Annotated in this window: 41 protein-coding genes and 1 pseudogene (1 of these 42 cut by a window edge); 37 read left to right on the forward strand and 5 right to left on the reverse strand. The window is 39.4% G+C overall.

The features are described from left to right. Positions 1–324 carry the final stretch of an AAA family ATPase gene (locus WMO62_RS00770; protein ID WP_349143470.1) on the forward strand. Its footprint begins 1161 nt before the window's first position, so only the last 324 of its 1485 coding nucleotides appear in the window; its start codon lies off the left edge, out of view; it ends in the stop codon at positions 322–324. Here the strand turns inward: WMO62_RS00770 and brnQ are convergent. Next, positions 297–1598, reverse strand: coding sequence for a branched-chain amino acid transport system II carrier protein (gene brnQ / locus WMO62_RS00775; RefSeq protein WP_349143471.1), 1302 nt, complete (start codon positions 1596–1598; stop codon positions 297–299). The genes WMO62_RS00770 and brnQ overlap by 28 nt on opposite strands. A gap of 36 nt (positions 1599–1634) precedes the next feature. Then, complete coding sequence (locus WMO62_RS00780; RefSeq protein ID WP_349143472.1) at positions 1635–3035, reverse strand: sodium-dependent transporter; 1401 nt, start codon at positions 3033–3035, stop codon at positions 1635–1637. Positions 3036–3234: 199 nt separating this feature from the next. On the opposite strand from WMO62_RS00780, the gene WMO62_RS00785 reads away from it, so the two are divergent. The 30 genes from WMO62_RS00785 to WMO62_RS00930 all read left to right on the forward strand — a co-directional run bounded on the left by WMO62_RS00785 (position 3235) and on the right by WMO62_RS00930 (position 34394). Next, positions 3235–3966: a helix-turn-helix domain-containing protein gene (locus tag WMO62_RS00785; RefSeq protein WP_349143473.1), complete on the forward strand. Its 732-nt coding sequence runs from the start codon at positions 3235–3237 to the stop codon at positions 3964–3966. Between the two features lie 82 nt (positions 3967–4048). Continuing rightward, the gene (locus WMO62_RS00790; protein WP_117496732.1) at positions 4049–5431 is read left to right on the forward strand and encodes a uracil-xanthine permease family protein; all 1383 of its coding nucleotides are present in this window, start codon (positions 4049–4051) and stop codon (positions 5429–5431) included. Between the two features lie 85 nt (positions 5432–5516). Beyond that, positions 5517–6437, forward strand: a complete 921-nt coding sequence (locus WMO62_RS00795) for a ketopantoate reductase family protein (protein ID WP_349143474.1) — start codon at positions 5517–5519, stop codon at positions 6435–6437. A 175-nt stretch (positions 6438–6612) separates the two neighbouring features. Continuing rightward, positions 6613–6945 carry a helix-turn-helix transcriptional regulator gene (locus WMO62_RS00800; RefSeq protein WP_349143475.1) on the forward strand — a complete coding sequence of 111 codons (333 nt, stop codon included), beginning with the start codon at positions 6613–6615 and terminating at the stop codon, positions 6943–6945. A 12-nt stretch (positions 6946–6957) separates the two neighbouring features. Then, complete coding sequence (locus WMO62_RS00805) at positions 6958–7782, forward strand: ImmA/IrrE family metallo-endopeptidase (protein ID WP_349143476.1); 825 nt, start codon at positions 6958–6960, stop codon at positions 7780–7782. Continuing rightward, the gene (locus tag WMO62_RS00810) at positions 7779–8435 is read left to right on the forward strand and encodes a PIN domain-containing protein (RefSeq protein ID WP_349143477.1); all 657 of its coding nucleotides are present in this window, start codon (positions 7779–7781) and stop codon (positions 8433–8435) included. The genes WMO62_RS00805 and WMO62_RS00810 overlap by 4 nt, the downstream gene beginning before the upstream one ends. Beyond that, a complete protein-coding gene (locus WMO62_RS00815; RefSeq protein WP_349143478.1) occupies positions 8436–10595 on the forward strand; it encodes an ATP-dependent helicase in 2160 nt (719 codons plus the stop codon). It abuts the gene before it with no gap. Positions 10596–10657: 62 nt separating this feature from the next. Continuing rightward, positions 10658–11704, forward strand: coding sequence for a Fic family protein (locus WMO62_RS00820; RefSeq protein ID WP_349143479.1), 1047 nt, complete (start codon positions 10658–10660; stop codon positions 11702–11704). 13 nt (positions 11705–11717) lie between these two features. Further along, a complete protein-coding gene (locus WMO62_RS00825) occupies positions 11718–12713 on the forward strand; it encodes a helix-turn-helix transcriptional regulator (RefSeq protein ID WP_349143480.1) in 996 nt (331 codons plus the stop codon). A gap of 122 nt (positions 12714–12835) precedes the next feature. Then, entirely contained in the window at positions 12836–13723 is an 888-nt protein-coding gene (locus WMO62_RS00830) for a hypothetical protein (protein WP_349143481.1), read from the forward strand. A gap of 245 nt (positions 13724–13968) precedes the next feature. Next, complete coding sequence (locus WMO62_RS00835; RefSeq protein ID WP_349143482.1) at positions 13969–14724, forward strand: metallophosphoesterase family protein; 756 nt, start codon at positions 13969–13971, stop codon at positions 14722–14724. Between the two features lie 108 nt (positions 14725–14832). Next, positions 14833–15378 carry a GNAT family N-acetyltransferase gene (locus WMO62_RS00840; protein WP_349143483.1) on the forward strand — a complete coding sequence of 182 codons (546 nt, stop codon included), beginning with the start codon at positions 14833–14835 and terminating at the stop codon, positions 15376–15378. A 148-nt stretch (positions 15379–15526) separates the two neighbouring features. Further along, the gene (locus tag WMO62_RS00845; protein ID WP_349143484.1) at positions 15527–15688 is read left to right on the forward strand and encodes a hypothetical protein; all 162 of its coding nucleotides are present in this window, start codon (positions 15527–15529) and stop codon (positions 15686–15688) included. Positions 15689–15867: 179 nt separating this feature from the next. After that, the gene (locus tag WMO62_RS00850; RefSeq protein WP_349143485.1) at positions 15868–17136 is read left to right on the forward strand and encodes a DNA cytosine methyltransferase; all 1269 of its coding nucleotides are present in this window, start codon (positions 15868–15870) and stop codon (positions 17134–17136) included. Further along, on the forward strand, positions 17129–19165 hold the full coding sequence (locus WMO62_RS00855; RefSeq protein ID WP_349143486.1) for an AIPR family protein: 2037 nt from the start codon (positions 17129–17131) through the stop codon (positions 19163–19165). The genes WMO62_RS00850 and WMO62_RS00855 overlap by 8 nt, the downstream gene beginning before the upstream one ends. A gap of 15 nt (positions 19166–19180) precedes the next feature. Then, the gene (locus WMO62_RS00860; RefSeq protein ID WP_349143487.1) at positions 19181–21766 is read left to right on the forward strand and encodes a DrmE family protein; all 2586 of its coding nucleotides are present in this window, start codon (positions 19181–19183) and stop codon (positions 21764–21766) included. An 8-nt stretch (positions 21767–21774) separates the two neighbouring features. Further along, on the forward strand, positions 21775–23517 hold the full coding sequence (locus tag WMO62_RS00865; protein WP_349143488.1) for an AAA domain-containing protein: 1743 nt from the start codon (positions 21775–21777) through the stop codon (positions 23515–23517). Beyond that, positions 23510–26944 (forward strand): helicase-related protein, encoded by a 3435-nt coding sequence (locus WMO62_RS00870; protein ID WP_349143489.1) that lies wholly within the window; start codon positions 23510–23512, stop codon positions 26942–26944. The genes WMO62_RS00865 and WMO62_RS00870 overlap by 8 nt, the downstream gene beginning before the upstream one ends. A gap of 2 nt (positions 26945–26946) precedes the next feature. Beyond that, the gene (gene drmB / locus WMO62_RS00875) at positions 26947–28809 is read left to right on the forward strand and encodes a DrmB family protein (RefSeq protein ID WP_349143490.1); all 1863 of its coding nucleotides are present in this window, start codon (positions 26947–26949) and stop codon (positions 28807–28809) included. A 74-nt stretch (positions 28810–28883) separates the two neighbouring features. Next, positions 28884–29303, forward strand: a complete 420-nt coding sequence (locus WMO62_RS00880; RefSeq protein WP_349143491.1) for a very short patch repair endonuclease — start codon at positions 28884–28886, stop codon at positions 29301–29303. A gap of 49 nt (positions 29304–29352) precedes the next feature. Next, positions 29353–30204: a DUF5677 domain-containing protein gene (locus tag WMO62_RS00885; RefSeq protein ID WP_349143492.1), complete on the forward strand. Its 852-nt coding sequence runs from the start codon at positions 29353–29355 to the stop codon at positions 30202–30204. 72 nt (positions 30205–30276) lie between these two features. Then, positions 30277–30906: a hypothetical protein gene (locus tag WMO62_RS00890; protein ID WP_349143493.1), complete on the forward strand. Its 630-nt coding sequence runs from the start codon at positions 30277–30279 to the stop codon at positions 30904–30906. Positions 30907–31135: 229 nt separating this feature from the next. Beyond that, on the forward strand, positions 31136–31303 hold the full coding sequence (locus WMO62_RS00895; RefSeq protein WP_349143494.1) for a helix-turn-helix domain-containing protein: 168 nt from the start codon (positions 31136–31138) through the stop codon (positions 31301–31303). Positions 31304–31384: 81 nt separating this feature from the next. Then, on the forward strand, positions 31385–31561 hold the full coding sequence (locus WMO62_RS00900; protein ID WP_349143495.1) for an AAA family ATPase: 177 nt from the start codon (positions 31385–31387) through the stop codon (positions 31559–31561). Beyond that, complete coding sequence (locus WMO62_RS00905) at positions 31512–31772, forward strand: hypothetical protein (protein ID WP_349143496.1); 261 nt, start codon at positions 31512–31514, stop codon at positions 31770–31772. The genes WMO62_RS00900 and WMO62_RS00905 overlap by 50 nt, the downstream gene beginning before the upstream one ends. Before the next feature lie 50 nt (positions 31773–31822). Beyond that, positions 31823–32164, forward strand: a complete 342-nt coding sequence (locus WMO62_RS00910; protein ID WP_349143497.1) for an arsenate reductase family protein — start codon at positions 31823–31825, stop codon at positions 32162–32164. A gap of 355 nt (positions 32165–32519) precedes the next feature. Next, a complete protein-coding gene (locus WMO62_RS00915; RefSeq protein ID WP_349143498.1) occupies positions 32520–32813 on the forward strand; it encodes a type II toxin-antitoxin system RelB/DinJ family antitoxin in 294 nt (97 codons plus the stop codon). A gap of 9 nt (positions 32814–32822) precedes the next feature. Beyond that, entirely contained in the window at positions 32823–33248 is a 426-nt protein-coding gene (locus WMO62_RS00920; protein WP_349143499.1) for a putative toxin-antitoxin system toxin component, PIN family, read from the forward strand. A gap of 81 nt (positions 33249–33329) precedes the next feature. Next, complete coding sequence (locus tag WMO62_RS00925) at positions 33330–33650, forward strand: helix-turn-helix domain-containing protein (protein ID WP_349143500.1); 321 nt, start codon at positions 33330–33332, stop codon at positions 33648–33650. A gap of 81 nt (positions 33651–33731) precedes the next feature. After that, positions 33732–34394, forward strand: a complete 663-nt coding sequence (locus tag WMO62_RS00930; RefSeq protein WP_117496752.1) for a hypothetical protein — start codon at positions 33732–33734, stop codon at positions 34392–34394. A gap of 407 nt (positions 34395–34801) precedes the next feature. Here WMO62_RS00930 and hcp read toward each other — a convergent pair whose 3' ends face one another. Next, on the reverse strand, positions 34802–36406 hold the full coding sequence (gene hcp, locus WMO62_RS00935; RefSeq protein ID WP_349143501.1) for a hydroxylamine reductase: 1605 nt from the start codon (positions 36404–36406) through the stop codon (positions 34802–34804). 15 nt (positions 36407–36421) lie between these two features. Beyond that, a complete protein-coding gene (locus WMO62_RS00940; RefSeq protein ID WP_349143502.1) occupies positions 36422–37060 on the reverse strand; it encodes an ATP-binding protein in 639 nt (212 codons plus the stop codon). A gap of 98 nt (positions 37061–37158) precedes the next feature. Between WMO62_RS00940 and WMO62_RS00945 the strand changes: the two genes are divergently transcribed. From WMO62_RS00945 to iadA, 3 genes are all read left to right on the forward strand, one after another. Further along, entirely contained in the window at positions 37159–37866 is a 708-nt protein-coding gene (locus WMO62_RS00945; protein WP_349143503.1) for a Crp/Fnr family transcriptional regulator, read from the forward strand. Between the two features lie 143 nt (positions 37867–38009). Beyond that, on the forward strand, positions 38010–39530 hold the full coding sequence (yfcC, locus tag WMO62_RS00950; RefSeq protein WP_117496758.1) for a putative basic amino acid antiporter YfcC: 1521 nt from the start codon (positions 38010–38012) through the stop codon (positions 39528–39530). 35 nt (positions 39531–39565) lie between these two features. After that, positions 39566–40714, forward strand: a complete 1149-nt coding sequence (iadA, locus tag WMO62_RS00955) for a beta-aspartyl-peptidase (protein ID WP_349143504.1) — start codon at positions 39566–39568, stop codon at positions 40712–40714. A 76-nt stretch (positions 40715–40790) separates the two neighbouring features. On the opposite strand, the gene WMO62_RS00960 is transcribed toward iadA, so the two are convergent. Further along, positions 40791–41045, reverse strand: a complete 255-nt coding sequence (locus WMO62_RS00960) for a hypothetical protein (protein ID WP_349143505.1) — start codon at positions 41043–41045, stop codon at positions 40791–40793. A gap of 456 nt (positions 41046–41501) precedes the next feature. Here WMO62_RS00960 and WMO62_RS00965 point away from each other — a divergent pair, with 456 nt between their 5' ends. The 3 genes and pseudogenes from WMO62_RS00965 to WMO62_RS00975 all read left to right on the forward strand — a co-directional run. Continuing rightward, positions 41502–41711, forward strand: a complete 210-nt coding sequence (locus tag WMO62_RS00965) for an excisionase (RefSeq protein WP_349143506.1) — start codon at positions 41502–41504, stop codon at positions 41709–41711. A 108-nt stretch (positions 41712–41819) separates the two neighbouring features. After that, positions 41820–42029 carry a DNA-binding protein gene (locus WMO62_RS00970; protein WP_349143507.1) on the forward strand — a complete coding sequence of 70 codons (210 nt, stop codon included), beginning with the start codon at positions 41820–41822 and terminating at the stop codon, positions 42027–42029. Next, a pseudogene (locus WMO62_RS00975) lies at positions 42029–43074 on the forward strand (integrase DNA-binding domain-containing protein); the annotation flags it as partial. The gene WMO62_RS00970 and the pseudogene WMO62_RS00975, both read left to right, overlap by 1 nt. Between the last annotated feature and the right edge of the window lie 74 nt (positions 43075–43148).

Genomic DNA, 43148 nt, shown 5'->3' on the forward strand with positions numbered 1-43148 from the left:
GACAAATCCCAGATCAGCGCACCGATCCTGTCTCGTTTTGCAGTGATCGAGATTCCGGATTATACCAAAGAAGAGAAGAAAGTGATCTTCTCCAGATTTGCGTTGAAAAAAGTGTTGAAGAGAATGGCACTGAGGGAAGAAGAGTGTGTGATCACCGATGAAGCACTGGATACGATCGTGGATATTTTTGAAGGAACTTCCGGCATCCGCGATCTGGAACAGGCAGCTGAGCATATTGCAGCCAATGCACTGTACCAGATCGAGGTCAACCATGTGAAGTCTGTAACATTTAACTCTCAGATGGTGTGTGAGTTATTGAAGTAAGATGCAATCCAGCCAACCAGAATCCCGGCAATCGTTGGCACAAACCATGCAAATCCGCCGGTATAGCCTGGCATTTGATGCAGCAATGGAAGCAGTAAGGGAACAAGGATTCCCTGCTGCTCCAGCATGAGCGTGATACTGCTTGCGCAGCAAAGGAATGCGGACCAAGGATAGATCTTCGGATATCTTTTGATCCACCTATTTATGCAGGTTAAGAAGATCAGCAGCAATGCCGGTGGATAGATGGCATTTAACACCGGAACGGATATTTTCAGGATGGTGTTTAACCCTACATTGGAGATCAGCATGGATAATCCCGCAAATAAAAAGACCCAGTGTGGAAAACTGATCTGTGGAAACAGTTCATTAAAATATTTTCCGCAGCAGCTTAAGAGACTTACACAGGTGTTGAAGCATGCAATAAGAAATACCAGTGCAAGCACAAGGGTTCCGGTATTTCCAAAGAGAGCATGAACTGTCAGGAGAAGCACATCTGTTCCATTTTCCATGCCGGTAAATGCGCCGCCAGCCAGCATTCCCACATAATTTAACATGGCATAGACCAGGATCAGACATCCGCCTGCGATCCAGCCAGCCGAAATCGTTTCTTTTATCACCGCTTTTTCTTCGGTGATTCCCTGTTCCCGAATATTTAACGCAATAACCGTTCCAAAAGTAAGTGCTGCCAGTGCGTCCATGGTCTGATATCCATATTGGAATCCATAGATCACAGGGGCAGAAGCATACATGCCAACGGGTGCGGCAGCAGATCCAGTCGGATGGATCAGAGAAACCACGAAGATGATTACGATCAGAGTCAGCAGGATCGGCGTCAGTCGTTTGCCTAAATATTCTGTCAGTCGTTCCGGATGCAGGGCGATACGTGCAGCTACTGTAAAAAATATAATAGAGTAGATGAACTGCACAAGACCAACAGACATCCCTTCTGGCAGAAATGGCTGTACTGCCATGGAAAAGGAAGTGCCGGAGGTCCTTGGAATGGCGAGGCAAGGACCAATGGCCAGATAAAGGGCGGAGATGAAGACCACAGAGAACATGGGATGTACCCGATCCGCCATGCGGTCGGCGCCGCCGCTAAGAGTTACTGCAACTACTCCAAGAATTGGAAAACAGACAGCACTGAAGGAAAGCCCCACAAAGGCCAGCCATCCGGAGGTTCCGGCTTCCGCACCCAGGAAGGGTGGGAAGATCAGATTGCCGGCTCCGAAAAACATGGAAAATAAAGTAATACCGATCAATATTTTATTCTTCATAAAAATCCCCCGATTCTGATTGTATTAAAAACTCTATTAGAAGTTCAGTTTCATGAAACCTGTAGATACCAGGAACAGTACCAGCATAATAACAGGGACGATATAACGGATCATGAAGGAGTAAAGACCCGCCCGCGGGAAGGATTCACCATTTTTAACCACTTCGTCGGTGATCCATTTCGGTCCGACGATCCAACCGATCAGAATACTGGTCAGCAGGGAGATAAATGGCATCAGGAAGCTGTTGCTGATGTAATCCATCAGATCCAGAAGCTGTGCGGATGTGCCGTTTGGCAGTGTCAGGTCAAAGTACAGCACGTTGTAGCCCAGACAGATCAATATTGCAGTAACCAGAGAATAGATGCCTACCATGATACACATCTGCTGTCTGGTCTTATGGAAGATCTCCATGCAGTTTGCCACCAGTGTTTCCATGACGGAGACGCAGGAAGTGAGCGCTGCGAAAGCAAGCATCAAAAAGAATGCGATGCCGATGATCCGTCCCAATCCGCCCATAGCTTCAAATACTTTTGGAAGGGAGATAAAGGTAAGGCTGGGACCGGAAGCCATTCCCTCTGTTCCGAGGAATACAAATACCGCCGGGATGATCATCATACCGGACAGGAAGGCAACACCTGTGTCAAACAGTTCGATCTGATTGGTGGCCTGAGACAGATTTACATCATCCTTTACATAGGAACCATAGGTAATCATGATACCCATGGATACGCTTAAGGAGAAAAACAGCTGGCTCATGGCATCCAGAAGTACATTCAAGAAACGTCCAAAGGTCAGCCCGTGAAAATCCGGCAGCAGATAGATCGCAAGTCCCTGCAGTCCGGTACGGACGGTTCCGTCACTGTCCGTATGGGAAAGAGTCAGGGAGAAAATAGAGATGCCAATGATCAACAGCAAAAGTCCCGGCATAATGATACGGGAAAATCTCTCGATTCCTTTTTCCACTCCGCAGTATACCACCCATGCCGTAAATGCAAGGAAAATCAGCATAAATACAATGGGAGCCACCGGAGCTGTAATAAAGGAAGTAAAGTAGCCATCCTGTGCTGCTTCATTTCCACTGGAAACCACATAGGCAGACAGATATTTTAAGATCCAGCCGCCGATGACAGAGTAGTAAGTCATGATCAGCGTCGGCACCAGAAAGGTAAGGTATCCAAGAAATTTCCATTTCTTACGAAGTGTGCCATACGCATTCAGTGCATTTAACTTGGTTTTTCGTCCGATTGCCACATCGGTGGTCAGCAGGACAAATCCAAAGGTCAGCACCAGTACCAGATAGACCAGCAGGAACAGTCCGCCTCCGTCTTTGGCGCAGAGATACGGAAATCTCCATATATTTCCCACACCAACGGCACTTCCGGCGGCTGCAAGAACAAAGCCAATGGAACCGCTGAATCCATGTTCTTTCTTTTTCATAACAAAATCCCCTTTTAATAATGAAATAATTTTAATTTCTATTGTATCAGATTGAAAAAAATTCGCTTTTTGAAAATGTTCTCTAAAAGAAACTTTTTGAGTAAAAATGTTCGTATAAGATTACATTTTATGCAAAAATTTGCTATAATCTATCTAAATGAAATAAAAATAGCAAAAATAGATATTTTGAGGAAACAAAATGAGTGAAATCAATGTTTATGTGGGCGCACAGATACGTAAATACCGGAAAGCCTGCAAACTGACCATTCAGGAGCTGGCAGATGTCATCCATAAGAGCAGGGCAACCGTCTGTAAATATGAAAATGGAACCATTTCCATTGATATCGAGACATTGTACGAGATCAGCCAGGTGCTGCAGGTGTCCTTTTCCCAGCTGAGTTCTTACCTGCCGACGGTGGAAGAGAAGGATACGATAGAAGCTCCATTTGGAAGAAAGAGTCCTTTTTTTCAGGCCAAGCGGCTATATTTTTATTTTTATGACGGACGATATCATCGTATGAAAGATGGCATCATCGACATCTCTGAGCGGGCGGAGCAGCCAGGAACTTATGAGGCAACCTTGTCCATCTGTTCTGTCTCCGGAAACGGAAGAAGCAGTGAGATCTTCTATACTGGACGTGTCATTTACAGTGATATGCTGATCCGCTTTTCTTTTGTGAATCAGTACAATCCGTTGGAGGAAGATCTGCTCTATATTTTCAATCCGCTGGAAATGCGGGATTTTACGGACGGGCTGTTGTGCGGCATCTCCAGCGCAGATCTGATGCCCTGTGCATTTAAGTGTCTGGTAACCTTAAGTCCCCAGGAACTGACAGAAGAATTTCGGCAGAGACTCCTTTTTTCCAGAGAAGAACTGCGCCGGTGGGAGCGGCTTAATATGCTGCTTATTGACAATCGAAGTGAAGGGTGAGCAAAAAACAGGGTTGTATTTGCAGAAAAATGCTTCTATAATAACATAGAAAATTAAAAACCACATAAGAAAAGGAGTAGTTATGAGTGAGTCAAATGAAGTAATTCGCGATGCCCGTAAACTGGGTCTGCCCAAGATGCTGATCCTTGGTCTGCAGCACATGTTTGCCATGTTTGGTGCAACGATTCTTGTGCCGATCCTGGTCAACAGTTATTTCGTAGATGCCTGCGGAGAAGGACCGACCCGTGGTCTTACGGTAGCAGTGACCCTGTTCTGTGCCGGATTTGGAACCCTGTTATTCCATGTGTGTTCCAAGATGAAAGTTCCGGCTTTCTTAGGTTCTTCCTTTGCATTCTTAGGCGGATTTTCCACAGTTGCACATCTGGATACCGGAATTTATGCTGGAATGAGTGTCAATGACAAAGCAGCGTATGCATGCGGCGGTGTTGTTGTTGCCGGTCTGTTGTATCTGGTTCTGTCTCTGATCATCCGTATGGTTGGCGTGAAACGTGTTATGAGATACCTGCCGCCGGTCGTTACCGGTCCAGTGATTATCTGTATCGGTTTAAGCCTTGCATCCTCTGCCATCGGAAATGCTTCCACCAACTGGTTCCTTGCATTTGTAGCCCTGGCCGTGATTATCGTATTCAATATCTGGGGTAAAGGCATGTTCAAGATCATCCCGATCCTCATGGGAGTTGTGATCTCTTATGCAGTGGCTGTGATCATGAATGCAGTTGGTCTGACTAATCCGGATGGATCTGCGATTCTTGATTTTACATCTGTCGCATCCGCAGGACTGGTAGGTATCCCACCGATCCAGATCTGTAAATTCGATGTAACAGCAATCCTTGTTATGGCTCCGATTGCCATCGCAACCATGATGGAACATGTAGGTGATATGTCTGCCATCTCTGCAACCGTTGGAGAAAATTATCTGGCTGATCCAGGACTTCACAGAACTCTTCTTGGTGACGGACTCGCAACTGCTCTTGCCGGATTCCTTGGCGGACCTGCCAATACCACCTATGGTGAGAATACCGGTGTTCTGGAGCTGAGTCATGTATATGATCCGCTGGTGATCAGAATCGCAGCCTGCTTTGCTATCATCATCAGCTTTATTCCGAAAGTATCTGCCATTATCAGTACCATGCCGTCAGCTATTATCGGCGGTGTCAGCTTCATGCTGTATGGTATGATCTCTGCCATCGGAGTTCGTAATGTGGTTGAAAATAAAGTAGATCTGACCAAATCCAGAAACCTGATCATTGCAGGCGTGATCTTCGTATGCGGTCTTGGTTTCAGTGGTGGTCTGACCTTTACGATTGCAGGAACTTCCATCACTCTGACTGCCCTTGCAATTGCAGCAATTGCAGGAATCCTGTTGAACATTATCCTGCCGGGTAATGATTATGAGTTCGGTGTGAATCCTGCCGGTGATGAGAACCGCGGAATTCATGCATAATAGTCAGAACATTTAGAAGTATTGTACAGCCGCTGACAGGAATGTCATTCCAATCAGCGGCTGTATTTTTCAGGAGGATTGAGAAATGAAAATCAAGACAGTTGCTATCATTGGTGCAGGTGCCATTGGCAGTTATTTTATTGCCGGTTTAACTGAAAAGCTGGGAGATGATCTGTGGATCGTGGCAGAAGGAGAGCGCAAAGAGCGTCTGGAGAAAAATGGAATCGTGATCAATGATCAGAAATATGATCTTCATGTAAAGACACCGGAGGAGGCAAAAGGTGTTGACCTTCTGATCATCTCTGTAAAATACGGAGCACTGCAGGGCACATTGCCAATGATCGAGAAAATCGTGGATGCTCATACATTAGTAATCAGTCCTATGAACGGTGTGGACAGCGAGAAAGTGATTGGAGAGAAGATCGGCATGGAGCATATGCTGCCATCCTTTATGAAGATTGCATCTCGCAGGATCGACAATCAGATCGTCTACGATCCAGAAGTGACCATGGGCCTTTACTTTGGAGAGGATAATGGTGAGCCAAGTGAGCGCACAGATGCCATCGAAGATCTTCTGAGGGACACACCGATCCATCATCACCTAAGTGCCAATATCCAGCAGGATATCTGGTACAAATATGCGTTGAATATCAGTAAGAATCTCCCACAGGCCATCATCAACTGTGGACTGGGTGCTTACACCGACAGTGAGCATCTGGCTTATATCAGTACCCGTATGCGGAAAGAAGTATCTGATGTGGCTGCAGCCCTTGGCATCGACATCAGTGATACCAGCGGAACTCAGGCAAAGAATGCCACTTTTGCACCGGACAGCAGATTTTCTACTCTGCAGGATCTGGATGCCAAGCGTCCCACCGAGATCGACATGTTCTCCGGAACTCTGGTCCGCATGGGCAAAGAACTTCATGTGGATACTCCGTTCAATGAATTTGCCTACCATGCCATCAAGTGCCTGGAAGAGAAGAACAGCGGGAAGATTCGGTAAATAACATTAATGAAATAAAGTAAGGCACCGACTGAGCAGTCGGTGTCTTTTATTTTGCAAAGAAACGAACTAAAAGATAACATTTATATAAAATAATGTTATAAAAACATAACATTCTCCGTTGACTTATCTAATATATATGATAATATGATAGTACACAGAAACGGAGGAAAATATGAACGAATTATTAGGAAGGCGGATTAAAGAATTAAGAAGTGCAAAAAATTTCACACAGGAGCAGATGGCGACTCAGATTGGGGTGAGCAGGCAAAAATACGCACGGTTAGAAAGCGGCATTAATAGCATTACATTAGATCTTCTTTCTAAAATTGCGAAAATTCTGGATGTAACGGTTGCGGATATTACCAAAGTGTTGGATGAAACACCGGAAGTTGCTTATCGGGTTGGAGATGGAAATTCCTCTTCGGAAAAAATCTTTGACATGATTGACTTTTTCTATGCAAATAAACATTTGTATACGAAACTTCAGCATAAGCAGATGAAATAGTGGAGGTTTTTGATGCAGGAAAGCAGAAAAAGGGAAATAAGAATCAAAGCAGATTCATTCAGAGAAAATTGTAAAATTGGCCGTTATGGAATTATTGATTTATTCAAGGACTGTACAAGGTGTGGATACAAATTATTGCGTTATCCATTAGGAGAATCAACAGATCTTGGATTTTCTTTATTAAAGGATCAGGATGTTATCATATTTACAAATTCCAGCAGTCGCTTATCAAGGGAAATATTTACCCTGGCACATGAGATCGGCCATATAATACTCCATATAAATGCAAATAAATCATTTATTGATGATCATATAACACTTTCGGGAAAAAATACAGATGAGAAAGAACAAGAGGCAAATTATTTTGCAGCAAATTTGTTGATGCCTGATGACGAGATAGGAAAGTTTCTGGATCTTGAGATAGAAAATTCCAATCAAAATAAGTTATCGGCGACAGATATTGCGAAAATAATGTCTGAATTTAATGTGAGTTTTGATATGGCATTGAATCGACTGGAAAATCTTGGAAAAATCAATGCATCTGAGAAATTACAGCTTGATAATGAAAGAAATGAAAAGCGGGTTGGAAATCTTCTCAGAAGTATCAGCGGGAATTCAAGACTGAATATTGCCAGTGAGGAAATTGATATTCCATATGAGTATATAGACTATGTAATATATAACTATAATCACAGGGCGATTCCTGCAGAAACTCTTGAACGGGCATTGGCATATTGCCATCTGAGCCGTGAAGATATCAGTGACAGATTGGTGGATTCATGTGATGAGGAGAATGATGCGGATCTTGATGATATGATAGGAGGCTTGCCGGATTGAGAGCTTCTTTGGATACAAATGTGATTATCCATTTTTATAAGGCGGATTTACAGGAGATTTTGTTCAATTTTTTTGACGAGGGTGTGTTTATATATGAACAGATTCGCAAAGTTGAGCTGAATAATCATGGCAAAGAAATACTGGAACAAGTCGATAAGGATATTAAGCTTGGAAAAATAGAAGTATATACCGATCAGAGATTAAAGGATCTGGCTGTATACAAAATTTTTGAAAATAATGTGAAAGAGAACAGAAATTTGTATCAGGCAGGAGATCTGGGTGAAGTCTATGCAATTTCACTGGCACAGACATTGGGGGCATATTCTCTTGTTACAGATGATACAAAACAGGGTGGACCTTATATGTCCTTGCTGAATTTTGAAGATGAGGTTATGCCATTTACCTTTGCAGATGTACTTATATTGAGATATTTATTTGGTCTGGTTGATGAAAATCAGACGGTGTCAGACTTTGATATGATTAATACTGCATCTGAGCTAAACTGGACATTTCGCAGTCAATTGACAAAATTTATTAAGCGTTTCTGGAATGATCCACACAGACAGGAGGATGTTGTGTGGATGCAAAAACTTGTTTCTGAAAAAGAAATCAAAGTGAAAAGTAAAATACAGGCATTAAGGAAAATGTTATAGATGCCGGAAAAACAGACAGGAGAACTACATATCATAATGACCTGGCAGGAATTTGAACAGCGATTTTCTATCCAATTAAATGAACAGCAGAAGCAGGCAGTGCAGACCGTAGAAGGACCGGTCCTTCTACTGGCAGTGCCGGGATCTGGCAAGACAACGGTGCTGGTAACAAGGCTTGGTTATATGATCCACTGCAAAGGCATCGATCCAAGGCGAATTCTGACCGTGACCTATACCGTGGCGGCTACAAAGGATATGGCAGCGCGATTTGCGGCGAAATTTGGACCAGAACTGGCAGAGCAGCTGGAATTTCGAACCATCAACGGCATCTGTGCCAAAGTGCTGCAATATTATGGCTATCGAACAGGGAAGACGCCCCATCAGCTTCTGAATGATGAAAAGCGGATTGCAGGTATCCTGGCAGAGATCTACCAACGGGTGGAACGGGTATATCCCACAGACGGAGATCTGAAAAATATCCGCACGCTGATTACCTACATTAAAAATATGATGCTTAATGAGGACGAGATCGAGGCTCTGGATGAAGGGGCAGAGTGCAAGATCTCTGTGATCTACCGGGAATATTGCAGCAAATTGAAAGAACTGCAGATGATCGATTATGACGATCAGATGGTCTATGCCTATGTGATGCTGAAGAAGATCCCATGGCTGCTGGAGTATTTTCAGGAGCTGTATCCCTACATCTGTGTGGATGAAGCACAGGATACCTCCAAGATCCAGCACGCGATCATTGCACTGCTGGCAGCACGCACAGAAAATCTGTTCATGGTGGGTGATGAGGATCAGAGCATCTATGGATTCCGGGCGGCTTACCCGGAGGCACTTCTGGAATTTGAACAGCGGCATAGAGGCGCGAAAGTACTGCTGATGGAGGAAAATTTCCGGTCGGATGCAAATATCGTGGCGGCGGCAGATCATTTTATACAGAAAAACACGCTGCGCCATGAAAAGCATATGCGTGCATCCAGAGAAAGCGTGCAGCAGATCAAAGAGATATCGGTAGGAACCAGAAAAGCGCAGTATGCCTATCTGGCAAAGGTGGCAGAAGGATGTACCACGGAAACGGCAGTTCTCTACCGGGAGCATGAATGTGCGCTGCCGCTGATCGACCTGTTGGAGCGAAAGGGGATCCCCTATCGGATGCGAAATGCGGAGCTGACATTTTTTACTCATCGAGTGGTACAGGATATCAGCAATATCATCAGACTTGCGGAGAATCCTACGGATACAGAACTCTTTTTGCAGGTGTATTATAAGCTCAATACCTATATCCGCAGACAACTGGCGCAGGAAATTGTGAAGATCAGTCAGGAGAAGCAGATCTCTGTATGGGATGCGGCGCAGCAGTGCGAAGGGGTGGACGGATATGTGAAAGGCAGCATCCGCTCCATTCAGACCCATATGCAGCATCTGCTGGAGGAGCCGCCGGTGCGGGCTATCCATCAAATCACACAGTTCATGGGATATCAGGATTATCTGACCAGAAGTGAGATCAAAGATACGAAGCTGGACACTCTGAGAATTCTGGCAGTCATGGAAGACACACCGGTTCGCCTGGTGGAGCGTCTGCAGGAACTGCGGCAGATCATGGAGACCAAGGAGCAGGATCCAGCCTGTCCGTTGATTCTGTCCACGATCCATGCAAGCAAAGGGCTGGAGTATGATACGGTTTATCTGCTGGATGTGATAGATGGAATTCTCCCGAATCAGATCCCTAAAAGCCTTAAAAATGCACCAAACGAAGAAATCGAAGCCTATGAAGAGGACCGAAGACTCTTCTATGTAGGTGTTACCCGTGCAAAGAACCGTCTGCTCGTCTTTACCATGAAAAATCAGCCATCTAAGTTCTGCATGGAACTGCTGGGAAAAGAGCCGGAAAAGAAAAATATCGGGGCAACGGTAGCAATGGGCAGATTCCAGCAACTGAACACAAGACCGGAACCGCCGAAGAACATATCAGAAGAGGACTATCAGGCATTTGTACAGCAACTGGGCGAAGGAGTGATCGTCACCCATAAAAAATTCGGCAAAGGCGTGGTCGTACAGATGGATGAGACAAAAGTGAAGATTGCATTTGAAAAAGAGACCAAGGTGTTTGTGATAAGAGTGTTGGCGGCAAGTGGAATGGTGGAGGTGTAGAAAATAGTATACTTTCCCTTAAAATTTGATATAATATAAGGGAAAGAATGGAGGTTAAGGGAATGAGAACTTTTAACTACTCAGCTATCAGAGATCAGAAATGGGATTCTGAGATCCTGGGGCTGATTGCTGCAATTTATAAAGAAGTCGGCAAACAGGAACTCTATCTGAAACAGCGACCGGAAGAACTGGAGAAGCTGGTTGAGATTGCGAAGATTCAGAGTACAGAGGCATCCAATGCAATCGAAGGAATTGTCACGACAAGTACACGAATCAGACAACTGGTTGAGGAGAAGACCACTCCCAAGAACAGAGATGAGCAGGAGATCGCAGGATATCGAGATGTGCTTTCTATCATTCATGAAAGCTTTGATGTGATTCCGCTGACAAGAAATTATATCCTGCAGCTTCATAAGATCATGTATAGTCACATGAACAATCCGATGGCAGGACAGACAAAGAACGTACAGAATTATATCAGCGTCACCTATCCGGACGGTCATACCGAAACTCTTTTTACACCCCTTGCGCCATTTGAAACACCGGAAGCACTGGATCGAATCTGTGAGGAGTATAATAGAGTTATTGGAAACATGGAACTGGAGCCTTTAATTGCAATTCCAGTTTTCATCCATGATTTTCTGTGTATTCATCCTTTCAACGATGGAAATGGCAGAATGAGTCGCTTGCTGACTACATTGCTTTTGTATCGTTCTGGATTCTATGTTGGTAAATATATTTCTCTGGAAGCAAAGATTGCGAAAAATAAGGATTTGTATTATGAAGCTTTGAATCGTGCACAGCATGGCTGGCATGAAGGAACCGAGGATGTTGTTCCGTTTATCAAATATCTGCTGGGTACTATTCTGGCTGCATATAAAGACTTCGGAGACAGATTTGCAATCGTGGAGGAAAAACTTCCCGCTATTGATATAGTTCGTAAAGCAACCTTGAATAAAATCGGTCGTTTCACGAAGCAGGATATTAGGGAACTATGTCCTTCTCTTAGTATGAGCTCTGTAGAAGGCGCATTGAGAAAAATGGTTGCAGCCGGTGAATTAAAGCGTGAAGGGGTCGGAAAATCTACATGCTATATTCGTTTGAAATAGTGGAGGCGTAACGATGGCCAGAGGAACGAACCAGAAATTGAAATTATATTATCTTGTACAGATCATGCTGGCGAAGACGGATGAGGAACACAGCCTTACCATGCCGCAGATCATACAGGAGCTGGGAAAATATGATATTACGGCGGAAAGAAAAAGTATTTATCTGGATTTTGATGATATGACAGATAAGCTGGGGATCGAAATCGTCAAGGAGCAGAGGGGAAGAGAGACCTATTATCATGTGGCTTCCAGAGAGTTTGAACTGGCAGAAGTAAAGCTTCTGATCGACGCGATCCAGTCATCAAAGTTCATCACAGAGAAGAAATCTTCTGCGCTGATCAGGAAAATCAAGAAATTTGTCAGTGAATATCAGGCAAAGCAATTGCAGCGTCAGGTATTTGTACAGGGCAGAATCAAAACCATGAATGAGACTATATATTATGGTGTCGATGATATTCACCGGGCAATCTCTGAGAACCGGAAGATCCGATTCAAGTATTATCAGTGGAATATTAAGAAAGAGTTGGTTCCGAGACATAATGGAGACTGGATCACAGTAAGCCCCTGGGCACTTACATGGGATGATGAAAATTATTATCTTGTGGCATATGACGGTGCAAGCGGAAAATGCAAGCACTACCGGGTGGACAAGATGATGAAGATTGAAATGCTGGAAGAAAAGCGGGAAGGAAAAGAAATTATTGACCAGTTTGATATGGCAGCATATGCAAAGGCTACCTTCGGAATGTATCAGGGAAATAAAGAAAAGGTGCAGATCCAGTTTCCGAACCGCATGTGCGGCGTATTTATCGACCGCTTTGGCAAAGACATTATCTTTCATCCAACAGATGAGGAACACAGCGTATTCAGTGTGGATGTAAACGTCAGTCCCCAGTTCTTCGGGTGGATATTTGGCCTTGGAAAAGAAGTAAAAGTGATCGGACCGGAATCTGTGGTGGAGCAGATGAGAAAAACGGCAGAAGAGTTTATGGAAAATTATGAAATATAGCTGAAAGGCAGAAATCGGGAAAATGGACGGTTTCTGCTTTTTTGCTATCCTTTTTAATGGACAGCTTGTGCAATAAAATGAAATTAAATAAGGGGCAGTCTACTGCAGAGAAGGAGGTACCTATGATTGTACAGATGAGTCGGAAGTCTGATATTTATCACAGACCAGGATGTCCATATATTTCCAGAATCCATGAATCATATATAGAAGCATTTGATATGGACGATCATAAAATCACACATTTTCAGCCATGTAAATATTGTTGTAACATGAAAACCATGTACAGAAAAATACAGCCGAATCTGCCGGAGATTTTTGGGATATTCAACTATCAGACAGAATATAACGGACAGTATATAAAGGTACATACAGATTCTTACGACTGGAGAATTCTATTAAAGGCATCAGAGCAAAATATGCGATTGCTGCGCGAAGTACATGAAAATAATGGCGATGATTTGAAACTTATAAAATGTGATGTTATGAAGAAGGAGAAGAATCTTCAGACAGTTATAAAATATATTGTAAATCAGGAAAAACTCAGTGCTTATCCAGAACCCTTCCGCAATCAGGTTATGCAGATCAAAGAATTTGCAGCCAGACATTATATGGAAATTGCATATGATGAGTCAGCTTTATATATTCTGACAGATATGGCAGCCTGGAAGATTGTGTATAGACCACGTAGAGACTGGTTTCAGCTGTTCCATGCACCATTTCAGGGACAGAAACTGACGATGGAGCAGGCGAAGATGGCATATTATCATTTGCAAATGGATGTGCCGTGGGAGCAATCGCCGTATAAGCATATTAAATATATTTACAGACACGATGAAGCAAAGAAGATAGAAAAAGAGGACTACAGAAATCTTCCACAGAAAACCAAACGCGAAAAACATTATTATCAGCAGGCAAAAAGGCGGGAACAACGGAAAAGCACAAGAAGAGTCATGAATATATTTGAACAATTGGAAAGAAAAGAAGATATTAAACAGTATTCCTTTTGGTGAGAAAAGTTGTGAAATGCAAAAGGGTCGGCTGCGTGTCGACCTTTTATATTTACGTTGCTGCACTAAATTGATATAATAAATTCAAATAGGAGTGATCGTCACCCATAAAAAAATCGGCAAAGGCGTGGTCGTGCAAATGGATGAGACAAAAGTGAAGATTGCATTTGAAAAAGAGACCAAGGTGTTTGTGATAAGAGTGCTGGCGGCAAGTGGAATGGTGGAGGTGTAGAAAAGAGGTGATATGAGTGATCTATGTAACGGGCGACTGCCATCAGAATTTCCGAAAATTTAATACAAAAATATTTCCAGAACAGAAAGAGATGACAAAGGAAGACTATGTGATCATATGTGGAGATTTCGGCGGTGTCTGGAATAAAGAAGTGGAAAATAAGGAAGAAAAGCACTTGCTGGACTGGCTGGAAGAAAAGCCATTTACCACTCTGTTCGTGGATGGAAATCATGAAAATTTTGACCGGCTTTACAGCTATCCGGTGGAACTGTGGTACGGGGGCAAGGTGCATAAGATCCGTCCGTCAGTCATACATCTGATGAGGGGACAGATATACGAAATTGATGGAAAAAGCTTTTTCACATTCGGAGGGGCAAGCAGTCATGACATAGAGAGTGGCATATTAGACCCGGAAGATCCGGATTTTAAAGAAAAAAAGAAATGGTTGGATCGGGAATGGCGCTCATATCGTGTTAATCATATCACCTGGTGGGCACAGGAACTTCCGTCAGAAGAAGAGATGCAGGAAGGACGCACGAATCTGGCAGCCCATGACAATCAAATAGACTTTATCGTAACCCATTGTTGTGCAACCAGCACGCAGATGCTGATAGACGCGCAGAAATTGAAGCCGGATATCGAAACAGATTATCTGGAGGAAATCAAGCAAACGATACAGTTCAAAAAATGGTTTTTCGGTCATTACCATGACAATCGGAATGTCAGTAAGAAAGAAATACTGATATATGAGCAATTTGTGAGAATTGGGTAATGGAAAAATTTGATGTGAAGGAGTATTTGAAAAATATTTAGTGATAAATTAATGATTCCTGCATCTGGAAAAGTATTTGCAGAAAATGAAAAAGTCCGATTATGTGTGGTGAAAGAAAGTGAAAAGCAGGATTACATAGCTCTTTCTTATACATACAGTTGTATGAAGTCCGCATTTAAAGATGAAGAATTTATAGAAGATCTGTGGAATGGATTTCTAAATGGGAAATCCTTCACCTGTACTGTGTATGACCAGAAGACTGGAGATTATGTAGGATATTGTGCAATAAAAGACCCTGAAAAACCAGATTGGGAACTTGCAATAGAGTTAAAACCTGAATGGTGTCATAAAAGATACGGGACAGAAGTGGTGTCTTTATTCCTGAAAAGGCTTGCAAAAGTCACTGAAAAACGATTCTTCCGAGCAAGAGTGGCAACGGATAATTACGCCTCTCAGGCTCTTATGAAAAAACTGGGAGCCAGTCCAAACGGAGTCAGCCAGCTCCTGCTCAGAGGAGAAACTCTTGAAGAGTTCCGACGGGAAAATCAGGACATGATTGATGATAGATTCAGGAAGCTCGCAGATGAATTCGGAGTAAAGCCGGAAGAAATGCTGGGGAATGTTTTGGAATATCGGTTGGATGTGAAGGAATAGTTGGATATAAAGAGGCAGAAGCTACGATAGTAATGTGGTTTCTGTTTCTTTATGTTTACGCTGTCGACTTAAATTGGTATAATAAATACATATAACAAAATGCGTGAAAATACAATAAAAAGTTACAATTTACAGGGATCAGAAGCGTATGAATAATAAAACTTTGGACTACTATAATCAAAATGCAAAGGAATTTTTCGCGGGCACGGTAGCAGTTGACTTCAACGAAATTCAAGACAGATTTATAGAAAAATTATCAGGGAAAAATGTGTTGGATTTTGGTTGTGGAGTAGGTGGAGGATATGGTTGAGTATAGGGTGAAGGGGGTACTACCAGAGAAGATATTGAGAGCCAGCTCTTTTGACTACTTGTTGCAATTATTTTATGAATACTATTGGAGAGGAAATATAAAAATGATATTAAATTACTATATTAGTGGTATTATGGAAAAAATTAATGATTCAAAAAAAGTAAAGGAGCGTTCCAAACATGCCACTGACATACATTGATATTTTTGCAGGTGCGGGAGGACTATCGGAAGGATTTGTTAAAAATGGTCATATTCCAGTTGCTCATGTTGAGATGAAGAGAGAGGCATGTCTTACGTTGAAAACAAGAACTTGCTATTATTATCTTCGAGAGAACAATAGATTGGATGAATATAATCAGTACTTAAGAAATGAAATAACAAGGGAAGATTTATACAATCGAGTTCCGCATGAAATACTTGATACAGTTATTCAGGAAACTATGCATGAAGAAGGAATGGAAGCATTATTTAATAGAATTGATACGTTAATGACGATTCAGAATATTTCTAATATAGATGTTCTGGTTGGAGGACCTCCATGCCAAGCATATTCACTTGTTGGACGTGCCAGAAGTGAGAATAATATGGAAGGAGATGCAAGAAATTTTTTATACCAATTATACGCAGATGTATTAGAACATTATCATCCGCGAATGTTTGTGTTTGAAAATGTTCTTGGATTAATAAGTGCAAATAATGGTTCCTATCTGGCTGATATGACGGAGCGTTTTAATCAAGCTGGCTATGATCTTGATATGAGAGTTCTTAATGCAAGCAATTATGGAGTTCTCCAGAATAGAAGAAGAGTTATATTGATTGGAAAACTGCATGAAGAAGGTGTTCAGTTTGAATATCCGATAATACCAGAGGTGGGGGAAATATTTAATAGATATGTAGTAAATGATTTGTTTTCTGATTTGCCACCTCTGGAGCCAGGCGGACAGAATAATCATTATGCAAGAAATGCAACAGAATACTTAATTGAATCTGGAATAAGGAATGAGAATGATATTTTGACTTGGCATGAAGTCAGACCGACAAGAGAACAAGATAGAGAAATTTATAGGCATGCAATTAGAGCGTGGTATCAAAATGACCAACGTAGAAGGCTGAGATATACAGATCTTCCAGAAGAGTTATGCACTCATCAAAATAGAACAGCTTTTTTAGATAGATTTAAGGTTGTTGCCGGAAATATTCATACTTCTCAGACAATGGTTGCACATATCTCAAAGGATGGTCATTATTTCATTTACCCTAGTTTGGAACAGGCACGTTCGTTATCTGTTAGAGAGGCAGCTAGAATACAGTCGTTTCCGGATAATTATTACTTCGAGGGTGGAAGAACTGCAGCGTTACTTCAAATTGGAAATGCTGTTCCGCCACTTATGGCCAGTGCAATTGCAAATGCAGTGGAAGATATGTTAGAGGGAGAAAAAAATGGCTAATAAAACAATGGATCAGTTTTATACAAATTTTCTTGAGGAAATACAAATATCAGTGGATGCTGATTTAAGCGGTTGGAATATTGAAGATTTTTTTACGTCAATTATGCTTGAATACCTGGAAGAGGCTGGGGAAGCGAATGATTATGTTATGTGTCCCTTCAGAGGATATGGACTTCAATTAAATGCCTATTCATTATCCGAGGATTATGAAAAGCTGACAATATATGTAAGTATTTATGCCAATAATGATAGACCGAAGGCTATAGGACAATCCGATATTGATGCCGCAATTAAAAGAGCTATTCAATTATATCAAAAAGCAGTGAATGACCTATATACTTCTTTTCAAAAAGATAACGATACATATGAATTTGCAATATCATTGCATAATCATAAAAATGAAATAAAAACAGTTCGGATTTGTGCGCTGACGAATGGTTTAGTTAAGCCAATTGATTTTAAAAATATACATATTGGTGACGCTGAAGTATCTTTTTCGATTTGGGATATAGATAGACTTTACAGATGTGTTATGTCTGGAAAGATGAGAGAAACTATAGAGATTAATTTTCAAGAAAAATTTAACATGACAATACCTTGTATTGAAAATGCAACTAGTGATAAATATCGTGTATATCTTGCGATTATAAGTGGTGAACTTCTTGCGGAACTATATGATGAATTTCGAGATCGTCTTTTGGAAAAGAATGTAAGATCATTCCTCCAAGTTAAAGGTGCCGTTAATAAAGGGATACGTGATACATTAAGAGATGAGCCAGATATGTTTTTGGCGTATAATAATGGTATTTCTGTTACTGCAGAAAGTGTTGAAATTGTGCGAGATGAAAATGGAAAGCCGTCAATCAAAAGTATTCGTGATATGCAGATTGTTAACGGAGGACAGACTACAGCTTCAATTTACAATGCTCATAAAGATAAAAAAGTTAATGCAGATTTAAGCAAAGTATTTGTCCAAATGAAAATCTCAGTTATTACTTCGTCAGAGGATCTGGATGAGATAGTTCCAAGAATTTCAGCGTTTGCAAATACACAGAATAAAGTTCAGATAGCAGATTTTTCTGCGAATGATCCTTATCATCGTAGAATTGAAGAATTGTCGAGAACTATTTGGACTCCTGCTCAAGGTGGCTCATTACCTCAAAACTGGTTTTACGAGAGAGCTCGTGGACAGTATGCAGATATGCTTGCACGTGAATCTACTACTTTACGTAGAAAGAAATATAAAGAGCAACATCCTTTATTCACAAAGACTGATCTTGCAAAATATGAAAATACTTGGGAGCAGCTTCCTTTTTATGTCAGTGAGGGGGCTCAAAAAAACTTTCGTAGGTTTACCATTGGCGTAAGTCAGAAAAAAGGGAAACTTCCAGATGAGCAATATTATCATAACTTGATAGCAAAGGCTATTATGTTCCGTCGTACAGAAAAGTTAGTATCGCAACAACAATATGGGGGCTATAGAGCCAATATTGTAACATATACACTTGCTTTTCTGTCGTATAAAACGGCTCAGAGAATTGATTTGGAAAGAATCTGGAAGACTCAAGCGTTAACAGAGGCATTAGAAAAAGAAATTGTAGAAGTTTCGAAATTTATCCAGCAAGCAATTGTTAATCCTCCAGGTGGTGCTAATGTTGGAGAATGGTGCAAAAAGGAAAAATGCTGGAAGGAAATCAGAGAGCATAAATATGAAATCAGTACGGAACTTGCTGCTGAATTAATTCCTGTGGAAAGAGCAAAGAAAGAGCAGAATGTTGATAGTTCAATTGAAGTGACTGAAAACGATCAAGTGATTATTGATGAAGTGTTTTCAATCCCTGCAACAACGTGGTTTGAATTATCAAGATGGGCAAAAGAAACGCAAAATTTTGCTCCATGGCAAAGAAGTATTGCGTTTTCTGTAGGAACATTAATAGGAAGAGGAAAGAAACCGAGTATAAAACAGTCAATACAGGCACTTAAAGTTTACAATGGAGCATTAGAGAAAGGTTTTAATCCGGGGAAATAATAGCTGGAGGTTATTATGATAGCATGGAACGATTATTTGGAAAAATTAATATCTGAGCCTGATGAAATGGATGAGATAACGCTGTCATTTGATGGTGGAAGTACCAATATATCGATTCCAGCTATTATTAAAAGTAGTATTTTGATGTTGGATAAAATGCTTCAGCATCAAGGAAAAAAACATATTCTGGTATTTCCTGAACGAGAGCAAACAACGTTGATTTTTTCGGTGGTAAGAGCAATTCATAATATTAAAACGGGAAAGATTGGAAAGAAATATTCTGTTGGGGATTTTATTCCTGGAGATAAATTAAAGCTAGGTAATGCAGTAGTAGAATTTTTGGGGATTTTCGAATCGCAAGGTAAAAAATATATACATATTCATGTATCAGATACAGGAATGCATTCATTTCCAATTGCAACAGCCCCGATTTTTCAAAAAACAGATACGAAGAGACCATTAAGTAGTTGGAAAAAGTTCTGTGAGGAAAGAAAAGTTTTAGAAAAAAGAAATCAGGTTATTTCTGAATCAGGATCATATCTTAGTAAGTTGATACAGTATAAAACACATATGTCAGCATCTGTATATTATGTTAGTGCTGTAAAGAATGTTAAAGAAAAGTTAGCAGATATGAGATTCTGCAAAGAAAAATTAAGTCATTATATTTTATTGGGACAAGCCAACTATGAAGGGGAAATTATAAATTTAGGAACTGGTCAAATGGCGGGTGTTCCGGCAGTTGTATTCGCTCCAGATTTATATGCAGTAAGTGCAGCTATTGAAAATAAAAATCCTATAGAATCGCTTATAATAGATATTTCTAATATAAATTTGATTTTGACACAGCTTGATGCTTTGGATGATATTCTTACAATAGGTGTACCTGTTATATTTGTTACAGATACATCAAATTCTCTTGATTTAGGAGAATTATTAAGAAGAAAGTTCGATATATGGAGATGGGATAAAGAATGTATTACAGAGAATTTATATTCGGACTGTACGACAGGTGTTGAAATAGCTATTGAACATTGTGCAAAGCAAAATGTGCATTATGTTAAAATCAATGGAAATGAAATGACCGAATCTGCTGGAATTTTGGCTAAGTATCGCAGAAAAACTCAGGAACAATCAGTTCAAATAATGGATATGTATGGAAAGTTAAGTAATATTTCTTTTAGCATTTTGCGCGAAACAGTTCCGATTTCAGACATGGAGATGCAGACTACTTGTCACATTTTGAGTGAGTGCCAGGATTTACTTAATCATGAGAAAAATTATATTTCTTCTGAAGAGTATGTGGATTATTGTAAAGTTATTGATAACTACAGAAGGATATTTTCTTACGGCTATACACTAAATAAACAGAAAGCATTAAGCGATACAATTAGAGAAAATAAAGGTAAAAGAATTTGCCTTGTAATTTCAGAAAATGGAAATAAAGGCAAAACGGAAACATATTGGGAGAAGGAAATTAAAGATCAAAATACAAAATTGGAAGTGTTGTATCCGTCTGAGTATTATGCTGCATCGAATGAAAAGTATGATGTGACAATTATTGTTGGTTGGTTAAGAAGGGCAATTATGCGAAAGGTAATTTTTAGTTATCGTACGACTTCATATATTGTTCTTTTGTATGATTATGAAAACAGATGGAAAAACCATGATGCACAGAATTGGAAAATTGCATTGAAAATATCCGACAATAAAACAATAATTGAAAAATCTTTGGGCTCTGCAGATATTGCTTTATCTTCAATGAAATATATAAGTGAAAAGGATGAGATAGTTCCAACTGAAGAAATTGCGACTGAAGATGAGCAGGAAGAGATTGACACTATTCTAAGAGAAAATAAGTTTCGAAGATATGTGAAATCTGGGCAGAAATCAGGTAATGAGATTGTTGATGCTGTGCCAGTAAACTTTGTCGGAGGATATATTGCATTTTATCAGATGGGACATGAAGTGGTTTCTGCAACGAATATAATTATGCAGGAATCTGAAAAAATTGATACTGTAACACCGGATAAGCTTAGAAATGGAGATTTTATTATTGTAAGAGAAACAGACAAAGATATTATCCGTGAAATGGCAGATTTAATTCTAAAAAATAATGGTAAAAGCGCTTCAAGAGAACTTGCACGAAAATGGAAAGAAGTAATAGAAATAGAATTACTTTTTACAACACCAAAGCAATTTTATGAAAATCTTGTTGCAGCTGGTTTTTCTAAGGGGTATCCAACAGTAAAGAGATGGATTGAAAATGACAATGTAATTGCACCAGGCCAAATAGAAGATCTTGAGTATATAGCCAAAGTAACTCAGAATCAAGTGTTGTCAGAATTAATGGAGGAAATATTTGAAGCCGCGACAATTGTGAGAGCAGCACATATTCAAGCTGGTAGAATGTTATCAGATATGTTAAAAGTTAAGCTGGCAAAAGAATTGAAACGATATGGGAAAATTGATCCGTTTAATTTTTGGGAACCTATTGAAATAAATGTAGATGATATTGGAACAGCCAAAATATTAAAAATTATAGATGTTGGTTCTATTGTCCCGGTTGATTCATCTGATACAAATCGATTAATTGAGGAATGAGGTGACATATGGCAATAATGATTCCATCGGCGATTTCACCAGACGTGAAAAGCAATGCGGAAAGACATATTTTTGAGTGGTTTGAAAATGCAAAAGGAACAGAGGATTGGATAGTTTTGCATTCGCTTGGTATTGTAAATCACAATAAATATATACATGGAGAGGTGGATTTCTTTGTAATGGTTCCGATGCTTGGACTTTTTGCACTTGAAGTCAAGGGTGGAAGAGTGAAGCGGACAAATGGAATTTGGGCATTTACAGACAAGTATGGGCATTCAGATATGCGAGTTAAAGGACCGTTTGATCAAGCTTGGGACGGTATATACAGTATTCGTCAGAGCCTTTCAAATAAATTGGATACAGCACATAAACATCTTGAAAAGATATTTTTTGGCATAGGAGTAATGTTCCCGGATGTTGCTTATGCTTCAGTTGGTATTGATGAAGAGCAATGGCAGGTTTTTGATTGCAATGATGGACGAAATGTTCGTGCTTTTGTAGAACGTATAGCAGAAGGATCTATTAAAGGATGGAATGTACAATATGGTGATGTCACACTAAAAAATCGACCTACCGTAGAGGATGTTAGATATTTAGCATCCATTCTCAGAGGCGATTTTGATATGGCATTATCTCTTAGAGTTCAATATAATTATATTGAAGATAAAATAATTAGTTTTACGGCTAATCAATATAAATGTATCGACCAACTGGAAGATAATCCGAGATGCTTGATTAAAGGATCAGCCGGAACCGGGAAAACATTGTTAGCAATTGAAACTGTTAAAAAATATGCTTCACGAGGTGAGAAAGTAGCATTATTTTGCTATAACAATCTTTTGGCGAGATGGTTGCAACAATATTTCGAGAAACAAGTAGAGGATTTACGACCAATATATGTGGGAACTTTTCATGGATATTTGATGAAGGTAGCCCAACAAAAGAACACGATGGTAAAATCACCTGACTCAGCGGAACAAATAAAATTGTTCTTTGAATATGAACTTCCAGCAATGGTTTCAGATACCCTTAAATTGCAGGGTGGCATATTTGATCGCATAGTTATTGATGAGGCACAGGATTTGATGACCGAAGAATATTTGAAGTGCATTGATTCTATGCTGAGGAAGGGAATATCTCGAGGGAAATGGATATTTTTTGGAGATTTTAATAAACAGGCAATATATGCTCATGATATGATAGAAACAAATTATATCGATATGCTGGACAAACGTACATCCTATATCAGATATAAACTAACAACAAACTGTCGAAACACTCAATACATATGTGATCAGATAAAAGTAGTCACAGGTTTTGATAAGGATGTTCAATACGAAAGTATGGTACAAGGGACACCAGTTGAATATAGGATATATAAATCCAAAGACGATGAATTAAAAGAGTTACTAACAATTTTGAAGGAATTATCGCACAATAAAGTCGAGAGCGGACGGATTACAATACTATCACCATATAAAAGAGAAAAATCAGTGGTTAGCATGCTAAGTGGAGTTAAAGTGGAAAATTATACAATACCTGCACCTGAAGAGATAACATTTAATACTATCCAAGGGTTTAAGGGATTGGAAAATACGGTAATTATATTAACGGATATTGAGTCATATGAGGATATAAAATTAGCGTATGTTGCATTTAGTAGAGCGAGATCTGGTTTATATGTATTACATTCCAAAGTTGCACATGATGAATATAATCAGATATGCATTCGGAGGTTTTTAAATGGCTGACACAAGAAGAAATCAATTGAAAACATTTGTGGAACGTGAATTTATAGGTCCAGACCCGATTGACTGGGAAGGTACAAAACAAGCAAATGGCGAAGAAATTCTTAGTGCTGATGCACCAAGCACGAGGTATATTGCGGGAATTCTGTTTCCAAGAATGGTATCAGAGGATTCGGCACCAGAATCGGCACAGGAAGAAATTGAACAACTAGAGCTATCAGAGGCAGAAAAGATAATTGATACTGCGACAGAAGATTTGCCTCAGAATGCGGGAAGAAAAGTAGAATATTTGGAAGACGCAGAAGAATTGATAAATAGGTCGAATGCGTATCGACAATCTGCAATGAGTCTGACAGTCGGCATTACAAAAAATGATAATATTAGAATTTGTGTATCTGCCGGTACTTATAAAAAAATGTCTGCTACTGATTCAAAAACAGGTAAAAAGGTATATCGATATTCAAGAACGGCTATTAATTGGGATAATAATAAAGAAATCATTGAATTACCATCTGTCGCGGATGGGATAAGGCAGATAAAAGTTGGACACACAATGCTTCAAATGGATATTACATACAGATATAAAAAAGGCGATTTTTCAATTTATACATTTACATTGGAAAACACAAATAAGGGACCGGATACTTTTAATGATGAGCAATGTTTTTTTCAAGTTAAATTCCATCTTGAATCAGAATTGGGATTTGAACCTCTTCCAGATAGTCAAAGAATAAATGTAAACGATGAAGATTATCAATCCAACCAACTTTTATATAGAGATATACGTAATTATGCGATAGGTCATGGTTGTGCAGCCGATTGGGAGGATTCTGAAAATGGAGTACATTGGATTGAGACCGCAGTATTTCCGGCGTATGAAGTAAAACCTATTGTTCCAAGTGTTATTGAAGGTGTAACACTTGAGATGCTTAACTATAGTCCCAAAGGTGACTTTCAGAACAATATTCAGGAACTTCAGTTAATGTGCGATCGATATGAAGATTGGATTCAGGAATTAAAGTCAGAAAAGGAAAAATTGGATTTGCGATATACATTGACTGCGGCAAGACATATTTCAAATTGTGAAAAATGTCTTGCTAGAATGCGCAATGGAATAAATATTCTTCAAACCGATGAAAAAGTAAGAATTGCATTTCAATATATGAATTTGGCAATGTTAATGCAGCAACTTCATTATAATCTTCCATTACAAAGATGGGAAGATGACGGGCACGATGGAATTATATTACTCAATCCAATTAATAGACTTCCAGATCCGTATGATGATTCAACTTGGTATGATAAGGATCATAAGGTATATGGAAAATGGCGTCCTTTCCAGCTGGCATTTGTTCTTATGAATTTAGAATCAATGTCCAATCGCCGTAGCTCTGAAAGGGACATAGTAGATCTTATCTGGTTTCCTACAGGAGGCGGAAAGACAGAAGCGTATCTTGGATTATCTGCATATACAATTTTTATAAGAAAATTATTAAATCGTGATGATGCAGGAACTGCTATTCTTATGAGATATACTTTGCGATTGCTTACTGCTCAGCAGTATGAAAGAGCATCTTCTATGATTTGTGCTTGTGAAGAAATTAGAAAGGTCCATACAGATTTGTTTGGAGACAATACGATTTCAATTGGGCTTTGGGTTGGGACTACAACTACTCCTAATACGATGAAGTCAGCGGTAAAAGCATATGAAGATCTTTACAATAAAAAAAGTGATAAAAATCCTTTTGTAATCTTGAAATGTCCATGGTGTGGTGCTCAAATGGGATCAGTAAAGATGAAAAATGGCGATCGTCGTTTGCCGGGCTATGCTAAGAAAATAGGGAAAAATAGGAAGAAAACATTTAGATTTGTATGTAGTAATGTATCCAATGATTGTGCTTTCTCATCAGAGAAAAGTCCATTGCCATTACATGTGATAGATGATGTCATTTATGAAATAAAACCTACGCTTTTATTAGGAACAGTAGATAAATTTGCAATGCTTCCATTTCTACCAGCGGCACAGGGATTGTTTGGTTATTATGATGGGGAAAAAATAACATCTCCGGATTTGATTATTCAGGATGAATTACATTTGATTTCTGGTCCTTTGGGATCTATGGTTGGGCATTATGAAACATTAATTCATGAGTTGTGTAGGCAGAGAACAACCGATGGTGAAATCCACCCCAAAATCATTGCATCAACAGCAACTATCAGTAGGGCAAAGGAACAATGCCATGCGTTATATGGATGTGGAAAAGATAATGTGTTCCAGTTTCCACCGGCAGGACTTAGCGCAGGAAATTCTTTCTTTGCTAAAGAAGATAAGAATCAGAATGGCAGATTATATGTAGGTATTCTGGCTACAGGATCTTCTTCTGATGCAACAACAGCAATTCGATTATATTCATCATTGCTTTATGGTGCTAAAGAGTTGCAAGTTGAGAAAGAATCTGATAGAGACCCATATTGGACTAATATGGGATATTACAATAGTATTAGAGAGTTAGGACAGGCAAGAACCTGGATAAGAGCAGATATTGATCAACATTTGGATGTTATTTACAAACGTCGATTCTATGACAAAATTTATGAAAGGGAAGAGTATAGAAAGAGAAGAAGATATATATGGAGAGATGAAGAGTTAACCAGCAGAATTTCGGGAGATAAAGTGACTGCTAGTTTGTCAAATTTGAATATTAAATATAATGGTAATGAAAAATCTGTAGATGGAGAAAATCCAATTGATATATGTCTGGCAACAAATATGATTTCCGTTGGACTTGATGTGTCCAGATTGGGATTGATGACTGTTTCAGGGCAACCAAAAACGACATCCGAATATATTCAGGCAACAAGCCGAGTAGGTCGAAATGCTAAGGATGCACCAGGAATTGTATTTACGCTGTACAGACCTGGAAGGCCTAGAGATAAGTCTCATTATGAGCACTTTAAAGAATATCATTCAAGATTGTACTGTAGTGTGGAGCCAACAAGTGTTACTCCTTTTGCAGCACCTGTACGTGAACGAGCATTACATGCAATAATGCTAGGTATTATAAGGTTAGAAAATACTGTTGCTTACAATAATGCAAGACCAATCATCCCTGATCAACAAATGCTTGACTATGTGGAAAACATAATCAGAAACCGTATTGAAGATATTGATTCTGATGAAGTGGATGCTGCATTAGACAGAATGAAATGGGTGATTGCGCATTGGGAAGATTATAAACCGGACTGTTGGACACCTAAATATAATCTGGATAAATCATATACAAATGATGTTCCGCTGATGTATCCGGCAGGAAGTCACAAAAATGGACATTGGGGAAAAGCCGGAATTGAGACACCAACTTCTATGAGAAGTGTTGATTCAATTTGCGAAGCAGAACTTTCATCAAGATATGAGGCTAGGGAGGTTTAACTATGGAATATTCAAAAAGACCAATGCGTAGAAGTGCATTAATAGGACCGTGGGGAGTTGGGGCAATAGTACCATTCCCTAATGATGAGGCGCTTATGGTTACCGGATTGGATGCTTGGCGCTATCAAAAGGAACAACCTTTTATAATAACAGATGAAAGATTGACAAAACGGCTAGGAGTGAAAGAATTACGCTGGCCACCAGATTTCAGAGAGCGGAATGCTGATCCGGAGAACTGTAATATTAAAATTCCTACAGTTAGATTCCCAAGATGGCATTATTGTCCGTTTTGTGGAAGTATGGAAAAAACAACCTTTTATAGAGAATCGCTTCCTGAATGCGATCAGTTTCAATGGCCTAACGGTCGAGTATGTTCTTCAAAAGGAAAATTCCGGAGGAAAATGATACCGGAACGTTTTGTTGTAGTATGTCCTGAGGGGCATATTGATGATTTTCCAATTGCTGAATGGACACATAGTGGTGAGCAGAATATTGCATATACATATGATCCCAATACTTGTAGAATTCGTAGAAGTACGGGGGGATCATCTGCAAATTTATCTGGTGTCCATTATACATGTACATGCGGAGCGCATCGTTCTCTTGCAGGAGCAACGTCGAAAGGTGCATTAGCAAAAATTGGATATCGTTGTCGATGTTCTAAGCCATGGCTTGGACTTGAAGGAGATGAAGTATGTCCTGCAGATCCAGATCAGATAAAAGTTGTACTTCGTGGTGCAACCAATATCTGGTTTGCAGACACGAGGAGTTCAATTCATATTCCAATAGGAGATAATGTTGAAGATAGTACTATTGCGGGTATTCTTAGGGACAATTTTGAAGATATCAATTCTAGCAGAGTTGATGGTGGTTTAAATCGTTTTGTAATAGATTATATTGCGAAAAAAAATCATGTTGACAAAGATCGTTTATATCAGGCATTTGTCAATGCGGCAAATTATCGAGAAGGTACAATTGAAATTACGGAGGACATGACAGAAGATGAATACCGACTTGAGGAATATAAAGTTTTAATCCAAAATAGTGGTAATGATGTAGAAGATTTTCATTGTATTAATTATCCGATAAAAAATTATAGTTCGTTAATTCATAAGTATTTTAAGAGTATTTCATTAGTACCCAAACTTAGAGAAACACGCGCATTTGTTGGGTTTTCAAGATTGGATGCACCTAGCAAAAGAATTGCTGAAAGTAAAAAAGAACTTCGTTTGGGTAATGAAGAATGGCTTCCGGCAATAGAAGTTTATGGAGAAGGTATTTTCTTCGAATTTGATGAAGAAAAACTGACTGAATGGGCAAATAAACCGAACGTCAAAGAACGTATAAATATATTGAATCACTCATACCATAATGCTAAATTTGGAGTTGATGATCCAGGTAATCTGAGACCAGAATTTATTTTAATCCATACATTTGCACACTTGATTATAAATCAGTTGAGCTTTGATTGTGGATATGGTAGTTCGTCAATCAGAGAACGAATTTATTGTGAAAAATCAAGTGATAATCTGAAAATGCACGGCCTTCTCATTTATACTGCATCCGGTGATTCTGAGGGATCATTAGGTGGACTTGTTCGACAAGGTGAAACTGGTCGAATAGAAGATACTATCATTAGTGCTATGGAGAATGCATCTTGGTGTACATCTGACCCGATTTGCATTCAATCAGCTGGACAAGGACCAGAATCGTTAAATTTAGCGGCTTGCCACAATTGCACACTATTACCGGAAACTTGTTGTGAAATAGGTAATAGACTTCTTGATAGAGGTACAGTTGTAGGAACTTTGGCAGATAAGAAAATGGGATTTTTTGCTGACATTATAAATGCTGGAGATGAATAATTATGGCAGAAAAGCAAAAAAGGCTTGTTTAGGAAGATTAAAGGATTATTTTGAAAATATTTGAGAATTGACTAATGGATGTGCATGATAAAAAAACAAGAAGTTACAATATGTCCCGGATTAAGGGGAAAAATACAAAGCCAGAGGAAATCGTACGAAAGTATTTGTTTTCTAAAGGGTTTCGATATAGGAAGAATTATAAAAAACTTCCAGGAAAACCGGATATAGTGTTACCCAAATATAAAACAGTAATATTTATAAATGGCTGTTTCTGGCATAAACATACCGGATGTAAATATTTTAAATGGCCTAAAACTAATGCTGAATTTTGGAGAGAAAAAATAGAGGCTAATATTACTAGAGATTCACAGCAGTATGCAGAATTAAGACAATTAGGTTATAAAGTATTGATTGTATGGGAATGTCAATTAAAAGGCGGAGCAAAAGAGGAAATATTGAATTATTTGGTGCTTGAGATAAAAGGTAATGAATAAATAAAAAGATATATTGAATGAAAATGTATGGAAGATGTTAGGAGTATATATGGACTATTTACAAGAGGTTGGAAAACATATTGTTCGAGCAGATGGATATCTAAAAAATCTTTTGTTTAAAATGTCTCCATTATATCGTAAAGAGTATGGAGACAATCAAGATGTTACTGTGCCGCTATTTACAACATTACATTCAACAAGTGAAAGTATTTTGATTCTTTTATTAAACCAGAGTATTTTTGATGCAGATGTTTTGCTAAGAACAGTGATGGAGGGGACTATTAAATATTGTTATTTAATGGCAGGCACTATTAATGAGAGAAAAGAAAAGTATATTGAATATAAGATACAATTAGTAGATATAGCTAAAATTTCTGATCATAAAAAAGCTATTGAAGCTGTTGAAATTTTGCGAGAATTTTCTTCTAACAATACAAAACCATTTGAATGTGATATTTTACCAGATGATAAATTACTTGAATTGAAAAAACAATATCCTAAAAAAGAACAAGATAAGTTAAAACAGAAATGGAGCTATCAAGCACTATTGCGTAGTCTGGCAAAAATAAATCGTGTGTATGAGGCTCAATTAGGAACATTGGCTACTTATTCTTTGATGAGTCATTTTTGCCATTATGATTGGACAGGGGTTTCTAGTAGAAATGCACAAATTATTGAATCAGGAAATCCAGATGCAATAATATTTGACATAATGCATTCTATTCGTATTATTTCGAATGTATTAAGTATGGAATTGTTAAGAACTATGGAATATATGAATGGAAAGGAAGCTAATTTGCCAGAAATTGCAGCCTTATGTATGGAGGGCTTCAAATTTGTATCAGAGTTGGATGAGCTTAATAATAATATGCTAGAAAAGGCGTTAAAAATGAATACATAAATTTTGCTATAGAGGATTCATGCTTGATGTCACAATTAAATTAGTTGTATAAATTGATTCGAGGAAAAACAAATGTATGAAGCTTTAACATATCAAGGAATGCTGAAAGAGATAGCTTACAATGTTCGAAATAAGAACGTAATGAATGATACTATAGGGATATTAGTGACAAGACCAGATTTACCGACAGGAAAGGAAATCTTAAATAGCTTAGAATACTTTCACTTTAGAACCGGAAAAACAATAAATTTTTATTTGCCAGGATATGGGGCATACTGGCCAAGGACAGAATATTCAGATAGAAAAGAAGTTGTTGAAATTGATGGAGTTAAATGGTTCTTCAGCAATGAAAAGTTTGTACAATATATTGAAGATTTGGAAAAATATTCAAAATGGGAGTATTCTGGAGAAAGTGAACTTTTGCTGATTGAACTGAAAGAAGGAAAACTCTCATATAAATGTATGTTACAGTTTTATCTTGATAATATGATTCGAGATGGGGTTATTGTATCTATACATCAGTTTTTTGAGAAAGTAATGCGAATATGTAGTCAAACGAATTCTGCCAAACAGATTAGTAATGCAATGGGAATTGATAAAGCAAAACAAATTATGAGGGATAAATTATTGGAAAAATTACCTGCAGATATGGGGATAATTTTCGGACAAGAACGATATTTTTGTGTTAGAAATTTGGAATAAAATTTCATCGATTTAAAATGTGTAAACAAGCAATCATAAAAATTTACGATTGTTTTTTCGTCCATTTCCGGTTATTTAATGAAGCCAAAAGAGATGGAATTTTATAACTGTAACGTAAAAAGAGTTACATTTATAAAATATGCAATGTCACAAAAATGCCGAGAACGGAAAAAAATTAGATGGATATTTTTAGTGTCATCAATTATCTGAAAGATTGGAGTGCACATCAATGAAAACTTGCAAGGAAATGGCAACAATATGGAATGTGACAGAACGTACAGTGTCAGCATTTTGTAAAGAGGGGAAGATACCAGGTGCTGTGAAGAATGGAAAGAGCTGGCAGATTCCTGATGATGCGGAAAAACCTGTTGATGGGCGCATTTCAACAGGGAGATAAAAGAGAGATTCCAGAACTGGTACGAAGCCGTTTCCGATTGGAATTTCTGATTATGTGCGGGCGCAGGCGGAATATTATTATGTGGATAAGACGATGCTGATCAAGGAGTTCCTGAATCAGAAGCCGCTGGTGTCGTTATTTACCAGACCGAGACGGTTTGGCAAGACTCTGAATATGGATATGTTCAGAGTGTTCTTTGAGATTTCAGATGAGGATACAAGCAGATTTTTCTCTGACAAGGGTGATCGCCAGAATTGACCAGAATGTGGTGTATCGTTCTTTGGCTGAAGATCCGGCAAATATTTACAGCTTATTGCTGGTGGCTGGATATTTGAAAGTACCGAGGAAAGATCTGCAGGCGGATGGCAGTTATCTGTGTGAGGTATCAATTCCGAATAAAGAAATTGCGGCAGTTTATAAAAATGAAATCTTGTCGCATTTGTTGCAGAGTAAGTGTGAAGTGATATGATTTTGAGATGTACGAAAATGGACGGATACAAATGAAAGGATCAGACCGATATGAACATACAGATATTTGGTACGAAGAAATGTAATGACACGAAGAAGGCAGAGCGATTTTTCAAAGAGCGGGGGATCAAGTACCAGTTCATCGACATGAAAGAGAAGGGTATGAGCAAGGGTGAGTTCAATTCTGTTGCTCAGGTCAATGGCGGACTGGAAAATATGATCAACTGGGAAGGCAAAGACAAGGATCTGCTTGCACTTATTAAATATACAGTGGAGGAAGACAAGCTTGCAAAGGTGCTGGAAAATCCGCAGGTTTTGAAGACACCGGTGGTAAGAAATGGAAAGCAGTCCACGCTCGGATATCAGCCGGATATCTGGAAGGGCTGGACTTAATCGTTTATAAATGGTCAATAATTCAATCGTAAATATTTGCGATTGAATTATTGACCGTTCTTGCATATAGGCAGATTTTGTATGAGTTCGGATGATATAAGGAGAAGAATGGATTTGCAAACAGATAAACTGATAGATAGAGAAAATATTGTTATAGAGGATTATTATTACTTATTAACGGTATATATGAAAATAAAAACATTTTTGGAGACTTTGGAATTGAAGAGATTCTATCCAGAATGAATATCTAATTCTTGAATATACTATAGAAAACAAAATATTTCTGACAAATGATTGACAATATCATTCAATGTATTATAATTGAAGTACAAACAAATCGAAGGAGGTGCTTGATATGGCAACAACATTAGTACAAGTTAGAATTGATGACGAATTGAAAAATCAGGCAACTGCGGTGTATGACGCATTAGGAATAGATTTATCGACAGCGGTGCGAATGTTTTTAAAAAGATCAGTAATGGTTAATGGTGTTCCTTTTAATATGACTTTGCCGAAAAAAGATTATAAGGCTGAAAGAGCAGTAAGGGCTCTTCAGGAACTTAGTAATGCAGCGATTGAAAATGGAACTTCAGAGATGACACTGGAAGAGATCAATGCTGAAATTGATGCAGTTAGAAAACTAAAATAAGGGGGATCAATGCTTTACTACGCAGTAATAGATACAAATGTATTGGTTTCCGCTATGCTGAAATTCCAATCTGTTCCTGGACAGATTGCCAATGAGGCACTTTTGGGAGCTTTGATTCCCTTATTAAGTGATGAAATAGTTACAGAGTATAGGGAAGTGCTGGCACGACCTAAATTTAAGTTTAATCAAAGAACCGTGGATGCTTTTATCGATGGGATTATTGATAGGGGGATATTTGTAGATACGGTTCCAGTTGAAGAAATTATTCCAGATCCTAAAGATGTTGTTTTTTACGAAGTGGTTATGGAAGGACGTAAAGAATATGAAGATGCATATCTTGTCACAGGAAATATTAAGCATTTTCCTGCGAGATCTTTTGTTGTTACGCCAAAGGAAATGTTAGATATCATACATAATGAATATAGAATTTATTAAAAAGGGCATCGAAGAATTTGGTGTCCATTTTTTACAGGGATGGGGATAACCCGAATAGGCAAATCTTATGGATGGAGGTGCATGATGATCCCATTAATCAACAAAAGAGAAACCGGAATCAATCTGCGCAGAATCATGGATGCGAAGGGCATTACCGTGAAAGATGTGCAGCAGTATCTTGAACTTGGCAGTGTGCAGAGTATTTATCATTGGTTAAATGGAAACAGTCTGCCGACTATTGACAATCTCTATGCACTCAGTGAATTGTTTCAGATGCCAGTGGATGAGATGATCTGTGGTAATAGAACGCCTGTCATAAAGCGTTCTATCAAAACCCAGACCGATCAGGACAGACGTCTTTATTCTTATTTTGAAAAAATTACAGAAAAGAAAATCGCATAGAATTATACTACAAGTTCAATGACAATGAACAGATCCTCCCTTAAAATGGTTATAGAAACGATTTTTGAGGGAGGTTTTTCTATGAGTGAAAAAATGTTAGTGACACAGGCACTTGATGAGAGAGATTTATTGGTAAAGAAGATTTCTGATAAGATTGAGAAAGCAAGTTTTGTAGATACGATAAAGCCGAACGAGGAAAAGGTGTATGCTGGAAGATGTGGAAAGGAAGAATTTGCAAAGGATGCACAAGCAGCTTATCAGCAAATCACGGATCTGATTGACCGGTTCCAGAAGATAGATGCGGCTATTGTTGCCTCTAATGCAAAAGCTGAGATTACCACATCTTATGGGGTTTTCACAGTCGCAGGCGCGATTTCTCTCAGAGGAAGACTGCGCGGCATGGGTGTTTATGAGGATGAGGCAGATTTTGAAGGAAAACTCCAGCGTAAGCTTAAAAATGAATATGATGAAAGAATTCGTTTTTGTGATATCAAAAATGGTCAATTGCAGTCAACAGCCGAGAATATGCGTCTCAGTATTCTTGGAAAAGACAGCAAGACAAAGGACGAAAAGCCGCTGGGAGTGGTGGATACGTATGTGAAAGAAAATACAACGGAGCTGGTGGATCCCCTGGAAGTCCAGAAGAAGCTGAGCGCTCTGGAGGAAAAGAGAAGTACATTGCTTCGGGAACTGGATACGCAGATAAAAGTGTCCAACGCAACTACGTTTATTGAGATTATGTAAGAGATATGCCCGCATTACGAAAACCTTAAACCCGGCTTCCCGTAACAGGGTTACGTTACAAAAGTTGGTTAAGTGAAAAGATGCTGATAACATCTCCAATTTAACGGTTTTATATTTTGTCTGAACTATAACAGAGAAATGGTTAATGATCTTGTTTATAAATGGTTTTACATCAATGGAGAATTTTCTGCAGACATAGAAATATGTTGAAATCCGTGAAACAGGTTGAGTGTTAAGTCGGTTGACAATAGGTGATCCTCACGGCTGTAATGTGGGCTTTTATAATGGTGAAATATAATGAGGAAATGCAGAAAAGAAACTGCAGTAATAGAAGTAATCAATAAAGCCGATACAGGATTTTTGAATTCAGCATCGGCTTTATCGATTATATAGAGACTTTAAAAAATCTATTTGCTATGGTTCATCAGCGTTTTAATGTCTTCTTCTGGTGTGGTGATAGGTGCGATACCATAATTTTCCACAAGAAAGTTCAGAATATTAGGAGACAGGAACGCCGGAAGAGAAGGGCCAAGACGGATATTTTTAATACCCAGGTGCAGGAGGGTTAACAGGATGCAGACTGCCTTCTGTTCGTACCAGGAGAGAACGAAGGAGAGCGGAAGCTCATTTACAGAACATCCAAATGCATCCGCAAGTGCCACAGCAACCTGGATCGCACCATAAGCATCATTACACTGCCCCATATCCATCAGTCGCGGCAGACCACCGATTTCTCCCAGATCGAGATCATTGAATCGGAACTTGCCACAAGCCAGAGTGAGGATGATGCTGTCAGAAGGTGTCTGTTTCACGAATTCTGTGTAATAGTTTCGACCTGGTTTAGCTCCATCACAGCCGGCAACCAGGAAGAAATGGCGGATTGCACCTGCTTTTACTGCCTCAACTACAGTTCCTGCATGGGACAGGATGGCTGCATGACCAAAACCGGTTGTCACTTTTGTACCGCCGTTGATGCCTGTGAGTATCTGATCTTCTTTGTAACCACCCAGTTCCAGTGCTTTTTCAATGACCGGCGTGAAATCTTTCTTCTCATCGATATGGACAGCACCTGGGAAAGCAACTACTTCTGTTGTAAATACTCTGTCAGCGTAACTGCTTTTGGGCGGCATCAGACAGTTGGTAGTGTAAAGAATCGGAGCTGGAAGATGATCAAACTCTTTCTGCTGATTCTGCCATGCAGTTCCAAAATTCCCTTTTAAGTGAGAGAATTTCTTTAAGAGTGGATAAGCATGGGCAGGGAGCATTTCACCGTGGGTATAGATATTGATTCCTTTTCCCTCTGTCTGTTCAAGTAAAAGCTGCAGATCCTTCAGATCATGTCCGGTCACAACAATAAAGGGTCCTTTTTCTACGGTAAGAGTAACTGCAGTCGGTTCTGGTGTTCCGTAAGTTTCGGTATTTGCCTTGTCAAGGAGTGCCATGCACTTCAGATTGATTTCTCCTACTTTCAGCACAACAGGAAGCAGTGCCTCCACACTTTCTTCGTAACCAATCTTAAATAATGCCTCGCAGAAGAACCGATTCACTTCGGCATCTTCATAATTCAGAACGTTTGCATGATAGGCATAGGCTGCCATTCCGCGAATTCCGAAAAGAATAAGAGATTTCAAAGAGCGGACATCTTCATCGGCATCCCACAGCTGCTGCATATCGTATTCGTCTGTTTTGCCGCATGATGACTGACATTTACTGCAGTCAGGAACCAGTCTTTCTTTCTCGGCTCTGACTTTTTGTATCATATTTTGAATCGCTGCATCATCAAAACTCACATTTGTAACGGTAGTAAACAATCCTTCGATTATGACCTGCCCGGTTCTTTTGGAAATAGCTGCTGTATCATCGACAGCTCTTGCCAGACCGATCAAAGCACCCGTCAGTTCATCTTGTAATCTGGCTGTATCCGCCTTTTTTCCACAGACACCGGCATTTCCTGTGCAGCCGGTACATCCGACTGTCTGTTCACATTGAAAACAAAACATTTTTTTATCCATTTGTGTATTCTCCTTTTATTCTAATATTTTTCCATCAATACTTATTGTTACAACTTGCCATGGTATGAATTTTCCACTGCTTTGAAGGGCTTTTTTTGCTGCCATTTCCAGTCCACCACAGCATGGAACTTCCATTCTTACAATTGTCACACTTTGAATGTTGTTATTTTGAATAATCTCGGTCAGTTTCTCACTATAATCCACCTGATCTAATTTTGGACAACCAATTAAAGTTACCTTATTTCGAATAAAATCCTGATGAAAGCTGGCATAAGCGTAAGCAGTACAATCAGCTGCGATTAAAAGTTTTGCACCGTTAAAATATGGTGCATTAACCGGAGCCAGTTTAATCTGTACCGGCCAGTTCTGAAGCTTTGGCACCGAGTGTGCAGACATTGCCTGATTTTTGACAAATAGTTTCTTCTGTGCTTCTTTCACGGCTTCTTCATCATATGCGGGTGCTTCTCTTTCCTCAAATGAAATGGCACCTGTGGGACATTCCGGAAGACAGTCGCCCAGTCCGTCACAGAAATGTTCTCTCACCAATTCCGCTTTTCCGTTAATGATATCAATGGCACCTTCGTGGCAGGCATCTGCACAAACACCGCAGCCGTTGCATTTGTCTTTATCAATCCTGATAATCTTTCTTATCATTTTTATCCTCCGTCAATAGCATTTAACTTTTGTTTCTGGTAGAATCATAGTATAATAAACACAACTTGTATGTTTGATTTCCAACAGGAGGAATGATTTTGAAAAAATATTTACCCATTCTAAGAAACAGTCCATTTTTTAAAGGTCTTACTGATAACGAGATACTATCCATATTACATTGTGTAAAGGCTACAACCATTTCAAAAGAGCGAGATTCCTATATTTTCAGAGCAGGGGATTCTACCGAAGTAATGGGACTTGTGGTGTCTGGCTGCGTTCTTGTTATTCAGGAAGATCTCTGGGGGCATCGGAATATTCTGTCTAAATGTCATACCGGTGATTTCTTTGGAGAACCCTATGCAGCATGCTCTGGGGCTGTCCTGAATATCAGTGTGGTAGCGGATGAGGATTGCGAGATTATTTTTTTGAATGTCCAGAGGCTTCTGATTACTTGTCAAACTGCATGTGAACATCATCAGAAGCTGATTCGTAATCTGGTCAGTGTCCTGGCAAATAAGATACTGATTCTGAACGATAAGATCACACATGTTGGCAAGCGAACAACCAGGGATAAACTATTGTCATATCTGTCAGCCGAGTCTATCAGACATTCGTCGTTATCCTTTGACATTCCTTTTGACCGGCAGCAGCTGGCGGACTATCTTTGTATTGATCGTGCAGCAATGTCTACAGAGATATCAAAGTTGCAAAAAGAAGGATTTATAAAAACAAATAGAAATCATTTTGAATTAACTGTTTCTGATGATATGGATTCAAGAACAAAAACGGGATTTACAAAAGGTTGAATGTTGGTATTAGTAGAGCCGATCCCATCATTTGGTGTATAGAATACAGGAAAAAGACATAAAATATGTAAATTTTTAATTAGATTTTAAGCATTTTATGGTACACTGATATAGTATATCAAAAATGGGAAGGAGACTCAAAAATGAACAAAAAAGAAGGAAAAGGGTTAAAGTCTTTTGATAAGGGATTTCAAGTGCCTGACACCTACATCATTATCTTTCTGGTAGTTGTTGTCGCGGCACTTCTGACTTTCCTTGTACCAAAGGGATTTTACGAAACACAGGATATTTCGTACATGATCAATGGTGTTGAGAAAACACGTACAGTAATCAAAGACGGAAGTTTCCAGTATCTGACAGATGATTCAGGAAATGTAGTAACAGAAGGAGTAGCACTCTTTAGTGGAGATGGTGGAACAGGAATCTTCAACTATATGTATAACGGAATCGTAAATAGTTCTGCAATCGAGATTATCGCATTCCTTATGGTAGTAGGTGGTGCATTTGGCATCATGATACGTACCGGTGCGATTGAATCCGGACTGATCGGATTGATCCGTAAGGCAAAGGGAGCCGAGAAACTGCTGATTCCAGTACTTTTCGTACTGTTTTCTCTTGGTGGAGCAGTTTTCGGAATGGGAGAAGAAGCACTTCCGTTTACTATGATTCTTTGTCCGTTATTTGTAGCAGTTGGATATGATTCAGTTATCGCAGTTCTTGTTACTTATGTTGCAACACAGATTGGTTTCGGATCATCTTGGATGAATCCATTTTCTGTAGGTATTGCACAGGGTATTGCAGGTATTGACGTATTCTCTGGCGCAGGATTCCGTATGGTAATGTGGGTAGTATTTACAGCACTCGGCTGTGGAATGACTATGTTCTATGCAGCAAAGATCAAAAAGACTCCGACAATCTCAATCGCATATAAGACGGATGCATATTTCCGTGAGCAGAATGAAAAAACAGGAATTGACGAAGGACATTCATTTGGTCTTGGACACATTTTAGTTCTTCTGACACTGGCTGCTACAGTAGTATGGGTAATTTGGGGAGTTATGACACAAGGATACTACATGCCAGAGATTGCTACACAGTTCTTCATTATGGGAATTGTTTCCGGTGTGATTGGAGTTATCTTTAAGCTGAACGATATGAGATTGAATGATATTGCAACATCATTCAAAGATGGAGCAAAAGACCTGATCGGTGCAGCACTTGTTGTTGCTATGGCTCAGGGCATCATGCAGGTTCTTGGGGGATCTGATCCGACAACACCTACAGTTATCAATACAATTATGTATAATATTTCAAATGCACTGTCTGGAGTTTCCGGAGCAGTTGCAGCAGTACTTATGTATCTGTTCCAGTCCGTATTCAACTTCTTCGTCGTATCCGGAACAGGACAGGCTGCAATCACAATGCCGATCATGGCTCCACTGTCAGACCTGCTAGGTGTTTCACGTCAGACAGCGGTAGTTGCATTCCAGCTTGGTGATGCATTTACAAACCTGATTGTTCCTACATCCGGATGTCTGATCGGATCTCTTGCGATTGCAAAGATTGAGTGGTCTAACTGGATTAAATTCATGTGGAAATTCCTTGGTGTCTTAATGATTGGTGCAATCATTACAGTTCTTGTTGCAGTTGGAATTGGATTCTAAAACATGTTCGACTTGAAAATTGAGAGTGATTTGTGATGAAATTAATTCAGAATATTGATGTTTATGCCCCACAGCATCTGGGAAAAAGAGATGTCCTTACAATTAATGATAAGATTGTTAAGATTAAAGATGCAGGTTCTATATCCGCAGATGGATTTCTTTCCGAGGCAGAAATGATCAATGGAGAGGGGTTACTTTTAACTCCGGGATTCATTGATAGTCATGTTCATGTACTCGGAGGCGGTGGCGAAGGTGGATTTGCCAATCGTACTCCGGAAGCAACTATGGAAGGACTTACAAAGTTTGGAGTAACAACAGTTGTTGGCTGCCTTGGAACAGATGGAATCGGCCGTGATATGTGTGCACTGGTTGCAAAGACAAAAGGATTGAATGAGCAGGGAATGTCTGCATACTGTTATACAGGCAGTTATCAGATTCCGGTTCGCACGCTGACTGACAGTATTGTGAAAGATATTATGATGATTCAGGAAATCATTGGAACTGGAGAAATCGCGATCTCCGATCATCGTTCTTCACAGCCGACTTTTGAGGAATTTGCACGTGTCGTTGCGGATACGAGACTTGGTGGTGTTCTTTCCGGAAAAGCTGGTATTGTAAATGTTCATCTTGGCGACAGTCCGAGATGTTTAGATCTTATTGAACGAGTAGTAGATGAGACAGAGATACCGGCTTCTCAAATGCTGCCAACACATATCAATCGAAATGAGATGCTTTTTGGCAAGGCGATTGAGTATGCGCTGAAAGGTGGAGCAGTAGACTTTACCGGAAATGAAGATATTGACTATTGGGAAGCTATCTGTGATGAGGTACGTGTATGTAATGGTATCAAACGGATGTTAGATGCAGGAGTAAATCCTGACCGCATAACAATTTCTTCTGATGGACAGGGAAGCCTTCCGATGTACAGTAGTGATGGTGAATTCCTTGGAATGGGCGTTGGACAGTCCAGCTGCCTTCTGAAGGAAGTAAAGGAATGTGTGTTTAAAACAGAAATTCCTTTAGAAATAGCTATTTCTACAATTACATCGAATCCAGCAGATATTCTTCGTCTTAAAGGAAAAGGTAAGGTTGAAGAAGGCTATGATGCGGATCTTTGTATTCTTGACCAGGAACTTCGGCTTGTTGAAGTAATTGCAAAAGGGAATACAGTTTATACAAAATAAAGACATTCTTGAATGATATTAGAAGAGGGTGTCGCAAAATCATCAGATTAGATGATAGAGTGATGCCCTCGCTCTATCATCTGTAAAAAAATGTCCGCACCCTCCATTCGTTTTTGTATGCACGAATAACTGTCGCTATCCTTCTTAAATCAGATTCCTTTTCAATTTCATTCATAACCTTTCCGGCTGCAACAGTCGGCATACTGTAAGTTCCTGTACTAATATCCCTGCCCTTTGCAAGAATATCCTCTCTCGCCTCTTTATTTCTCATCGCATTCCAGAACTGAATATCATATTCTGGCTGTGCCGTAATCTGCGTATTACTAATCATAATCTTCTCCTCCTTAATTTCTGTCGCACACAGGGCATTTATAAAGTCCAAGTGTATTTAATGTCAGCTGTCTCCCAATCTGTTTCAGATGATTGCCACACTTAGGGCAATGAATTTCATACGCAAATGCCATTTCCTCTGTATGATCATTGCTCGCATGAAGTCTGTACGTTCTCTTTATCTTTCCGGTCTCATTCCGGCTTAGTTCATCCGTCAAATACAACCATGTGAAGTTTATTTTTTGTATGGTATTTCGCTGTATTGGGTGTTAATACCCCGTTCAAATTCGCATTTTTTGTGCGTGAAAGGGAAGCACCGTTGCCCGGCATAAAAGGTGACAGAGATTTAGACCGCCCCTGGGGGCAAATATCACAGAATCAGAGTGAAAATGACAAAAAAGAAAAAATAGTACAAAGGAGTCAGCTGTGTGATCACCTTGTCGGAAGGAGAGATACTATGAATGCAGAAAGCAATGAAGCGCTTCCTGTTAGTGAGAAGTATATGCTCACCATCAAGGAGGCAGCAGCTTATTTTAATATTGGTATAAAGAAACTGAGAAGAATTGCAGAGGATAACCTTGGAACGGTGGCGGTGTACTGTGGAAATCGATTCCTCATTATCCGCCCGAAGTTCGAAGAATTTATTATTAATTCTTCAGAAATATAGTTCCTTTTATCTGCCGAAAGTAGTTGCTATTACAGGGCATAAGAGCGAACATAGGATGACCCCGAAAACCCTTGAAAACAGCCACTTTTGGCAGAAAGGAAGTGTTTTATGGAAAGACCAGATTTAGCAGAAAAGGATATTTTGAATCCTTCTGAGGCAATTGAATATTTTGTTCTGAGCCGGAGAAAATTTTATGATTTACTGAATAATACGGATGGAGAAGAGTTTCTGGCATACTACGGAGAACGCAAGCTGATTCTTCGTGTAGCCGTTGAAAAGTATCTGCATAACCATCCAGAACTAAGGAGGCGGGTATAATGGCAAAGGCAGGAAGAGGACAGACAAGGCGGGACTCCAAACGCAGAGTATTAAGACCGAGAGAAAGCATAAGAGCAGACGGAAAATATCAATATAAATATCACATTGATGGAAAACCACATTTTGTATACAGTTGGAAACTGGAGCCTACGGATAAACTTCCAAAGGGCAAAAAGCCATATCTATCGCTTAGGGAATTGGAAAAACAGGTAAACACAGATTTAGATTTGCTTATAAATATCGTGGACGGACAGATGACAGTCTGTGAACTGGTAGACCGATATTGGAAAACAAAGACAGGAGTAAGGCAAAGCACGAAACAGGGATATGTTACAGTACAGAGATTACTTGCAAAGGAAGCATTTGGCAAAAAGACGATACGAAGTGTGAAAACATCCGATGCAAAGCTGTTCCTTATCAAATTGCAGCAGGAGGATGGGAAAAGGTACAGTTCCATTCATACCATCCGGGGGTGCTGCGACCAACCTTTCAGATGGCGGTGGATGATGACATTCTGGTAAAGAATCCATTCGGATTTCAACTTGCCGGGGTATTGGTAAATGATGCAGTTACAAGAGAGGCAATCACAAAAGACCAGATGAGAAAGTTCCTAAAGTTTGTGCATGACGATGTGGTGTACTGTAAATACTATGAAGTTGTGTACATATTCTTTCATACAGGAATGCGAATATCGGAATTTTGTGGACTGACACTAAAGGATATTGATCTTGAGAACAGACCAGTGAATATCGACCATCAGTTGCAGAGAACATCAGACATGCGATACATCATAGAAACCACAAAGACGGATGCCGGAACAAGAGTATTGCCAATCACAGAGTATGTGGCACAGATGTTTCAGGCAATCATCGAGGACAGAAATGCACCGAAAGTGGAGAAAACCATAGACGGATATAGTGGATTTCTATTTTACGATGATAATGGAATGCCACTTGTGGCAATGCACTGGCAGCACCGCTTCAACCATATGGTCGGTAGATACAATGACATTTACCGAGTGCAGATGCCAAACATTACGCCTCATGGTCGAGTTATAATAAGGACAAGTTAGAAAACTCCAGTAAATACAAGGGGTTGCACTAATTTAGTCCTTATTTT

Source organism: Hominiventricola aquisgranensis, from assembly GCF_040096225.1.
In the GTDB taxonomy this organism is placed as follows: domain Bacteria; phylum Bacillota; class Clostridia; order Lachnospirales; family Lachnospiraceae; genus Hominiventricola; species Hominiventricola aquisgranensis.

Excerpts from the sequence above, each read along its gene's own strand:
- brnQ (WP_349143471.1), bottom strand. The coding sequence starts at position 1,598 with ATGAAGAATAAAATATTGATCGGTATTACTTTATTTTCCATGTTTTTC.
- WMO62_RS00780 (WP_349143472.1), bottom strand. The coding sequence starts at position 3,035 with ATGAAAAAGAAAGAACATGGATTCAGCGGTTCCATTGGCTTTGTTCTT.
- WMO62_RS00785 (WP_349143473.1), top strand. The coding sequence starts at position 3,235 with ATGAGTGAAATCAATGTTTATGTGGGCGCACAGATACGTAAATACCGG.
- WMO62_RS00790 (WP_117496732.1), top strand. The coding sequence starts at position 4,049 with ATGAGTGAGTCAAATGAAGTAATTCGCGATGCCCGTAAACTGGGTCTG.
- WMO62_RS00795 (WP_349143474.1), top strand. The coding sequence starts at position 5,517 with ATGAAAATCAAGACAGTTGCTATCATTGGTGCAGGTGCCATTGGCAGT.
- WMO62_RS00800 (WP_349143475.1), top strand. The coding sequence starts at position 6,613 with ATGAACGAATTATTAGGAAGGCGGATTAAAGAATTAAGAAGTGCAAAA.
- WMO62_RS00805 (WP_349143476.1), top strand. The coding sequence starts at position 6,958 with ATGCAGGAAAGCAGAAAAAGGGAAATAAGAATCAAAGCAGATTCATTC.
- WMO62_RS00815 (WP_349143478.1), top strand. The coding sequence starts at position 8,436 with ATGCCGGAAAAACAGACAGGAGAACTACATATCATAATGACCTGGCAG.
- WMO62_RS00820 (WP_349143479.1), top strand. The coding sequence starts at position 10,658 with ATGAGAACTTTTAACTACTCAGCTATCAGAGATCAGAAATGGGATTCT.
- WMO62_RS00825 (WP_349143480.1), top strand. The coding sequence starts at position 11,718 with ATGGCCAGAGGAACGAACCAGAAATTGAAATTATATTATCTTGTACAG.
- WMO62_RS00830 (WP_349143481.1), top strand. The coding sequence starts at position 12,836 with ATGATTGTACAGATGAGTCGGAAGTCTGATATTTATCACAGACCAGGA.
- WMO62_RS00845 (WP_349143484.1), top strand. The coding sequence starts at position 15,527 with ATGAATAATAAAACTTTGGACTACTATAATCAAAATGCAAAGGAATTT.
- WMO62_RS00850 (WP_349143485.1), top strand. The coding sequence starts at position 15,868 with ATGCCACTGACATACATTGATATTTTTGCAGGTGCGGGAGGACTATCG.
- WMO62_RS00855 (WP_349143486.1), top strand. The coding sequence starts at position 17,129 with ATGGCTAATAAAACAATGGATCAGTTTTATACAAATTTTCTTGAGGAA.
- WMO62_RS00860 (WP_349143487.1), top strand. The coding sequence starts at position 19,181 with ATGATAGCATGGAACGATTATTTGGAAAAATTAATATCTGAGCCTGAT.
- WMO62_RS00865 (WP_349143488.1), top strand. The coding sequence starts at position 21,775 with ATGGCAATAATGATTCCATCGGCGATTTCACCAGACGTGAAAAGCAAT.
- WMO62_RS00870 (WP_349143489.1), top strand. The coding sequence starts at position 23,510 with ATGGCTGACACAAGAAGAAATCAATTGAAAACATTTGTGGAACGTGAA.
- drmB (WP_349143490.1), top strand. The coding sequence starts at position 26,947 with ATGGAATATTCAAAAAGACCAATGCGTAGAAGTGCATTAATAGGACCG.
- WMO62_RS00880 (WP_349143491.1), top strand. The coding sequence starts at position 28,884 with ATGGATGTGCATGATAAAAAAACAAGAAGTTACAATATGTCCCGGATT.
- WMO62_RS00885 (WP_349143492.1), top strand. The coding sequence starts at position 29,353 with ATGGACTATTTACAAGAGGTTGGAAAACATATTGTTCGAGCAGATGGA.
- WMO62_RS00890 (WP_349143493.1), top strand. The coding sequence starts at position 30,277 with ATGTATGAAGCTTTAACATATCAAGGAATGCTGAAAGAGATAGCTTAC.
- WMO62_RS00895 (WP_349143494.1), top strand. The coding sequence starts at position 31,136 with ATGAAAACTTGCAAGGAAATGGCAACAATATGGAATGTGACAGAACGT.
- WMO62_RS00905 (WP_349143496.1), top strand. The coding sequence starts at position 31,512 with ATGAGGATACAAGCAGATTTTTCTCTGACAAGGGTGATCGCCAGAATT.
- WMO62_RS00910 (WP_349143497.1), top strand. The coding sequence starts at position 31,823 with ATGAACATACAGATATTTGGTACGAAGAAATGTAATGACACGAAGAAG.
- WMO62_RS00915 (WP_349143498.1), top strand. The coding sequence starts at position 32,520 with ATGGCAACAACATTAGTACAAGTTAGAATTGATGACGAATTGAAAAAT.
- WMO62_RS00920 (WP_349143499.1), top strand. The coding sequence starts at position 32,823 with ATGCTTTACTACGCAGTAATAGATACAAATGTATTGGTTTCCGCTATG.
- WMO62_RS00925 (WP_349143500.1), top strand. The coding sequence starts at position 33,330 with ATGATGATCCCATTAATCAACAAAAGAGAAACCGGAATCAATCTGCGC.
- WMO62_RS00930 (WP_117496752.1), top strand. The coding sequence starts at position 33,732 with ATGAGTGAAAAAATGTTAGTGACACAGGCACTTGATGAGAGAGATTTA.
- hcp (WP_349143501.1), bottom strand. The coding sequence starts at position 36,406 with ATGGATAAAAAAATGTTTTGTTTTCAATGTGAACAGACAGTCGGATGT.
- WMO62_RS00940 (WP_349143502.1), bottom strand. The coding sequence starts at position 37,060 with ATGATAAGAAAGATTATCAGGATTGATAAAGACAAATGCAACGGCTGC.
- yfcC (WP_117496758.1), top strand. The coding sequence starts at position 38,010 with ATGAACAAAAAAGAAGGAAAAGGGTTAAAGTCTTTTGATAAGGGATTT.
- iadA (WP_349143504.1), top strand. The coding sequence starts at position 39,566 with ATGAAATTAATTCAGAATATTGATGTTTATGCCCCACAGCATCTGGGA.
- WMO62_RS00960 (WP_349143505.1), bottom strand. The coding sequence starts at position 41,045 with ATGATTAGTAATACGCAGATTACGGCACAGCCAGAATATGATATTCAG.
- WMO62_RS00965 (WP_349143506.1), top strand. The coding sequence starts at position 41,502 with ATGAATGCAGAAAGCAATGAAGCGCTTCCTGTTAGTGAGAAGTATATG.
- WMO62_RS00970 (WP_349143507.1), top strand. The coding sequence starts at position 41,820 with ATGGAAAGACCAGATTTAGCAGAAAAGGATATTTTGAATCCTTCTGAG.